At 72.2% G+C, this 44,031-nt stretch carries 50 protein-coding genes; 28 read left to right on the top strand and 22 right to left on the bottom strand.

Annotated elements, in window-relative coordinates:
- Positions 1-115: 115 nt before the first annotated feature.
- The 5 genes from HAV40_RS36570 to HAV40_RS36550 form a co-directional block, all read right to left on the bottom strand.
- The gene (locus HAV40_RS36570) at positions 116-1,096 is read right to left on the bottom strand and encodes a pentapeptide repeat-containing protein (RefSeq protein WP_166388890.1); all 981 of its coding nucleotides are present in this window, start codon (positions 1,094-1,096) and stop codon (positions 116-118) included.
- Positions 1,097-1,263: 167 nt separating this feature from the next.
- Positions 1,264-2,370: an ArsR/SmtB family transcription factor gene (locus HAV40_RS36565; RefSeq protein WP_166388889.1), complete on the bottom strand. Its 1,107-nt coding sequence runs from the start codon at positions 2,368-2,370 to the stop codon at positions 1,264-1,266.
- Between the two features lie 181 nt (positions 2,371-2,551).
- Positions 2,552-3,073 carry an LURP-one-related family protein gene (locus tag HAV40_RS36560; protein ID WP_166388894.1) on the bottom strand — a complete coding sequence of 174 codons (522 nt, stop codon included), beginning with the start codon at positions 3,071-3,073 and terminating at the stop codon, positions 2,552-2,554.
- Between the two features lie 209 nt (positions 3,074-3,282).
- A complete protein-coding gene (locus tag HAV40_RS36555; protein ID WP_166388888.1) occupies positions 3,283-4,038 on the bottom strand; it encodes a hypothetical protein in 756 nt (251 codons plus the stop codon).
- Entirely contained in the window at positions 4,038-4,538 is a 501-nt protein-coding gene (locus HAV40_RS36550; RefSeq protein ID WP_166388887.1) for a sigma factor-like helix-turn-helix DNA-binding protein, read from the bottom strand. Before HAV40_RS36550 ends, HAV40_RS36555 begins: the two co-directional genes overlap by 1 nt.
- A gap of 149 nt (positions 4,539-4,687) precedes the next feature.
- Here HAV40_RS36550 and HAV40_RS36545 point away from each other — a divergent pair, with 149 nt between their 5' ends.
- Positions 4,688-6,163: a translation initiation factor 2 gene (locus HAV40_RS36545; protein ID WP_166388886.1), complete on the top strand. Its 1,476-nt coding sequence runs from the start codon at positions 4,688-4,690 to the stop codon at positions 6,161-6,163.
- Between the two features lie 68 nt (positions 6,164-6,231).
- Here HAV40_RS36545 and HAV40_RS36540 read toward each other — a convergent pair whose 3' ends face one another.
- Together HAV40_RS36540 and HAV40_RS36535 are read right to left on the bottom strand one after the other, a co-directional pair.
- Positions 6,232-7,731 (bottom strand): ricin-type beta-trefoil lectin domain protein, encoded by a 1,500-nt coding sequence (locus HAV40_RS36540; protein WP_239087043.1) that lies wholly within the window; start codon positions 7,729-7,731, stop codon positions 6,232-6,234.
- A 229-nt stretch (positions 7,732-7,960) separates the two neighbouring features.
- Positions 7,961-8,809 (bottom strand): hemerythrin domain-containing protein, encoded by an 849-nt coding sequence (locus HAV40_RS36535; protein WP_166388885.1) that lies wholly within the window; start codon positions 8,807-8,809, stop codon positions 7,961-7,963.
- A gap of 402 nt (positions 8,810-9,211) precedes the next feature.
- Here HAV40_RS36535 and HAV40_RS36530 point away from each other — a divergent pair, with 402 nt between their 5' ends.
- Entirely contained in the window at positions 9,212-10,132 is a 921-nt protein-coding gene (locus tag HAV40_RS36530) for a hypothetical protein (RefSeq protein WP_166388884.1), read from the top strand.
- Between the two features lie 7 nt (positions 10,133-10,139).
- Here the strand turns inward: HAV40_RS36530 and HAV40_RS36525 are convergent, their stop codons facing one another.
- From HAV40_RS36525 to HAV40_RS36515, 3 genes are all read right to left on the bottom strand, one after another.
- The gene (locus HAV40_RS36525) at positions 10,140-10,814 is read right to left on the bottom strand and encodes a thymidine kinase (protein ID WP_166388883.1); all 675 of its coding nucleotides are present in this window, start codon (positions 10,812-10,814) and stop codon (positions 10,140-10,142) included.
- Between the two features lie 72 nt (positions 10,815-10,886).
- The gene (locus HAV40_RS36520) at positions 10,887-12,245 is read right to left on the bottom strand and encodes an MFS transporter (RefSeq protein ID WP_166388882.1); all 1,359 of its coding nucleotides are present in this window, start codon (positions 12,243-12,245) and stop codon (positions 10,887-10,889) included.
- Positions 12,242-13,024, bottom strand: a complete 783-nt coding sequence (locus tag HAV40_RS36515; RefSeq protein ID WP_166388881.1) for a glycerophosphodiester phosphodiesterase family protein — start codon at positions 13,022-13,024, stop codon at positions 12,242-12,244. Before HAV40_RS36515 ends, HAV40_RS36520 begins: the two co-directional genes overlap by 4 nt.
- Positions 13,025-13,236: 212 nt before the next feature.
- Here HAV40_RS36515 and HAV40_RS36510 point away from each other — a divergent pair, with 212 nt between their 5' ends.
- The gene (locus HAV40_RS36510) at positions 13,237-13,455 is read left to right on the top strand and encodes a hypothetical protein (RefSeq protein ID WP_239087042.1); all 219 of its coding nucleotides are present in this window, start codon (positions 13,237-13,239) and stop codon (positions 13,453-13,455) included.
- Positions 13,456-13,498: 43 nt separating this feature from the next.
- On the opposite strand, the gene HAV40_RS36505 is transcribed toward HAV40_RS36510, so the two are convergent.
- The gene (locus tag HAV40_RS36505) at positions 13,499-14,221 is read right to left on the bottom strand and encodes a lysophospholipid acyltransferase family protein (RefSeq protein WP_166388892.1); all 723 of its coding nucleotides are present in this window, start codon (positions 14,219-14,221) and stop codon (positions 13,499-13,501) included.
- Positions 14,222-14,406: 185 nt separating this feature from the next.
- Between HAV40_RS36505 and HAV40_RS36500 the strand changes: the two genes are divergently transcribed.
- The 3 genes from HAV40_RS36500 (at position 14,407) to HAV40_RS36490 (ending at position 18,460) form a co-directional block, all read left to right on the top strand.
- The gene (locus HAV40_RS36500) at positions 14,407-15,825 is read left to right on the top strand and encodes a cytochrome ubiquinol oxidase subunit I (protein WP_166388880.1); all 1,419 of its coding nucleotides are present in this window, start codon (positions 14,407-14,409) and stop codon (positions 15,823-15,825) included.
- A gap of 12 nt (positions 15,826-15,837) precedes the next feature.
- Positions 15,838-16,902, top strand: coding sequence for a cytochrome d ubiquinol oxidase subunit II (gene cydB, locus HAV40_RS36495; protein WP_166388879.1), 1,065 nt, complete (start codon positions 15,838-15,840; stop codon positions 16,900-16,902).
- 232 nt (positions 16,903-17,134) lie between these two features.
- Complete coding sequence (locus HAV40_RS36490; protein ID WP_166388878.1) at positions 17,135-18,460, top strand: extracellular catalytic domain type 1 short-chain-length polyhydroxyalkanoate depolymerase; 1,326 nt, start codon at positions 17,135-17,137, stop codon at positions 18,458-18,460.
- A 128-nt stretch (positions 18,461-18,588) separates the two neighbouring features.
- On the opposite strand, the gene HAV40_RS36485 is transcribed toward HAV40_RS36490, so the two are convergent.
- Positions 18,589-19,284, bottom strand: a complete 696-nt coding sequence (locus HAV40_RS36485; protein ID WP_166388877.1) for a hypothetical protein — start codon at positions 19,282-19,284, stop codon at positions 18,589-18,591.
- Positions 19,285-19,502: 218 nt separating this feature from the next.
- Here HAV40_RS36485 and HAV40_RS36480 point away from each other — a divergent pair, with 218 nt between their 5' ends.
- From HAV40_RS36480 to HAV40_RS39025, 3 genes are all read left to right on the top strand, one after another.
- On the top strand, positions 19,503-20,231 hold the full coding sequence (locus tag HAV40_RS36480) for an SDR family oxidoreductase (protein ID WP_166388876.1): 729 nt from the start codon (positions 19,503-19,505) through the stop codon (positions 20,229-20,231).
- Positions 20,232-20,458: 227 nt separating this feature from the next.
- Positions 20,459-20,863, top strand: a complete 405-nt coding sequence (locus tag HAV40_RS36475) for a hypothetical protein (protein WP_166388875.1) — start codon at positions 20,459-20,461, stop codon at positions 20,861-20,863.
- Positions 20,864-20,909: 46 nt separating this feature from the next.
- Positions 20,910-21,041 carry a hypothetical protein gene (locus HAV40_RS39025; protein ID WP_275413534.1) on the top strand — a complete coding sequence of 44 codons (132 nt, stop codon included), beginning with the start codon at positions 20,910-20,912 and terminating at the stop codon, positions 21,039-21,041.
- A gap of 14 nt (positions 21,042-21,055) precedes the next feature.
- Here the strand turns inward: HAV40_RS39025 and HAV40_RS36470 are convergent, their stop codons facing one another.
- Both HAV40_RS36470 and HAV40_RS36465 read right to left on the bottom strand, forming a co-directional pair.
- A complete protein-coding gene (locus HAV40_RS36470; protein WP_166388874.1) occupies positions 21,056-22,267 on the bottom strand; it encodes a sensor histidine kinase in 1,212 nt (403 codons plus the stop codon).
- Positions 22,267-22,923 carry a response regulator transcription factor gene (locus HAV40_RS36465; protein ID WP_166388873.1) on the bottom strand — a complete coding sequence of 219 codons (657 nt, stop codon included), beginning with the start codon at positions 22,921-22,923 and terminating at the stop codon, positions 22,267-22,269. Before HAV40_RS36465 ends, HAV40_RS36470 begins: the two co-directional genes overlap by 1 nt.
- 111 nt (positions 22,924-23,034) lie before the next feature.
- Between HAV40_RS36465 and alr the strand changes: the two genes are divergently transcribed.
- Both alr and HAV40_RS36455 read left to right on the top strand, forming a co-directional pair.
- Positions 23,035-24,216 carry an alanine racemase gene (gene alr, locus HAV40_RS36460; protein WP_166388872.1) on the top strand — a complete coding sequence of 394 codons (1,182 nt, stop codon included), beginning with the start codon at positions 23,035-23,037 and terminating at the stop codon, positions 24,214-24,216.
- Positions 24,213-25,211, top strand: coding sequence for a D-alanine--D-alanine ligase family protein (locus HAV40_RS36455; RefSeq protein WP_166388871.1), 999 nt, complete (start codon positions 24,213-24,215; stop codon positions 25,209-25,211). Before alr ends, HAV40_RS36455 begins: the two co-directional genes overlap by 4 nt.
- A gap of 129 nt (positions 25,212-25,340) precedes the next feature.
- On the opposite strand, the gene HAV40_RS36450 is transcribed toward HAV40_RS36455, so the two are convergent.
- A complete protein-coding gene (locus HAV40_RS36450; protein WP_166388891.1) occupies positions 25,341-25,760 on the bottom strand; it encodes an FBP domain-containing protein in 420 nt (139 codons plus the stop codon).
- A 126-nt stretch (positions 25,761-25,886) separates the two neighbouring features.
- On the opposite strand from HAV40_RS36450, the gene HAV40_RS36445 reads away from it, so the two are divergent.
- From HAV40_RS36445 to HAV40_RS36435, 3 genes are all read left to right on the top strand, one after another.
- The gene (locus HAV40_RS36445; RefSeq protein WP_166388870.1) at positions 25,887-26,537 is read left to right on the top strand and encodes an HAD family hydrolase; all 651 of its coding nucleotides are present in this window, start codon (positions 25,887-25,889) and stop codon (positions 26,535-26,537) included.
- 67 nt (positions 26,538-26,604) lie between these two features.
- Entirely contained in the window at positions 26,605-26,862 is a 258-nt protein-coding gene (locus HAV40_RS36440) for a hypothetical protein (RefSeq protein WP_166388869.1), read from the top strand.
- Between the two features lie 129 nt (positions 26,863-26,991).
- The gene (locus HAV40_RS36435; protein WP_166388868.1) at positions 26,992-28,308 is read left to right on the top strand and encodes a hemolysin family protein; all 1,317 of its coding nucleotides are present in this window, start codon (positions 26,992-26,994) and stop codon (positions 28,306-28,308) included.
- Between the two features lie 66 nt (positions 28,309-28,374).
- Here the strand turns inward: HAV40_RS36435 and HAV40_RS36430 are convergent, their stop codons facing one another.
- The 4 genes from HAV40_RS36430 to HAV40_RS36415 all read right to left on the bottom strand — a co-directional run bounded on the left by HAV40_RS36430 (position 28,375) and on the right by HAV40_RS36415 (position 31,349).
- Positions 28,375-28,836, bottom strand: a complete 462-nt coding sequence (locus HAV40_RS36430) for a hypothetical protein (protein WP_166388867.1) — start codon at positions 28,834-28,836, stop codon at positions 28,375-28,377.
- 129 nt (positions 28,837-28,965) lie between these two features.
- Positions 28,966-29,541, bottom strand: coding sequence for a DUF4240 domain-containing protein (locus HAV40_RS36425; protein ID WP_166388866.1), 576 nt, complete (start codon positions 29,539-29,541; stop codon positions 28,966-28,968).
- A gap of 2 nt (positions 29,542-29,543) precedes the next feature.
- Positions 29,544-30,017 (bottom strand): NUDIX domain-containing protein, encoded by a 474-nt coding sequence (locus HAV40_RS36420; protein ID WP_203672172.1) that lies wholly within the window; start codon positions 30,015-30,017, stop codon positions 29,544-29,546.
- An 84-nt stretch (positions 30,018-30,101) separates the two neighbouring features.
- Positions 30,102-31,349, bottom strand: coding sequence for an ATP-binding protein (locus tag HAV40_RS36415; RefSeq protein ID WP_166388864.1), 1,248 nt, complete (start codon positions 31,347-31,349; stop codon positions 30,102-30,104).
- A gap of 58 nt (positions 31,350-31,407) precedes the next feature.
- Between HAV40_RS36415 and HAV40_RS36410 the strand changes: the two genes are divergently transcribed.
- The 4 genes from HAV40_RS36410 (at position 31,408) to HAV40_RS36395 (ending at position 34,317) form a co-directional block, all read left to right on the top strand.
- Positions 31,408-31,836, top strand: coding sequence for a hypothetical protein (locus tag HAV40_RS36410; protein ID WP_166388863.1), 429 nt, complete (start codon positions 31,408-31,410; stop codon positions 31,834-31,836).
- On the top strand, positions 31,836-32,711 hold the full coding sequence (locus HAV40_RS36405) for a tetratricopeptide repeat protein (protein ID WP_166388862.1): 876 nt from the start codon (positions 31,836-31,838) through the stop codon (positions 32,709-32,711). The genes HAV40_RS36410 and HAV40_RS36405 overlap by 1 nt, the downstream gene beginning before the upstream one ends.
- Positions 32,712-32,752: 41 nt before the next feature.
- A complete protein-coding gene (locus HAV40_RS36400; RefSeq protein WP_166388861.1) occupies positions 32,753-33,442 on the top strand; it encodes a class I SAM-dependent methyltransferase in 690 nt (229 codons plus the stop codon).
- 71 nt (positions 33,443-33,513) lie between these two features.
- Positions 33,514-34,317 (top strand): PhzF family phenazine biosynthesis protein, encoded by an 804-nt coding sequence (locus HAV40_RS36395; protein WP_166388860.1) that lies wholly within the window; start codon positions 33,514-33,516, stop codon positions 34,315-34,317.
- A 204-nt stretch (positions 34,318-34,521) separates the two neighbouring features.
- Here HAV40_RS36395 and HAV40_RS36390 read toward each other — a convergent pair whose 3' ends face one another.
- On the bottom strand, positions 34,522-35,178 hold the full coding sequence (locus HAV40_RS36390; protein ID WP_166388859.1) for an MOSC domain-containing protein: 657 nt from the start codon (positions 35,176-35,178) through the stop codon (positions 34,522-34,524).
- A gap of 52 nt (positions 35,179-35,230) precedes the next feature.
- On the opposite strand from HAV40_RS36390, the gene HAV40_RS36385 reads away from it, so the two are divergent.
- Entirely contained in the window at positions 35,231-35,704 is a 474-nt protein-coding gene (locus tag HAV40_RS36385) for a GNAT family N-acetyltransferase (RefSeq protein ID WP_166388858.1), read from the top strand.
- Between the two features lie 237 nt (positions 35,705-35,941).
- Positions 35,942-36,151: a hypothetical protein gene (locus HAV40_RS36380; protein ID WP_166388857.1), complete on the top strand. Its 210-nt coding sequence runs from the start codon at positions 35,942-35,944 to the stop codon at positions 36,149-36,151.
- Between the two features lie 19 nt (positions 36,152-36,170).
- On the opposite strand, the gene HAV40_RS36375 is transcribed toward HAV40_RS36380, so the two are convergent.
- Positions 36,171-36,386 (bottom strand): winged helix-turn-helix domain-containing protein, encoded by a 216-nt coding sequence (locus tag HAV40_RS36375; RefSeq protein ID WP_166388856.1) that lies wholly within the window; start codon positions 36,384-36,386, stop codon positions 36,171-36,173.
- 228 nt (positions 36,387-36,614) lie between these two features.
- On the opposite strand from HAV40_RS36375, the gene HAV40_RS36370 reads away from it, so the two are divergent.
- The 3 genes from HAV40_RS36370 to HAV40_RS36360 all read left to right on the top strand — a co-directional run bounded on the left by HAV40_RS36370 (position 36,615) and on the right by HAV40_RS36360 (position 38,609).
- Complete coding sequence (locus tag HAV40_RS36370; RefSeq protein WP_166388855.1) at positions 36,615-36,812, top strand: hypothetical protein; 198 nt, start codon at positions 36,615-36,617, stop codon at positions 36,810-36,812.
- Positions 36,809-37,045, top strand: a complete 237-nt coding sequence (locus tag HAV40_RS36365; RefSeq protein ID WP_166388854.1) for a hypothetical protein — start codon at positions 36,809-36,811, stop codon at positions 37,043-37,045. The genes HAV40_RS36370 and HAV40_RS36365 overlap by 4 nt, the downstream gene beginning before the upstream one ends.
- 115 nt (positions 37,046-37,160) lie before the next feature.
- Positions 37,161-38,609, top strand: coding sequence for a serine/threonine-protein kinase (locus tag HAV40_RS36360; protein WP_166388853.1), 1,449 nt, complete (start codon positions 37,161-37,163; stop codon positions 38,607-38,609).
- A 134-nt stretch (positions 38,610-38,743) separates the two neighbouring features.
- On the opposite strand, the gene HAV40_RS36355 is transcribed toward HAV40_RS36360, so the two are convergent.
- On the bottom strand, positions 38,744-39,517 hold the full coding sequence (locus tag HAV40_RS36355) for a DUF4184 family protein (protein ID WP_166388852.1): 774 nt from the start codon (positions 39,515-39,517) through the stop codon (positions 38,744-38,746).
- 92 nt (positions 39,518-39,609) lie between these two features.
- Here HAV40_RS36355 and HAV40_RS36350 point away from each other — a divergent pair, with 92 nt between their 5' ends.
- The 5 genes from HAV40_RS36350 (at position 39,610) to HAV40_RS36330 (ending at position 43,939) form a co-directional block, all read left to right on the top strand.
- Positions 39,610-39,852 (top strand): hypothetical protein, encoded by a 243-nt coding sequence (locus HAV40_RS36350; RefSeq protein ID WP_166388851.1) that lies wholly within the window; start codon positions 39,610-39,612, stop codon positions 39,850-39,852.
- A gap of 42 nt (positions 39,853-39,894) precedes the next feature.
- Positions 39,895-40,857 (top strand): aldo/keto reductase, encoded by a 963-nt coding sequence (locus HAV40_RS36345; RefSeq protein ID WP_166388850.1) that lies wholly within the window; start codon positions 39,895-39,897, stop codon positions 40,855-40,857.
- Positions 40,854-41,153: a GNAT family N-acetyltransferase gene (locus HAV40_RS36340; RefSeq protein ID WP_166388849.1), complete on the top strand. Its 300-nt coding sequence runs from the start codon at positions 40,854-40,856 to the stop codon at positions 41,151-41,153. Before HAV40_RS36345 ends, HAV40_RS36340 begins: the two co-directional genes overlap by 4 nt.
- A gap of 164 nt (positions 41,154-41,317) precedes the next feature.
- Positions 41,318-42,907 carry an ABC-F family ATP-binding cassette domain-containing protein gene (locus HAV40_RS36335; protein WP_166388848.1) on the top strand — a complete coding sequence of 530 codons (1,590 nt, stop codon included), beginning with the start codon at positions 41,318-41,320 and terminating at the stop codon, positions 42,905-42,907.
- 54 nt (positions 42,908-42,961) lie between these two features.
- Positions 42,962-43,939 (top strand): sporulation protein, encoded by a 978-nt coding sequence (locus HAV40_RS36330; RefSeq protein WP_166388847.1) that lies wholly within the window; start codon positions 42,962-42,964, stop codon positions 43,937-43,939.
- Positions 43,940-44,031 lie beyond the last annotated feature (92 nt).

Raw genomic sequence — 44,031 nt, 5'->3', positions numbered from 1 at the left:
AGGTCACCATCGAACCGGCAGCCGCCTGACCGCGATACAACGACAAACCCTGTCCCGGCTCCGCTGCGCTACGCCGAGACGCTGCCGCCTGCCCACTCACCCTCAAGTTTTCGGACTAGGTGAGGAGGATGCGGAGGAGGAGGGCGGCTTCGGGGTCGATGAGGGTACGCATGTCGATGAGGGCCTGGTCGGCTCCGCCGGCTACGCCCATGAACTTGCGCAGGTGCTGGAGGCGGCCGCGGGCCTCCTGGGCGGCGTGGTCGTCGCGGTCGGCCAGGCGCTGCAGGCCCGCTTCGACGCGGGAGACGCCGCGGACCACGACCAGCGCCGGGTGGTCGGGCAGGTTGACGCGGTCGAAGTTCACGCCGCGGAAGTCGACGTCGTCGAACGCGGTCACGCCGCGCATGTCGACGTCCTGCATCGGGTTGGGGCCCAGCTCGCGCTCGGGCTCCAGGACGCGGCCGTCGAACACGACCTCGCGCAGCACCCCGGCGAACCGGCAGCGGACCAGGCTGGCCTGCCAGAAGTTGGTGCACTCGAGCTGGGCGTGGGCGAAGTCGACGTCGGTGAACGCGGCGACGCCGCAGCCCAGCCGGGACAGGTCGGCGTGGCGGAAGTCGACGTCGCGCAGCCGGTTGCCGCGTCCGGCGTACCAGCCGCCGACCGACGAGCGGGCCAGGTCTGCGGCGAGGAACGAGGTGTCGGTGACGTCGGTGGCCCACATCCGCAGGCCGACGCAGTGCGCGCCGTCGAACAGGCTGTTGTCGATGACGCAGCCGAACAGCCGCAGCCGCGGCAGGTGCGCGCCGCGCAGGTCGAGGTCTACCAGGCGGGCGTGCTGGAACTCCAGCGTCGCCGCGACGTCGGAGAACTCGAAGCCGAAGGTCATCGCGCCGGGCTGCCGGGGCGCGCTGTCCGGCTCGGCGGACCTCGTTTCGGACGCGCCCAGGCCACGCAGGTCCCAGCGGCCGTCGATGCGGTCCAGGGCCAGGCCGTCGAGGCGCTCCCCGGTCCGCAGCCGCCGGATGACCTCGGACTGCAACTCCGGCCCGCCGGACACGAGCCACCGCTCCACGAGCGCCTCATCGTTGAGCATGCGGACCCCTCGTATCGACAACGCCGCATGGCGAGCTGCTCGGGGTGCAGCTCAACGGGTCGTTGGCGATCAAAAGTAGGTCGCCGGGCCCGGCAACTCAACAGGTCGTCGCCTGGTATGTCAGATATGTCCGACAGCGTTACCGAACCTTGACCTACGTGGGACTCTCACTGCAGCAGGGTCAGGTCGTGACCGACGGTGACCCCCGCCAGCAGCGAGCTGCCGAGCGGCGTGACCGCGTGCAGCATCGACGGACCAGCCCGCCGCGAGGTGATCAGGTTCGCGGCGCGCAGCGCCGTGGCGTGCTGGCTCGCGCTCGGCGCGGACACGTTCGTCCGCCGGGCGAGCACGGTGGTGCTGACCGGTCCCCCGGCGACCGCCTCCAGCACCGCGGCCCTGGTCCGGCCCAGCAGCGCCGCCAGCGCCGCCTGTGGCGGGGCTGACCGGTCGCCCCACAGCAGCGCCGCCTGTCGCAGATCACGCACCGCCGGATACACCAGCACGCGGGTCCGGTGGTCCTGCGACGTGTAGAGGTGTGGCATCGGCCAGCAGAAGGCCGACGGGGCCAGCAGCAGGCTGCCACCGTCCAGGGTGACCTCGCCGTCGTAGTGGGAGGGGATCGTCAGCACCGGGGCTTCCCAGCGCACCAGCGGGTGCAGCCGGGACAGCGCCGCTCCCACCCCCTCGGCGAGCAGGACATGGCCGAACGCGGCCTGCTCGGCGTCGACGAGCCCGCCGATCCGGCCGTCGGCGTCGTCGGGCATCGCCGCGCGCCGCAGTTCCCGCAGCGCCCGCACCAGGTCGCGCCGGGCCTCGTGGTCGCCCGCGACCAGGTCGCGCAGCCATGGCGGCGGTCGGCGTCCGCCCAGCCGGACCAGTCCCACCTCCGCGTTCAGCTGCCGCGGCGACAGGGACAGCAGATTCTCGGCGGCCTCGTCGGCGCTCGCCTCCGCGCCCGCCAGCGTGATCAGGTCGACCTGCAGGTCGTGGTGCGGGAACAGCAGGGACGCCGTGTGCATCGCGCGCGGGGTCAGCCGGGCCTTCGCCGCGGAGCGCCACCGCCCGTAGAGGTGGCCCTCCTCGCGAGCCGCCATGACGGGCGCGGCCAGCTGAGCCAGCGCCAGCGGCCCCAGCCGGACGACCCGGACCCGGGCGAGGTCCTGCACGGTGAAGTGGATCCGCAGCATGGGCACGTCCTCCGGGCCGTCGGGCGGGCCGGGATCGCCGCCGTCGGTGTCCCGGCGCGCGGGATTGGCCTCCCCTGTGGCGGCCAAGCCCGCGAGAGCCGAGCGCCGCGGCGGGACCCGGCGGCGCCCGGCCATACGCCGGTTCCCCGCAGGCGATGATGCGCGCCCGCGACCGCGCGGTCGAGGCTATTCGGCCACAGATTAAACACCCTGGATACGGACGTGGGGACATCGGCCGCAGCCGACGCCCCCACGGGCGGTCCGAGGATCAGCGGGCCTGGAGCGCGTCCAGCGCCACGGCCATCGCCACGACCAGGCGGCGGTCGATCGCCGGGTCGTGGATCTCGACGGTGTACTTGTCGCGCACCAGCGCGAACTTCTTCACCACGGAGAACACGGGCTGGCCGTCGCGCACGAAGTCGAAGTGGTAGGGCCAGAAGGTGAGGTCGGCGAAGCGGCGCAGCAGCGCGATCGGCAGGCTCCGCTCCTGACCGGTGATGCGGGCGCCACCGGCGGGCTCCACGTGCCAGGTCGAGCGCAGCAGCGACTTGGCGAAGTCCTTCTTGAACAGGCCGATCGGGGCGCCGTTCTCGTCGGTGACGTCGTAGGTCGCGCCCAGGTCGATCACGCTGCGCGCCTTGAAGGCGGCGAAGACGCCGGTCTTGCTGTCGTCGCGGTACAGCGTGACCTGCTCTTTGAAGGCCATGCGCTTCTGCTCGACGAACGCCAGCTGCTGACCGGGGGTGCCGTCGGGCTGCACCGACGTGACCTCGTACCGGTTGATCATCATGGTGAAGCGCTGCTTGATGAACAGCGTCTGCTGAGCCTGCAGGGTGGCCAGATCCACGAGGGGGTTTCCTTCGTCCGAGGGGGTGAACGCGGAACATGAACTGTCCGCGAGGCGACAGTGTGCCACGAATGCGCCGAGCAGGAGGAACGGCCGAACGTACGGACCGGTGGGACGCGACCGCCACCGCACCCCACCTGCCCGTACGCCTGTCAGCCGTGCTCGACCGGCAGCTCCGCCCGCCCACCCGGGCCGATCGCGACGATCTTCGTGATCTCGGAGAACTCGTGCGCTTGCCGGCCCGTCGCCGCCAGCAGGTACCACTCGCCGTCGACCTGCGCCTCGCGGGTCACCCCGCCCGGGAAGTGCACCTCGACCCGGGTGACCCCGGCCGGGACGCGCCCGAACGTGAACGCCGCCGGTGGGTCGAGCCCCCATGCCGACGAGGCGTTGCTCAGCCGTCCCGGCGGGTACGCCGGGCGCATCGCGGTGGTCAGGTTGGACCCGCCCACCTCGACCACGTGCTGCTCGCCGCCGAGCCAGCACGCCGCGCTGCCGCGGTCGTCGGCGTAGATCAGCAGCCGCAGCCGTCCCGGCAGCGGTTCCACCTCGAAGCGCAGCGGGGGCAGCGCCGTCAGCCCCGCCGTGGCCAGCTCCCCGGCGGCGTAGTCGGCACAGCGGCCCGGTGCGGTCGTCGCGCTGCTGCTCGGCCGGGGCGGCTTGCCCGGTGGCGAGGCCGATGGCAACGGCACCGCGGGCTCGTCGTACGACGGCGGGGCTGCCACCAGCAGGAAGCCCAGGCCGAGCAGCACCACCCCGACCAGCACGCCCGCGGCCAGCGCCAGCACCGTGAGCGGCCGGGGGCGGGGGCGTGCCCCGATGATCCGGGCCAGCGGCACGGCCAGGTGCGTGTCCCGGTGCGCACCGCGGACCAGCTCCGCGAGACGTTCGTCATCCAGTTCCGTCATCACCGCTCCTCCCCGACCAGCGAGCCGTCGCCGACCGCGACGGCGAGTTGGGCACGCAGCGCCGCCAGCGCCCGGTGGAGGTGGACGTGCACGGTCGCCGCACCGATGTGCAGCATCCGCCCCGTCTCTTCGGCCGACAGGTCGGCCAGCAGCCGCAGCGCCACGACCTGGCGCTGCCGCCTGGGCAGCTTCATGACCAGGGCGCGCAGGCGCGCGTCGAGCCCGCCCGGAGCGCGGTCGGCGACACCGCCGACGTCGGGCGGATCACCCGGCAGCTCCCGGCGCAGCCGCCGCCACCAGGACCGCTGCTCGTTCAGCGCGGTACGCAGCACCCACGCCGTCGGGTTCGGATGCGCCCGGACCGCGTCCCAGCGGGCGTACGCCCTGGTGAACGCTTCCGCGACGGCGTCCTCGGCACCGGGCTGCCCGCGGGTGGCGACCAGGAGCGCCCGGTAGACGGCGTCCTTGCGCGCCGCGTAGAACTCGCCGAAATCGTCCATCGACACCACCTGTGGCCGGGAAGGGAACTCTCGCATGAACTACGCGCGGCACCCCGTCGGGCCTTTACCCGCCGTTCCATGCCATGGGACAGCGCGCACCGGACCCGGATGGGAGACTGGCCCGCTCAGCGCGGCGGGAGGGGAAACGGGTGCGCGAACAGATCCTGATCGGGGTGGCGGCCAACCGCGGCGCACCCGTCGACGTCCTGCTGCGCCTCCTGTCCGACGAGGCGCAGGCCTGCTGGGACGCCCTCTGCGGGGAGCGCGACCTGCCCCCGGCGGTTCTCGACGCCGTCCTGGCCCACCCGGACCGGCTCGTACGCAGGCGCATCGCCCGCAACCCGTATCTCGATCCGGCGCAGCGCGCCCGCCTGCTCGACGACCCGGATCCGAAGATCGCCCTCGCGGTCGTCGTGCAGCCGGTGCGCTGGTCCACCGGAACGGAGCCGCGTCCCCTGCCCGACGACGTCGTCCGGCGACTGCTGGCCGACCCCGGCCCGATGCTGACGGTCGAGGAGCTGCTGAACGAGCTGGCGTCCACCCAGCCCGGCGCGACGGCGGTCGAGATCGCCGCCACCCACCCGCAGCCCGAGGCCCGTGCTGCGGCCTGCGGCTTCCGCGGTGTGCTGTCCGACGAACGCTGGCTCGCCCTGCAACGCGATCCCGATCCACGGGTGCGTGCCGCGACGGCCGCGGCGATCACCCGTGACGCGCGACTGATCGAGCCCGCCGACATGCCGCCCTACCGGGGCCACTACCACTGGCAGGTGCTGCAGGTCGGACGGCTGTCCCGGACGCTGGTGGATCAGCTGACGGCCGAAGGCGACCCCGTCGACCTGAAATTCATGGCCTACAACCGGCACCTGCCGCCGGACGTCGTCGAGCTGCTGGTGTCGCATCCGGACGCGGGTGTCCGCGGCACCGCCGCCAAGCGCGGCGACCTGTCCGCCGAGCAGTTGACCCGCCTGTCCGCCGATGTGGACGAGGGTGTGCGGATCACCGTGTCGATGCATCCAGCCCTCAGCGAATCCCAGCGCGCCGCGATCGTCGTGAGCCGCTGGCCGCGCGATTCCTTCGACCGCCTCCGGCAGCCGCCGCTGCCGGAACTCGCCATCGGCATCGCCCGCGCCTACTCGGTGAATCCGCTGCTCCGTCGCGAGGCGGCACGCGACCCCCGGCTGCCGCACGCCGTCGCCGCCCGCCTGGCCGAAGACCCTGACCAGGGCGTACGCCTCAGGCTGGCGCTCTGCCACCCGTCCCCGCCACCGCCGCTGCTGCTGCGTTCCTATCGGGAAGCCGGCGAGCGGGACCGGCCGCACCTGGCGACCCGGCCCGGTTTCCCCGTCGCGGGTCTGGTCCGGTTCGCCCGCGATCCGGACCCGATGCTGCGGCTGCTGGCACTGCTCGACCCCGAGGTGCCCGCCGACGTGGTCGACGGCCTGCTGGCCGACCCGGTCGACCAGGTGTGGCAGGCCGCCGCGGCCCATCCCCGCCTGCCCGCCGACCGGCTGCGCGAGCTGCTCACCGGCGACCGGGCTCCGTACGCCGCCACGAATCCGGCGCTGGACGGCGAGACCCTGCACGGCCTGCTGGACGCGGCGGCGATCCCGGCCTCGCCGCGCTGACATCGCGCTGTACCGAGACCGGCCCGCGCGCGGCGATGTCACCACACGCGGGCCGGTCGCCGGTCAGGTCAGCCGCGCCGCCACTTCTGGTTGGCGCCGCCGGTGCAGTCCCAGGTGGACAGCGGGGTGCCGGTGCCGCCCCAGCCGGTGACGTCGACGCACTTGTTGGCCTGCGGGTTCACCAGGTCGCCCGCGCCGGTGAGCACGAACTGCTGGGCCGGGTTGCCGCTGCAGCCGACGATCTGGATCGCCGCGCCGGGGGCGGTGGAGCCCCAGGCCACATCCATGCACATCCCGTTGACGGTGCGGATGGTGCCGTCACCGGGGAACGTCCAGTTCTGCGCGTTGGTGCCGTTGCAGTCCCACAGTTGCAGGCGCTGGCCGTCGACGAAGTTGGAGTTCGGCACGTCGATGCACTTGTCCTGCCAGCCGATGATCCGGCTCGTGGAACCGCCGCCGCCGGAGGTGGTCAGCGTCAGCCCGTACGCGCCGAGGATCTCGTTGACAGGCTGGAAGAACGTCGTCCCGCCGGTGGAGCAGTTGCCGGAGCCGCCGGAGGTGACGCCCTGGGCCTGGTTGCCGCTCATCCACGCGCCACCGGAGTCGCCGCCCTCGGCGCACGCGGTGGTCTGGGTCAGGCCGTAGACGGTCCGGCCGTCGGAGTAGTTGACGGTGACGTTCTTGGCCTGCACGGTGCCGCAGCGCCAGCCGGTGGTCCGGCCCGAACGGCAGATCGACGCGCCGATCGCCGACTCCTGCGACCCGGCGACGGTCACGTTGCCGCCGCCGTAGTTGTTCACCCACGGGCGCGGGGTCCAGTTGGCGTTGGTGCGCACCCAGGCGTAGTCGTTGCCGGGGAACGACGAGCCGGCGAAGTTGCCCTGGCTGACGTTGTTGTAGCCGAGGGTGGGGCTGCCGGTGCCGCCGCAGTGCCCGGCGGTGACGAAGCCGCCGTTGACCGAGAACCCGATCGAGCACAGCGTGTTGCCGTTGATGACGTACTGGTCGCCGCCGCGGATGTCGTACAGCGGGCGCGGGGCCTGGCCGGTGACGACGCGTACCTGCGCCGCCGTCAGGCCGCTAGCGGCGACGAAGCGCCGGGCCGCGTCGGCGTTCGCGGCGCTGACCGTCACGGTGTTGGCGGCCACGTCGACGTACCAGCCGTGCACGTCGCGTCCTGCGGTGGCGGCCTTGCCGTCGAGCCTGGCCTTGACGGCGTCGAGCTGCTGCTCGCTGCGGCCGACGCGGACGGGCAGCGCACCGGCGGCGCGGGCCTGGGCGGCGGCCTCGTCGTCGAGCACGCCGACCTTTAGGCGGCCGTCCTCGGGCGAGTACCAGGCGCCGGCGAACCGGCTGCCGAGGCGGTCGCGCACGTCGCGTTCGACGACGGGCGCGGCGGCCTCGTGCGCCTGGCGGACGCGGGCCTGGTCGGCGGTCAGGCCCAGGTCGCGTTGCAGCGCCTGCTGCATGCCGAGGGCGGGGTCGGGGGTGGGAGCTGCGGAGGCGGGGGCAGGGGCGATCAGCGCCACGGCGAGCACCGCCGCGCTGGTCAGCGCAGTGAGTCTCACGTCGAGTCCTTCAGGGAGGGGGACGGAACAGGTGCGTGAGAGCGCTCTCAAGAAACAGACTTTACTGTGGCCCCGCCAAAGTCAATAGACACTGATGAATTACTCTCCGTGCCCGATCCGTGCCCCACGCCCGAAGATCGCCCGACTTGCCGGGCAAGTGGGCGAAGCGCCGTTCACGATTCGCACCGGCGGCAGGCAAACGGACGATCAAGCGGCACGGCGGATCGGGTCAGGGTTCAGGGAACGACTCGCGGGCCAGGGCGAAGATCTCGTCGGGGGCGGCGGCGTCGTCGGCGGAGGTGACGGCCTCGGTGGCGGCCAGCGCGATCGCGGCCAGGCGGCGCAGCTCCTCGGCGGGCACCTGCTCGCGCAGCGCGTCGAACTCCTCGTCCTCCTCCAGCTCGCCGTGCTCGATCACGGCGTCGCGCAGGTTGGCCAGCTTCTCGGCGAAATCGTCGTGCTCCAGGCCCAGCTCGTACAGCTCCACCAGGTCCTGCTCAGCCTGGTCCTCCTCCTCGGTGCGCGCGTCGACCACGGCGTCGCCGCCGGACAGCCTGGCCCGCGCCAGCGGATGCACCAGCAACTGCTCGATGCTCTCGTGCACCGCGAGCAGCCGCACCAGCTCGGCGAACAGGTCCCGGCGGCGCGCGCCCCGCGCGGCCTCCAGCTCGTCGAACAGGTCTCCCAGCTGCTGGTGCTGGACCAGCAGCACGTCGATCACGTCGCCGGGGTCGAACGGCAGCGGCGCCGGGGCGGCCGGGGCGGGCACCCGCTTGGCCGGGCGCGGCGGCTTGGGCACTTTCGAGCTGGGCGCGTGGTCATCGGGCGGGACCACGCTCTTCTTACCCGTGGCGACCTTGGCGACGGGCCGCGCCCGCCGGTCGGAGTGCATGGACTTGACCAGCTCGCGGACCAGCTCGTCCTTGTGCATCTGCGAGGTTCCGGGCACGCCCGCCTCGCGCAGCAGCGCCCGCAGCTCCTGCACCTTCATCCGGTACACGTCGCGCTCGGTGCGGCCCGGCCGCTCGGCCTGGGCGTCGCCGGGCGCCTGGTCGTCCGCCGGCTCAGCCTGGGACATCCCACGTCACCTCGCAAAGTCCGTTTCGTCACCATAGTGACCGACCTTGTGCACACCGCGGGCCGAAACAGCGGCATAACGGCACCCGGTGGCCGCACCGTACCGACGGCAGCAGCCTCGTCCAGCCGCTATCAGCCACCCACCGCCACGCAGCCACCCAGCGCCACGCCCCGATCGTCACATCACGCCGAACAGCCGCCCACTGGGCGAAGCCTTAAACCATAGACACTGGCCTATCTAGGTGAGTTTTTGTAGATCGAACCCACCTAGATAGGCCAGCGTCTATAGCAAACCCGTCGGGCGGCAACCAAGCGCGTCCGTCGCCCTGCTGCTTGCTCGAATCCGACACCCGCCGGGGCCGCTCGACACCGACCCGATCAGACAGGATGATTCAGCAGCATCGTGGACGGAGGCCGCATCATCGACACATCCCAGCAGACCGGGCCGGTCGGCCTGGACCGGTTCCGGCTGACCGTCGCCGCCGTGGTGCTCGCCGCGGCCGGCGGAGCCGGGGCCGTCATGGCGGTGCCTGGCCGCGGCCTCGCCCCGGGTTACACCGGCACCCTGTACACCGCCCATCACCAGGTCCTGGTGGCGCTGCTCGCGCTCTGCGGCGTGCTGCTGATCGCCATGCGGCGGCCCGCGCTCACCGGAGCGGTCGCCGTAGCGGGCGCGATCACCGCCGCCCAGCTCTGCGCCACCGGCGTGTGGGCCTTCCGGCACTGGCGGCCGATGATCGGTATGAACGGCATTCCCGAGGCCAACCTCAACGAGGTCCGCCCACTGGCGCAGGCGCTGGCCATCGTCTCGGCGCTCGCCGTGCTCGCCTGCCTCGCCCTGGCCCACCGCAGCGGCGTCCGGCAGCCGGGACCGGCCGGGAGGCCGCGATTGCGGCTGCTGATCGGCGCGGCGCTGGCCGTGGCGGTGCTGCCCGTGCTCGGCATCGTCGAGACCGACTTCCTGATCCGCAAGATCGCTACCCAGATCCTGCTGTACTCGCTGCCGTGGGGCCTGGCCGTGGCGGCCTGCGTACGGCTGCACCGGCCCGCGGCGCTCGCCGCCGCGCTCGCCGTCGGCCTGAGCGCGCTCGCCCGCACCGCGCACGCCATGGCCACCACGGGTCGGTACGGCGGCCTCTCCTTCGCCCTGCCCGAGATCGCCGCCTTCGCGGCTGTCACGGCCCTCGCCGTGGGCGTGGCCGTCCTCACCGTACGCGGCACCCCGGCCGCGAGCGCTGCCGCCCTACCCGGCAGTCTGCCCGGCCGCGCCTTCACGATCGACCTGGACGCGAGCACCGAGGCGTCCCCGCAGACCGACCGGTGAGCCGCCGCTACCGGCCCAGGTCGCCCGAGCGGTAGTGGCGGCGGCAGAGGACCTGGTAGCGGACCTCGGACTGGTCGGCGGCGGCGGTGTCGCCGATGACGACCTGCTCGCCCTCGCGGGCCACCACGCCGTCGACGATGCGGGCGTTGAGCAGGCCCTCCCTGCCGCACCAGCACAGCACCTCGACCTGCAGCCGGTTGACCTCGTCGGCCAGCTCGAACAGCCGCTGCGCGGCCGGGAACAGGAACGAGCGGAAGTCCGAGGCCAGCCCGAACGCGTACACGTCGACGTCGTAGCCGTCGACCAGGTCGGCCAGCTGCTCGATCTGCTCGACCGTGTAGAAGCAGGCCTCGTCGCAGATCAGGTAGTCGATGCGGGCCCCGTCGCCCCACTCCTTGCGGACCAGCGCGATGAGGTCCAGGTCGTCGGTGACCTCGACGGCCGAGTGGGCCAGCCCGATACGGGTGGTCACCTGCGGGCCCATGGACCGGTCGTTGCGGGTCAGCACGAGGCCGCGGCGGCCCTGGCGGCCGTGGTTGTGATCCATCTGCAGGGCCAGGGTCGACTTGCCGCAGTCCATCGGGCCCCAGAAGAACTTCAGCGCGGCGCCGTGGCGCAGCCGGCCGTCCCCCGCGGACTGGCAGTGCGCCGGGGCGATGGTGGGTTCGTCAGCAGCGGTCACGGAGGGGCAGCCTAGTGGCTACCCCTCCGTTATCGGGAATCCATGACGGCGATTCGCCCGCCGCCGGGCGTGTCAGAGCTTCTCGGGCGGCGTGTTGCCGACGGCGGCGATGGCCCGCGCCATCGGCACCATCATCAGCATGATGAACCCGGCGACGAAGAACACGATCAGCGAGATGATCGCGACCCGGTAGGAGCCGGTCAGGTCGTACGCGAGGCCGAACAGCAGCGGGCCGAGCCAGCTGGTGCCCTTGTCGGAGATCTCGTAGAGGCCGAAGTACTCGCCCTCCTTGCCGCGCGGGATGAGCTGGCTGAACAGCGAGCGGCTCAGCGCCTGGCTGCCGCCGAGCACGAGGCCGATCGCGCCGCCGAGGATCACGAACGGCACCGCCTGGCCGTACGGCAGGAAGAACGCGGCGATCAGGATGCCGGTCCAGCCGACGAGGCTGCCCAGCACCGTCTTCCACGCGCCGAACGTCTTGGCGAGCCGGCCCAGCAGCATGGCGCCCGCGAACGCCAGGAACTGCACCATGAGGATCGTCGGCATGAGCACGGTGTTGTCGAAGCCGAGCTGCTTGGACCCGTACGTGCCCGCCATCGCGATGACGGTCTGGATGCCGTCGTTGTAGATGAGGAACGCGCCGAGGAAGAACAGCGTGAGCGGGAACGCCCGCATCTCCTTGAGGGTGTGCTTGAGCTGCTTGAACCCGTCGATCAGCACCGAGCCGCGGGCGGTGCCCGCCGGGGAGGGCCGGTCGCGCAGCCACAGCAGCGGCAGCGTGGTGAACGCCGCCCACCACACGCCTGCCGACACCAGCGACCAGCGGGCGATCTCGCCCTGGTTCTCCTCGCCGCCGATCAGCACGACGATCACGTTGAGCAGCAGCAGCAGGCCGCCGCCGAGGTAGCCGAAGGCCCAGCCGCGGCTGGACACCCCGTCGCGCTCGTTCTCATCGGAGATCTGCGGCAGGAACGAGTTGTAGACCACGATGCTCGCGCCGAAGGACAGGTTGGCGATGAAGAACAGCGCCGCGCCGAGCTGGTAGCGGTCCCCGGTCAGGAACACCAGGCCGCAGGTCGCCGCCGCGCCGATGTAGGCGAACACCGCGAGCCAGACCTTCTTGCGCGCGGCCCGGTCGGCGATCGCGCCGACCACCGGCAGCAGCAGCACCTGCAGGAGCACCGACAACGACGTGGTGTACGCGAACAGCGAGCCCGCCTTGAACGACATGCCCAGCAGGTGCACGTCGCCCGCGGGGTCGGCCCCGTTCTCGGCGATGGCGGTCAGGTACGGGCCGAGGAACGCGGTGACGACCGTGGTCGAGAACGCGGAGTTGGCCCAGTCGTAGAAGTACCAGCCGACCCGCTCTCGTTTGGTGCTCTGCCCATACCCTTCGGCAGGCGCGGGGGGTGCGCTGACATCAGCGGTCATGCCTGGTCCTTCCAGAGGCCCCGGTGCGTGAAGACTTCCCGTAACACGGCGATGCGATCGGTCATGATGCCATCCACACCGAGATCAAGTAACCCCTCCATCACGGCAGGATCGTCGACCGTCCACACGTGCACCTGAAGCCCCAGCGCGTGGGCGTGGTCCACGAACCGCCGGTCGACCAGCCGCACCGCGCCGAACCGGATCGGGACCTGCGCCGCGACCGCCGTCGGGGGCAGCGCGATACGCCGCCGCACCCGCGAGGCCAGCCACAGCCGCGCCGTCTCCTGCTGCGCCAGCGATGTGGCGTACATCGGACCGGCCAGCTCCCGCGCCCGCCGCAGCCGCGCGTCGGAGAACGAGGCCAGCAGCACCTGATCCGGGGTGGCCCGCTCGTGTACCGCGGTCACCGTCGGCGCGACGGCCGCGTCGGCCTTGATGTCGATGTTGAACCGGATCTCCGGCCAGGCGTCGAGCACCTCGTCGAGCCGTGGCACGGCGGCGGCCCCGCCGACCCGTACCGTCTTCAGGTCCGCCCAGGTCATGGACGCCACCGCCTGCGGTTCACCGGCGACGCGGGCCAGGTTCGCGTCGTGCAGCACGACGGCGATCCCGTCGCGGGTCGCGTGCACGTCGGTCTCGACATAGCGGTAGCCCGCCTTCACCGCACGATCGAACGCGTCGGCGGTGTTCTCGTCGCCTTCGGCGGCGCCACCCCGATGGGCGAAGGCGAGCGGCGGCGCGGCGAGATACGGATGGGGGTGACCCTGCGGCGTCTCCATCTGGGAAAGCTTGCCACTGCCGGGTGCGGATGGATGGCCCGCGTACTGACCGCTCGCCAACAACGGGCGACATCGGTGAGAATGTCCGCACCACCGCGTCGAAACAAATCGATCTTTCCGGGGCCGCTGGTGGGGAGTCCACGGCGAATCGCCGTCCAGGCGATCGCCGGGACGAGCCACTAGCGGAGTTGATGTTCTGAAGGGGTGCTCAGGTGGCCGACGACGACCCTGTGGACTGGCTGCGGCAGCTGTCCCCGGTCCAGCGTGCGCTGCTGGACAGGCTGGCTGACGGCGCGACGATAGCCGCGGCGGCCGCCGCGGAGTACCTGTCGCTGCGCACGGCCAACCGCCGCATCGCCGACCTACGCCAGGAGCTTGGCCTGGCCACCACCCGCGAACTGGTGGCGGCCTATCGCACCCGGCGGGGCTAGCCCGCGGGCACGGGCGGCAGCCGCGCGAGCCGGTCCGGGCCGGTCAGCGCGCGCTGCGGGGCCGGGCGCGGCGCGTCTCGGTGGGGCGGGACGGGTCGGTGAAGCGCGGGGCGTCGGGTTCGTCGGCGCGCAGCGGGGCCAGTTCGGCCGCGATCGCGTCGACGATGCGGTCGGCGATGCGCTGCGCCGCGCCGGGGCGTCCCTCCTCGATGCCGGTGAGGTCGACGAGCGGGCCGACGTGCACCCGTACCAGCGGCCGGTGGCGCAGCGAGCGCCAGATGACCGGCCACATGCCGGTGGGGGCGGCGTACGGCAGGACCTCGTGGCTGCCCCAGATCGCGATCGGGACGACCGGGGCGCCGGTGGCCAGGACCAGGCGGCCGACGCCGGTGCGGCCGCGCTCGGGCCACATCCCCGGGTCGAGGCCGATCCGGCCCTCCGGGTAGATCATCAGCATCGCGCCCTCGTTGAGCGCGGTGACGCTGTCGGTGACGGCGTTGGCGGCGGTCGGCTCGCCACGGTCCACCTGGATGTGGCCCTGCCAGCGCATCAGCGGCCCGATCACCGGGGTTCGGAACAGGCCCGCGTTGGCCATGATCCGCGGGTACACGCCCAGCCGGCGGAACGCCGCCGCGACCGCGATCGGGTCGAACGGGCTGATGTGGTTCGCGGCGAGGATCAGCTGCCCGCGCCGGGCCTGCTCGGGGATGTCCCCGGTGACCTCCAGGCGGGTCAGCAGACGCACCACGCCCTCGGCGAGCAGCATCGCGAAACGCAGCAGCGGGGGCGGGGACCAGCTCGTCGAGGGGCTCACGGTCCACGATCCTGCCATGCGCGGTCACGGGCCCGGGCACTTGTTCGACGCAGGGTCCGCGAAGTCGCCCACCGGCCCGTCGACCTGTGCGTATGGTCGGCGAAAGGGATCGATGCGGCAGGTGGGGAGCCCACGGCATGGACGCGACGGAACTGGCCCGGTGGCAGTTCGGCATCACCACCGTGTACCACTTCCTGTTCGTCCCGATCACGATCGGCCTGTCGTTCCTCGTCGCGGGGCTGCAGACGGCCTGGTCGCGGACCGGGAACGAGAAGTGGCTCAAGCTGACGAAGTTCTACGGCAAGCTGCTGCTGATCAACTTCGCGATGGGCGTGGTGACGGGCCTGGTGCAGGAGTTCCAGTTCGGCATGAACTGGAGCGTGTACTCGCGTTTCGTCGGCGACATCTTCGGCGCGCCGCTGGCCCTGGAGGCGCTGCTGGCGTTCTTCCTGGAGTCGACGTTCCTCGGTCTGTGGATCTTCGGCTGGGACAAGCTGCCCAAGAGGATCCACCTGGCCTGCATCTGGATCGTGGCGGTCGGCACGGTGCTCAGCGCCGCGTTCATCCTGGCCGCGAACTCGTGGATGCAGAACCCGGTCGGCTTCCGGATCAACCCGGAGCGCGGGCGGGCCGAGCTGACCGACTTCGGCGCGGTGCTGACCAACAAGGTCGCGCTGATCACCCTGCCGCACACGGTCACCGGCGCGTTCCTGACCGCGGGCGCGCTGATGGCGGCGGTGGCCATGTGGCACCTGGTGCGGCGACCCGGGCGCGACACCGAGGCGTTCCGCAGCGCCGTGAAGCTCGGCTCGTGGACGTCGTTGGTGGCGATGGCGCTGCTGTTCATCACCGGCGACATCCAAGGCAAGATCATGACCGAGGTGCAGCCGATGAAGATGGCCGCCGCCGAGGCCCTGTACACCACCGAGCAGCCCGCGCCCTTCTCGCTGTTCACCATCGGCACGCTCGACGGCAGCCGGCCGGTCTGGTCGCTGGACGTGCCGCGGCTGCTGTCGTTCCTGGCCACCGGCACCTTCGACGGCCGGGTCCAGGGCATCAACGACCTGCAGGCCGAGTACGCCGCCCGGTTCGGCCCCGGCGAGTACAAGCCCAACATCCCGGTGACGTACTGGTCGTTCCGGCTCATGATCGGCCTGGGCGTGCTGGCCGCGCTGCTGGCCCTGTGGTCGCTGTGGTCGATCCGCAAGGGCCGCTCCCCCGCGCCGGGCAGGCGGAGCACCCGGTTCCTGATGTGGGGCATGATCGCGCTGCCGCTGCTGCCGCTGGCCGCGAACTCGTTCGGCTGGATCTTCACCGAGATGGGCCGCCAGCCCTGGATCGTGTTCAGCCAGATGAAGACCGCCATCGCGGCGTCGCCGTCGGCCTCCTCCGGTGATGTGATCACCTCCCTGGTCGTCTACACGCTGCTCTACGGCGCGCTCGCCGTCGTGGAGGTCGGCCTGCTGGTCCACTATGCCCGCGCCGGGCTGCCCGACGTCGCCCCGCCGCCCGAGACCGCGTCCGACGAGGACCGGCCGCTGGCGTTCGCGTACTGAGAGGGTGCCGCCATGGAGTTGTCGACGCTGTGGTTCCTGCTCATCGCGCTGCTGTTCATCGGCTACTTCGTGCTGGAGGGCTTCGACTTCGGCGTCGGCATGCTGCTGCCGGTGCTCGGCCGCGACGAGCGCGAACGCCGCGTGCTGATCAACACGATCGGGCCGGTCTGGGACGGCAACGAGGTCTGGCTCATCACGGCGGGCGGGGCGATGTTCGCCGCGTTCCCCGAGTGGTACGCGACGCTGTTCTCCGGGTTCTACCTGCCGCTGCTGCTGATCCTGCTGGCGCTGATCCTGCGCGGCGTCGCCTTCGAGTATCGCGGCAAGCGCCCGGCCACCTCGTGGCGACGCCGCTGGGACTGGTGCATCGTGTTCGGCTCGGCCGTGCCCGCGTTCCTGTGGGGCGTCGCGTTCGCCAACATCGTGCGCGGCGTGCCGCTCAACGCCGCCCACGACTACACCGGCAGCCTGTTCACCCTGCTCAACGTGTACGCCATCCTCGGCGGCCTGACCACGGTCGCGCTGTTCCTGACCCACGGGGCGATCTTCCTGGCGCTGAAGACCACCGGCGAGATCCGGCAGCGGGCCAACCGGCTGGCCGAGCGCGTGGGCGTGGCCGCCGCGATCGCCGCCGTGCTGTTCCTCGGCGTCACCCTGCTGCGCCGGGCCACCCCGAGCGCTGTGACGCTGGCCGTACTCGCCGCGCTGTGCCTGGTCGGCGGGCTGATCTCGAACCGTGCGCCGTCGCGCACCGACCCCGAGGGCCGCCGCGAGGGCTGGGCGTTCGCGGGCACCGCCGCGGCCATCGCGCTCGCGGTCGCGTCGCTGTTCGCCGACCTGTACCCGTTCGTGCTCCCGTCCACGGTCGACCCGCTCACCAACAGCCTGACCGTGACCAACGCGTCGTCAACGCCGTACACCCTGAAGATCATGACTTGGGTGGCCCTGGTCTTCACCCCGATCGTGCTGCTCTACCAGGGCTGGACCTACTGGGTGTTCCGCAAGCGCATCGGTGTTCAGCACATCCCCGACGAAGCCGCGCAGATGCCCGCACCCGGCGGCCGGGCTGTCGGGTAGCAGCGCGACCGCTCGGCGCTGCGGCGCTACCGCTCGCCGACGCGGCATGACACACATTCACCGACACCACTAGACTCACCGAGCGGGAGCAACGACCGTCCACCCGGGGTGGGCGGCCCATCCGACTGCCGAGGGCGCACCGGGCCGAGCCCGCGTGGCGGCAGCGCACACGCGCATCTCCCGCTCGCCGATGCGGCCGGGACGTGCGTCTCCTCGGCAAGGAGCACGCCCCATGACCCCACGCAGAGCCCTGCACGCCCTGTGGCTCGCCGTCGTCCCCCTGATCGCGGCGGTGGTCCTCACCGTCGCCACCCCGGCCGCCGCGGCCAGCCTCACCGAGGTCACCGGCTTCGGCGCCAACCCCGGCAACCTGCGCATGTACCTCTACGTCCCGAACACCGTCGCGCCCCAGCCCGCGCTGCTGGTCGCGGTGCACTGGTGCCACGGCGACGGCACCGCCATGTACAACGGTTCCGACTTCGCCCGGCTCGCCGACCAGTACGGCTTCATCGTGATCTACCCGTCGGTGACCCGCAGTGACGGCTGCTTCGACGTCGCCTCGTCCGCCACGCTCACGCACAACGGCGGCGGCGACTCGCTCAGCATCGTCTCGATGACGAAGTACGTGCAGCAGACCTACCACGCCGACACGGCACGCACCTACGTCACGGGGGTGTCGTCAGGCGGCATGATGACCAACGTCCTGCTCGGGGCCTACCCGGACGTGTACCGGGCGGGCGCGGCGTTCGCCGGGGTGCCGTTCGGGTGCTTCGCCGGGACGGAGAGCTGGAGCAGCGCCTGCGCGCAGGGGCAGGTCGTCAAGACCCCGCAGCAGTGGGGTGACCTGGTCCGCAACGCCTATCCCGGCTACACCGGAGCCCGGCCCCGGATGCAGCTGTGGCACGGCGTCAACGACGAGGTCCTGTCGTACGTCAACTTCGGCGAGGCGATCGAGCAGTGGACCAACGTGCACGGCCTGAGCCAGACGCCGACCTCGACCGACACACCGCAGTCGGGCTGGACCCGCACCCGCTACGCCAACGGCTCCGGACAGGTGCTCGTCGAGGCGGTCAGCATGGCCAACACCTCGCACAACCTGCCCGTGCAGTACGGCGCGGCGGCCACCTTCTTCGGCCTGACCACGACCCCGAGCCCGTCAGCCTCCCCCAGCTCGTCGCCGTCGGCTAGGCCGAGCGCGTCACCGTCGGTGTCACCCTCGCCGTCCCGGCCGCCGTCGCCGTCACCCAGCGGCTCTGCACTGCCCGGCGGCTGCACGGCGGTGTTCACCGTGAGCAACGCGTGGACCGGCGGGTACGTGGCCGCGGTGCGGGTGACCGCAGGCGGTGGCGGGATCGGCGGCTGGCGGGTGGCACTGGCACTGCCGTCCGGCGCGACGCTGGTCAACGGCTGGAACGGGCAGTTCACCGGGGCGACCGGCACGGTCCAGGTAGGCAACCTGGGTTACAACGGCACCCTGGCCGCAGGCGCCTCCACGGACTTCGGCTTCCAGGCCAACGGCGGCCCGTCCGGCACCACCGTGACCTGCACCGCACTGTGACACCACACCGCACTGCGGGCCGTGGCGGCGACTCGGTTCGCCGGTCCGACCGGCGCTGACCACGGTCCGAACGGTGACGAAGAAAAAAGCGGGGCGGCCGTGACGGCCGCCCCGCTTCGCGTCGGACTTCAGGCGCCTGCCGCGCCCAGCTCGGCGAGCTTGGCCTCCAGCTCGGCCAGCTCCGCGCGCAGCTTCAGCGCGTGCGACTCGGCCTCGGCCCGCTCGGCGGACAGGATGTGCTCCACCGCCTCCTGCACCCCCGGCACGTCCAGCATCGACACCATCTTCAGCGCCTCCTGGGCCTTGATGATGTACGGCTTGGCGAGCGCCTTGGTGCCCTGGACCGCGCCGACCGTCCACTCGCCCTCGGTGTAGGCCAGCGTCACGGTCAGCCCGGCCGGCGGCTTGACCTTCGGGCCCTTGCCGGCGGCGGGCCTGCGCGGGGCGGGCGCGACGACGGGCGTCTCCTGCTCGGACACCTCGGGATTTACGGACACGGGTCGCTCCTGACGGACAGGCTTCTCACGGATGATCATGAACTCGGGCTCGGGCGGGGCGACGGGCTCCGGAACCGGCTCGGGCGCGGGCTTGCGGCCCGTGGCGCCCTTGGGCGCGATGATGAGGTCGCCGGGCGCGAACGGCAGCACGTCGCTGCCGAACTTCACCATGATCCACTCATCGTGGGCGGCCGGGTCGTCGAGCTGCACGACCTGTCCCAGCTGGCCCGCGATCTGGCCGGCCGCCTCGGTGAACATGACCCTGGGCCGCTTGCCGGTCGCAAGCGTCTCCTGGATCTGCGTCAACTCCTGAGTCGACAGTGCCATAACCGCGCTCCCACCCTCCACCAGCGGCAGCACGGCCACCGCATCCACCCTCGCCGAACACATGTTTGATACGCATGTTCTATCAGAGCCCACCGACAAAGGCGGCACCGACATCATGCGGAAAGTGGGGACATCTTCGCAGCACCGCCGCGCTCCGCGCAGAGGGGTGTGTCGGCGGTGACAGTGCCAGACCCGCGCCGCGTTGCTCTAATGGACCGATGGGGATCATCATCGTGACCGGCGGAAGCCGCGGCATCGGCGCTGCCACCTGCGTGAAGCTGGCCGCGGCGGGGCATGACGTGACCGTCGGCTACCGCGGCGACGCCGACGCGGCGGCACAGGTCGTGGCGAAGATCGAGGCCGCCGGACGGCGGGCCATCGCGGTACGCGTCGACGTGTCCGACGGCACGCAGGTGCGCGAGCTGTTCGACCGTACGCAGGCCGCGCTCGGCACGCCCACCGGGCTGGTCAACAACGCCGCGGTGAGCAGCACGATGGGCCCGTTCACCGAGCTGTCCGAAGCCGACCTGCGCCGGGTGTTCGACGTCAACGTCATCGGCGCGGTCCTCTGCGCCCAGGAGGCCGCCCGCCGAATGGCCCCCGGCGGCGCGATCGTCAACGTCTCCTCGGTCGCGGCGAACCTGGGCAGCCCCGGCGAGTACGTGCACTACGCCGCATCGAAAGCCGCCGTCGAGACGCTGACCGTCGGCCTGTCCAAGGAGCTCGGCCCGGCCGGGATCCGGGTCAACACGGTCTCCCCCGGCATCATCCACACCGGATTCCACGCCGGCAGCGGCGAACCCGGCCGCGCCGACCGCCTCGGCCCCGCCGCCCCGCTGGGCCGCTCCGGCCAGCCCGAAGAGGTCGCCAACGCCATCGCCTGGCTCCTCAGCGACGAAGCCTCCTACACCACCGGCGCCACCCTCAAAGTCTCCGGCGGCCGCTGACCCCGACTCCGCCCACCCCGCCACCCCGCCACCCCGCCGCTCCGCCGCTCCGCCGCTCGTCTTGATCGCCGTTTGAGGTCAAGATCTGCGCTCCCACCGCACTTTCTGACCTCAAGCAGCGATCATCACCCGCGCAACCGCGACTCCTAGGCGCCCGGAATCCCGTTGACGGGCGCGGCACCTATGTTGGATAGTGACGCTATCCGCTATCCGATGAGAGGACTGCCATGTCCAGCGCCACCCTTCTCACTGCCGGGATCCTGCTGATCACCGTGTCGACGATCGTCTTCGGCGGGCTGTCGCTGCTGATGAGCATCGTCAAGCGCATCCCCGGCTACCTCGACAACCCGGTACGCCGGGCGCTGTGGACGGCCGGGCACGCCCACGCGGGCGTACTGGTGATCTTCGCGCTGGTCGCCCTGCCCTACCTCGACCGGACCGGCTACGGCCCGGGCACGCAGACGCTGGTCCGAGCGCTGCTGGTGGCCCCGCCGATCGTGATGGCGCTGGGCTTCTTCCTGTCCGTCGCCCGACCGTCCGACACCAAGCCGAACAAGCTCATCTGGCTCGTCCCGCTCGGCGGCGCGTCCCTGGCCGCGGGCACGCTCATCCTCGGCCTCGGCCTCGTCTGAGTTCCGCCCTGGCCGCGCGAACATGAGGGGCCGGTAGCGTCCCCTCATGTTCTACGACGGCACGCTGCGCATGTTCTACGACGGCACGCTGCGCCCGGAGTTCCTGACCGAGGCCGGACACCTGGACCGGGTCGGACTCCACGCGGCCATGCTCGCCGGTCGTCCTGTCCTGCGCTGAGGCCGGGCCACCAGTCAGTGGAGCGGGGCGTCGTGCGGTTCGGGCTGGGCCGGGGCGACGAGCACGGGTTCGGCGAGCGGGTGCGCGGAGCGGGGCAGGATGACCCGGACCACCAGGCCGCCGCCGGGTCGGGGCACGGCGACGGCGTCGCCCCGGTGGGCCTGCGCGACCGCGCGCACGATGGACAGCCCGAGGCCGCTGCCGCGTGACGAGCCGACCCGGTCGGTGAGCCGCCGGAACGGCTCGAACAGGGTCGGCACCTCGTACGACGAGATGACCGCGCCGGTGTTGCTGACCACGATCTCGGCGTGGCGGGGCCGGGCGACGGTCTGCACGCGTACCCAGCCGCCGTCGACGTTGTAACGGGTCGCGTTGTCGATCAGGTTGCGGATCATCTGTTCGAGCAGGATCGGGTCGCCGATGACCGGCGACGGGGCCAGTTCCCGGCCGATCTGCACGCCCAGCCGCCGGGCCAGGCTCTCGGTCGTGTCGGCGGCGATGGTGGCCAGCTCCGCGACGTCGACCTGGCGGCGCTCGGTGACCGCGTCCTCGGCGCGGGCGAGGGTGAGCAGGGCGTCGATGAGCCGTTCGTGGCGCTCGTTGACCGCGAGCAGGTTCTGCCCGAGCTGGTGCACCTGCGGCGGGCTGTCGGGGCGGCTCATGGCGACCTCGACCAGGGTGCGGTTGAGCGCGATCGGGGTCTTCAGCTCGTGGGCCGCGTTGGCGATGAACCGGCCCTGACCGGCGAAGGCCTCGTCGAGCCGGTCGAGCATGCTGTCGAACGAGTCGGCCAGGCTCTTGACCTCGCCGGGCGGGGCCTCCAAGTCGATGCGCTTGTGCAGGGTGCGCCCGGCGATCCGGTGCGCGGTCGCGGTGATCATGCTCAGCGGGCGCAGCAGCCGCCCGGCGACGAACCAGCCCGCGGCGGTGGCCAGCACCCACATCGCCAGCAACGTCAGCCCGCCCTTGAACAGCAGGTTCGCCTGCATCGAGTCCATGATCGTCTGCTTGGACGCCGCCAGCGAGGTCATCGCCTGCTCGGGGCTCTGGTCCAGATCGGGCCGGAAGCCCGAGTACTTGTCGGCGAAGAAGATGCCCATGCTGTACTCCATGGCGTTGTCGACCATGATCAGCATGCCGGCCAGCACCGAGCCGCCCGCCAGGGCGAACACGAGGCTGAACACGACGGTCAGGCGTACCCGCAGATTGCCGCGCCACTCGCCCATCAGCGGATCCGGTAGCCGACGGCGGTGACCGTCTCGATCGGCTGCGGATCGCCCAGCTTGCGGCGCAGGCCGCTGATGGTGACCCGGACGATGGTGGTGAACGGGTCCATGTTCTCGTCCCAGACCTTCTCCAGCAGCGTCTCGGCCGACACCACCGCGCCCTCGGCCCGCAGCAGTTCCTCCAGGACCGCGAACTCCCGGCGCGACAGGCTCACGTAACGGCCGTCCCGGTAGGTCTCGCGGTGGTGCGGATCGAGCCGGATCCCGGCCCGCTCCAGCACCGGCGGCGTGGCCGGGCGGGCCCGCCGCCCCAGCGCCCGCACCCGCGCCACCAGCTCGGCGAACGCGAACGGCTTGGCCAGGTAGTCGTCGGCCCCGAGGCTGAGCCCCGCCACCCGCTCGGCGACCGTCACCGACACGGTGAGCATCAGCACCCGCACATCCAGGCCCTGCGCCACCACCTGCCGGCACACCTCGTCGCCGTGCACCCGGGGCAGGTCACGATCCAAGATCATCACGTCGTACGCATTGACGGCCAGCTTCTCCAGCGCGGCCGCCCCGTCGTAGGCGACGTCGACGGCGATGGCCTCCTGCCGCAGCCCCTCGGCGACGGCCTCGGCCATCAACTCCTCGTCCTCCACGACCAGGACCCGCACCCCGCCACCTCCTCGTACCGACCGACCGCCAAGTATGCACGGGCGTTGTTAGCGCAGCGTTAGTGAAATCCCTCTCGGTACGCTCACACCCACTGCTGTTGGCTACCGACCGTGACTGGAGAGCAGGCGGAGGCGGTAGTCGACCTCGCGGCGATCGCGGGCAACGTCGAGCGGATCGCCGGGGCCACGAGCGCCGCGGTGATGGCCGTGGTGAAGGCGGACGGGTTCGGCCACGGCGCGGTGCCGGTGGCCCGCGCCGCGCTGTCCGGCGGCGCGACCTGGCTCGGCGTCACCAGCGCCACCGAAGCCCTCGAGCTGCGTACCGCCGGGCTCACCGCCCCGGTGCTGAGCTGGCTGCACTCCCCCGCCACCGACTTCGCCGCCCTGCTCGCCGCCGACGTGGACGTGTCCGTGGCGGCCCCGGAACTGCTCGACGCGGTCGCCGCCGCGGCCCGCGCCACCGGCCGCACCGCCCGGGTCCACCTGAAGATCGACACCGGCATGTCGCGGCACGGCGCGACCGCCGACGGCTGGCCGGAGCTGGTCGCCTGGTCCCGCAAGTACGAGCGCGAGGGCGTGCTCCGCGTCCGTGGCGTCTGGTCGCACCTGGCCACCGCCGACTCCTCCCCGTACGGCGTGACCGCGCAGACGGCCGCGTTCACCGAGGCGGTGGCGTACGCCCGCGACGCCGGGCTGGACCCCGAACTGCTGCACCTGGCCAACTCGGCGGCCGTGTTCACCGCCCCGCGGACCCACTTCGACCTGGTCCGCGCGGGCATCGCCGTCTACGGCGTCGAGCCCGTGCCCGGTCGCGCCATCGGGCTGCGCCCCGCGCTGACCCTGCGTACACAGGTGATCATGGTCAAGCGGGTGCCCGCCGGAACCGGGGTCTCCTACCAGCACACCCACGTCACGTCCCGGCCCACGACTCTCGCGCTGATCCCGCTCGGCTTCGCCGACGGCATCCCGCGTGGCGTCGACGGCCGCGCACAGGTCCTGCTCGGGGGGCGGCGACTGCCGATCATCGGCCGCGTCGCCATGGACCAGTGCGTAGTCGACGCGGGCGACCTGGACGTCCACCTCGGCGACCCGGTCACCGTGCTCGGCCCCGGCGACGACGGCGAACCCACCGCCGCCGACTGGGCCGCCTGGGCCGCCACCAACCCCCACGAGATCCTCACCGGCATCGGCACCCGCGTGCCGCGCCGCCACGAGGGGAAGGGCACCGTCGCCTCGGACGCCGGTGCGCGAGGTGCCCTTCCTCTCCTGCACCACGGAAGGAAACGTCGATGAAGCTGGCCGTCGTGTACGGGGGGCGGAGCGGGGAGCACGAGGTGTCGTGCAAGAGCGCGCGCAGCATCCTGGCTCACCTGGACCGCGAGCGGTACGAGATCACCGAGGTGGTCATCGGGCGCGACGGCGCGTGGCACGTCGACGGCATCCCGGTCGGCATCGGCGACGCGTTACGCGCCCTGGGCCGCGCCGACGTGGTCTTCCCCGCGCTGCACGGCCCGTACGGCGAGGACGGCACGGTGCAGTCGCTGCTGGAGATGGTCGGCGTGCCGTACGTCGGCAGCGGCGTGCTGGCCAGCGCCACCGGCATGGACAAGGAGTTCACCAAGAAGATCCTGGCCGCCGACGGGCTGCGGGTCGCCGACGGCGTCGTGCTGCGCCCCGGCCAGGACGACGTGTCCCCTGCCGACCGCGAGCGCCTGGGCCTGCCCGTGTTCGTCAAACCGGCCCGTGCCGGGTCCAGCATCGGCGTGACCCGCGTCGACGACTGGGCACAGCTGCCCGCAGCGCTGGCCGCCGCCCGCGAATGCGACGGCAAGGTCCTGGTCGAGGCCGGGGTCGCCGGGCGCGAGGTCGATGTGGCCGTGCTGGAGCACCCGGACGGCTCGCTGCAGGCCGGTCCGCCGCTGGAGATCCGGGTCGCCGACGGGCACGGCTTCTTCGACTACGACGCCAAGTACACCGCCGGTGAGGTGATCTTCGACATCCCGGCGCGGCTCGACCCGTGGGTGACCGCACTGCTGCAGTGCCGGGCGCTGCAGGCGTTCGCCGCCCTGGAATGCCGGGGCCTGCTCCGGGTCGACTTCTTCCTGCCCGCCGACGGCGGCGAACCGGTCCTGAACGAGGTCAACACGTTCCCGGGCTTCACCGCCGCGTCGCAGTACCCGCGCATCTGGCAGGCCGCCGGAATGACCTACCCGGACCTGCTGAACACGCTCGTGAACACGGCCGCCGCGGCGGCGGCCCGCTCGCTGACCCTGGCCGGTCGGCGCTGAGACGCCGCGGGGGCCGGGCCACTCGGGGTAGGGCCCGGCCCCCGCGGACACCTCGCGCCGGTCCGGGGACGCCGGCCGCCCGAACCTGGCGGCTTAGGCGGATCGTCGTCCCCGGACCGGCGCACCAGCTCAGGAGTGCAGCACCTCGGCGATGAACGCGTCGACCCTGGCCTCGACCTCGTCGCCCGGCGCGCACGCCAGGTCGGCGCACATGTAGGTGCCGATCGTGTCACCGCGCCGTCCCGCATCGCCCTTGCGGCGCGCGGTGAACAGGGTGACCTCGTCGGAGGGGCGCACCGACTGGCACAGCAGACACATCGCGGCGCGCCGGCGCGACATCACCGAGTCTGCGGCCCGCAGCAGCAGCCCGACCGGCTCGCCATCGCGCCAACGCACCAGGTAGCCCCGGCGGTCGAGCCTCGCGTCGCGCCAGCCGAGGAAGGTGCGCTGCGACCAGTCCAGCTCGGCGAAGTCCTTCGGCAGCGTCATCGCCGACGCGTCGCCGCGCGAGCAGTTCGCCATAGACCGCCTGATCTGCGGTTCTGTCATCGCGTCCACCCGGCGCAGGCTACGCGCGGCCGTACGGCCGCAACCACCCGTTTTCCGCCGGTGACCGGCAGCACCCGGGCCGTACCCGTGCGGCGTAACCGCCTCCGCGCCCGATATCCTGGGCCGATGATCAAGGCCGTGGTGTTCGACGTGGGCGAGACGCTGATCGACGAGACCCGCATCTGGAGCCGCTGGGCCGACCGCCTGGGCGTGCCCCGCTTCGCCATGCTCGGGCTGCTCGGCGGCATGGCCGCGATGGACCGCCCGCACGGCGACGCGTTCGCGCTGCTGCGCCCCGGCCTGGACGTCGATGCCGAGATGGCCGCCTGGGCCACCGACGACCCCGACGGGCTGCGCGAGAACTTCGACATCGACGACCTCTACCCCGACGTGCGCCCGGCCTTCGCCGAGCTGCGCCGCCGCGGCCTGGCCGTGATCATCGCGGGCAACCAGCCGCCGCAGGCCAAGGCCGCCCTGGAACGCATGGACCTGCCCGTCGACGCGATCTACACCTCGGCCGAGTGGGGCATCGAGAAACCCCACCCGAGCTTCTTCACCAAGGTCGCCGAAGTCGCCGAGCTGACGCCCGCGGCGATCTGCTACGTCGGCGACCGGGTCGACAACGACGTGCTGCCCGCCACCCGCGCGGGCATGAAGCCCGTGCTGGTCCGGCGCGGCCCGTGGGGTTACCTCGGCTCGGAGAAACCCGACGCGGCCCGCCACGCCACCATCGTCGACAGCCTCGGCGCCCTGCCCGACCTGCTGCGACCCGCCTGATTCGCGATCCGCCTGCGGGCCGCCGCCCGCGCTCATAGCGTGGATGGTGATCCGTCGAGGAGGAGCGATGCCCAAGAACAACCATTCGCGCCGGCACCCGCACCAGGACAAGCCGCGCGTCGAGCAGGACCAGCCCGGAACGCCGCACGCCGAGCACGACCACGCGCCCGGCGAGCACGCCGCCTGGGCGTCCGAGCACGCGCAGGAGCAGTCCCGCCAGCGCGCGATGGCCGCGCGGGAGAAGACCACGCGGACGAAGATGTCGGTGGGCCAGTCCGGCACGATGCGCCTCAAGAAAGGCAACCAGCCCCGCGGCGGCCGCTGAGCGAACCCAGCCCCAGGGCCGTGACCTGCTGCTACCGTTGACCGAATGGAAGGCTGTGATACCGGGCCGGGCCGACGCCCGGCCTGCGCGTACCGGCTGACACTCCAGGCGGGCCTCAGGTGATCTGTGGTGGGCGACCACTGGATTCAGCTCGTACTGGTAGCCGTACTGATCATCCTTAACGCGCTGTTCGCCGGCAGCGAGATGGCGCTGGTCTCGTTGCGTGAGGGCCAGCTGCGCCGGATGGAGCAGCAGGGCGGTGGCGCCGCGGCCGCCGCGGCACTGGCCCGCGACCCGAACCGTTTCCTGGCCACCATCCAGATCGGCATCACCCTGGCCGGGTTCCTGGCCTCGGCGACCGCCGCGATCGCGCTGGCCGAAGTGCTCCAGCCCGCACTGGGCTTCCTCGGCCGCGCCGCCCGCCCCGCCGCCGTCATCGTGGTGACCCTGCTGCTGACGTTCCTCACCCTGGTCTTCGGTGAACTCGCGCCCAAACGCGTCGCCATGCAGCACGCCGAGCGGTGGGCACGCCTGGCGGGCCGCCCGCTGACCGTGCTCGCGAGCATCTCCCGACCGTTCGTCTGGGTGCTGAGCAAAGCCACCGACCTGGGCGTACGCCTCATGGGCGGCGACCCGAACCAGCACCGCGGCGACGAGATCACCCCGGCGGAGGTGCGCGACATGGTCAGCGTGCACCGCGGTTTCACCGCCGAGCAGCGGCTCATCATCGCCGGAGCCGTGGAGATCACGGAACGGGTGCTGCGCGAGGTGCTGATCCCGCGCCGCAACGTGTTCACCCTCGACGCCGACATGCCCGTCGAGGTCGCCCGCAAGGAACTCGCCGGTTCGGGCTTCTCCCGCGCCCCCGTCGTACGCCGCCGCGACCTCGACGACACGCTCGGCGTCGTCCACCTGCGCGACCTGCTGCTCGACGACGCCGCCCACCTGTCCGCCGTGGCCCGCCCGGCGCTGCTGCTGCCCGACTCGCTGCACGCCGCCGACGCGCTGCGCCGCTTCAAGCTCGAACACCAGCAGTTCGCGCTGGTCGTCGACGAGCACGGCGCCGTCGACGGCATCGTGACCCTCGAAGACCTGCTGGAGGAGGTCGTCGGCGAGATCTACGACGAGACCGACCGCGACGTGATGGCGGTCCAGCAGGGCGACGACGGCGACATGCTGCTGCCCGGCACGTTCCCGATCCACGACCTGTCCGACATCGGGGTGAACCTCGACGAGCGGCCCGGCGGCGACTACATCACCATCGCGGGGCTGGTCATCGCCGTGCTGGGGCACGTGCCGACCCGGCCGGGCGAGATCGTGCACCTCGACGGCTGGACCGCCCAGGTGACCTCCGTCGACCGGCACGCGATCACCGAGATCCGGCTGCGCCCCTGCGGCGGCCCGGCGGGCGACGCCCTGTGCCCACCCAAGCCCCGCGCGGGGTGAATCAGGACGCTCGTTACAGCTGGGCGATGTCGCACCGGCAGCGTTCGGAGACCGGCCGGCGGCCCGTCAGCGCTGCCTGCGTAACGCATGGCCCCGGCCGGCCGCCGTCCCCCTGATCCGCTTCGTGCGGCCGTGTTCGGCCAGCAGGCGCAGCACCTCGGGCACCGTCGACACCTCGGACAGGGTTCGCTGCAGCCAGTCGGTCCAGGTCGCGATCAGCTCAGGGCCGAGTTCGGGCACGTCACCGTTTACGTCCAGGACCGCGTGCTCGGCCGCGCGGCGGGTGGCGTACGCCCGCCCGTGCTCGTCGGGGGCCAGCGCCGCCCACCGGTCCCGGCCCGCGCGGTCGATCCCGAGCATCGCCAACGCGACCGCCATCACCAGCACCGGGTCAGGGTCCACCGCCACCGTGGCCATCAGCTGCTCGCGGCACTCCGGACTGCCCATCGCCTGCTGGTAGAGCGGCCAGCGTTCGTGCTCGTCATGCATCCCCACCGGCACCGGCATCCCGACACACTCGGCAAGCATCACCACCTCCCCCACCAACAACCCGCACCCCCTCATGCAGAAGGAAGGGCACCTTCCCAACGGATGTCCGTGTGGAAGGTGCCCTTCCTTCGTTCAGCTCGTATGGCAGATCATCGCAGGGGCGCGCGCTCAGCTGCCGAACATTTCCGTCAGCCGGGGAAACCTCGACCGGCCCTCCTCCGCGCCGAAGCTGACAAATCGGCCGCAGGGCTCCTCGCACGGGCGCTGCTCGAACTCCGCCGGTTCCACGATCGCGGCGGCGACCGCAGGGGGAAGCCTGCCGAGGACGATCTCGAAAGCCTGCTCGGCGACGCCGCACACCTCGCCCATGGCCGGGAAGGCTGCGTTGCTCCAGTCACCGCCGGCCAGCACCGCGATCTCGGGAAGCTCGGCGAGCGCATCGGGGTCGGCGAGCACGTCCTCGAACACGTCCCGGCCCAGGTGGACCAGCCACAGCCGGAAGTCGTGGAAGGTATCCGTCGAGCAGCCGCCGCACCGGGCGAAGACGAGGTCGGCCGCGGCCAGCAACTCCCACCGCGCCGCCCGGTCGGCCAGCCGCATCATGGTCGCGTGGAACCGGGCGATCTGCGGGATCGGGCGGCGGCCGAGCTCGCGGGCGAGCGCGTCGCAGAACCCGGCCCGACCGGTACGGGTACGCACCTGTTCGACCAGGTCCCAGAAGTCGTCGATGTCGTCGCGTGGCACGATCAGCCCAGGTACGGGGTCGGGCGGCGGTCGAGGTGGTGGCGCAGGCGCAGGCGGGTCGACTCGTGGATCGGCAGCGCGGCGAACGCGGCGGGGTCGACATAGCGCAGGTCGGTGGACTCGTCGCTGATCGTCAGCAGGCCACCGGTGACCCGGGCGCGGTACACGAGGCTGAACTGCTGGCGCACCTCGCCGTCGCCGTACGCGATGACGTGCCCCGGGTCGGTGTAGACGCCGACCAGGCCGGTGATCTCGATGTCGAGGCCGGTCTCCTCGCGGACCTCGCGGACCACGCACTGTTCGAGGGTCTCGCCGATCTCCATCGTGCCGCCGGGCAGTGACCAGTTGCCCGAGTCGGCGCGCCGCTGCAGCAGCACCCGGCCGTGCTCGTCGGCGATGACGGCGACCCCGCCGGGCACCACTCGGGTGGCGAGCGGCGCGTCGGGGTCGTGATAGTGGTCCCGGCGTCTGTTCACTGCCGCCATGTGCGACGCGCCTCCCGTCTCCCCGTCCTGACGATGATCTCGCCGACAGTAACGGTGGAACGCCATCTCGTGGCGTCAGAGCAGTTTCTGCTTCTTCAGGTAGGTGACGAGTTCGTCGTACGCGCCGCCCTCGTTGGCGAACATCGCCACGTTGCGGGCGGTGGTGAACCACGGACCCGTCGACGGGCGCACCTCGCGCAGCGCCTGCTCGAAGTCGCGCTGCTCGATCATCCGCAGGTCGCCGCTGGTGATCGAGGCGTGCATGGCGTACTCGGTGGCGGTCTCGCACAGGTGCGCCAGGTCCGCGCCGGAGAACTGCTCGGTGCTCGCCGCGAGCTTCTTCAGGTCGATGCCCGCGATGGGCCGCTGCCGCAGGTGGTATTCGAGGATCGAGCGCCGGGCGGCGGCGTCCGGCGGGGCGACCAGCACGGTGCGGTCCAGCCGGCCGGGGCGGCGCAGGGCCGGGTCGACGTCCCACGGGGCGTTGGTCGCGGCGAGCACGAACACGCCCTCGTTGCCGCCCTCCATGCCGTCGAGTTCGGCCAGCAGCTGGTTGCCCAGCGTACGCATCGCCGAGGACTTCATCTGGCTGCGCTTGTGCCCGAGCGCGTCGACCTCGTCCAGGAAGATCACGCACGGGGCGTTGCGGCGGGCCGTCTCGAAGATCTCGTGCAGGTTGCGCTCGGACTCCCCGATCCACATGTTCAGCACGTCGACCAGTGAGATCGTGGTGAACTTGGCACCCATCTCCCCGGCGACCGCCCGGGCCAGGAACGTCTTGCCGCAACCGGGCGGGCCGTAGAGCAGCAGGCCGCCGCGCAGGCTCTTGCCGTACAACTCGCGCAGTTTCGCGTTCTTCATCGGCGCGAGGAACGCCAGCTCCAGGCGCTTCTTGACGTCGGTCATGCCGCCGACGTCGGCCAGGCGCACCTGGCTGGTCTCCAGGTCGAAGACCCGGTCGCCGTCCCCGCGCACCGCGTCGGGCTCGTCGTCGGCGGCGAAGCGCATCGGCACCGCGTCGGCGAACTGCTCCTCGTACGCCTTCCAGTCCAGCTCGCCGGGCGAGGAGGCGGGCCGCTCGGGTTCGGTGGGCGGCGGGGCCGGCGGGGCGGTGGGCTGGACGGGTCCGCCGAGGGCGCGGGCCATCAGCGCCTGGGCCTGCTCGTGCTGCGGGTGCTGCGCCAGCACCGCCGCGAGCTGCCCGATCGCCTCGCCCGGCCGGTCCGCGGCGACCAGCAGCTCGGCGACATGCAGCCGCAGCGGCACGTCGTCGGGGCGGGCGGCGACGGCCGCGAGCAGACTTTCGATCAGCGGGGAGCTCATGGCGTGCCATTATGCTGTGCCCGCCCGAACCGGCAACGCCCCTGCCCGAGGACTGCTCATGAACGACGACCTTTTCCAGCCGACCATCGGCGCGCGGCCGGTGCTCGGCACGCCGCCGTGGCGGCCCTCCTCGATCGTCTACCCGGCCTTCTTCGGCGGCGCGCTGGCCGTCACGATTCTCGGGGTGCTCAACGCACGCCGCCTGTCACTGGGCCGCAACCAGCAGCTGGCCGTCGCCGCAGCGGGACTGGCGGCCACGGCGGTCCGGCTCGCCGTGACCGTCTACTTCGGTACGGGCGTGGGACGACCCGTGGGCGTGATCCTCGCCCTCGCGGTCTGGGGCCTCGTCACCATGACCCAGAAGCAGGCATTCCGGGCGTACGAGTACGGCGACGGTGAACCCGCGAGCCTGCTCTGGCCCGGCCTGGCCGCCGCGATCGGCTGTGGCCTGCTCGAGAACATCCTGATCGCTGTGGTGGTGGACTGATGACCGAACACGTGCACGCCCCCGCGCTGCTGCGCGCGCACGCGCTGCTGTCCGCCGACCGGCCCGCCGAGGCGCTGCGCGAGCTCGCGGTGCTGACCGAGGCCGACGCGATGTCGGCGATCGTGTTCGAGCTGCGCGCGGCGGCGCTGCTGCAGCTGGAACGCTGGGCCGAGGCGGGCGACGCGGCCCGCGCCGGGCTCGCCGCGGGCGGACCCGACCCGGACCTGCTCTGCCAGTTGGGCCTGGCCGAATACCGGCAGGGGCGGCACGAGACCGCCGAGCGGGCCCTGCTCGACGGGCTGGCCCTGGCCCCGGAGGACGTCAGCCTGCTGTGCGTGTACGCCCGGCTGTGCCTGGAGCACCGCCAGCCCGACAAGGCCCGCCGCCTGGTCGAGCTGGCCGCCGCACAGGAGCCGGATTCGCCGATGGTGTTCTCGACACGGGTGCAGCTCGCCCACGCGAGCGGCGACGACGCGCTCGCCCAGCGGATCAGCCGCGAGTTCGTCGCCGCGCACCCCGACAACGCCCAGGCGCACGCCCTGCTCGGCGGCACCAGCGCGGCGCGCGGCCAGGTCCGCTCGGCGTACTCGGGGCTGCGCCAGGCGGTCGCGAACGACCCGGCGGACCGCGACTACGCGCAGGCCGCCCACGAGGCACGGATCGCGCTGCACCCGCTGCTGCTGCCGCTGCGCCCGTTCGCCCGGTTCGGCGCCGTCAAGACGTGGATCGCCGCGATCCTGGTCATCTACGGCCTGCGTGCGCTGGGCCTGCCGACGCTGGCGGCGGTCGCCGGGCTGGCCTGGTTCGCGCTGTGCGTGTACTCGTGGGTCGTGCCGCCGCTGCTGCGCCGCTGGCTGAGACGCCGCTGGCGCTGACCGTCCCCGCGCGGCGCACGGCCGTGGCATGATCTGCGGCCATGCGGCTGCTCGACGATGACGCCCTGCACCGGTCCTCGGTGGTGGCCAACAACGCCATGAACCGCGAACGCGGCCTCGACGGCGTCAACAGCTACGCCCGCGACCTGGGTTTCCACCCGCTGGACCGGCTCGCGCCGATCGTCGCCGAGCGCGGCGGCGCGGCCTGGCTGGACCTGTGCTGCGGCCAGGCCCGCGCGCTGGTCCAGGCCGCGCAGACCGACGGCCTGGAACTGGTCGGCGTCGACCTGGTCGGCCACTTCGACCCGCGGGCGTACGAGGTGGACGGTCTCACCCTGCACACCGCGCCGATCGACGGCTGGCAGCCGGACCGGACGTTCGACCTGATCACGTGCGTGCACGGGCTGCACTACGTCGGCGACAAGCTGGGTGTGCTGGCCAGTGCGCTCAGCTGGTTGTCGCCGGGTGGCACGTTCGCCGCCCACCTGGACCTGGCGAGCATCCGGATGGCCGACCTGACCCCGGCGGCGAGACTGGTGCGGCGGCTGCTGCGCGAGGCCGGGGTCGCCTACGACGCCCGCCGCCGGATCGTGTCCCGCACCGGCCCGGTCGTGCTCGACCTGCCCCTGGCGTACGCCGGGGCCGACGACCAGGCCGGGCCGAACTACACCGGCCAGCCCGCCGTCGACTCCTACTACCACCCGCTGAGCACCGGCACTGTCGTCCAGTAGTGCGCCTGACCGGTCCACCGGGTCGGGATTGGCCGTGCCACCGACAGTGCCGGCCGGGTTAGGGTGCCGGTATGCGGATCAGGATCATCGACGCGTTCACCGACCGGCCCTTCGGCGGCAATCCGGCCGGGGTCGTCGTGCTGGCCACCGACTCGTTCCCCGACGAGGCGTGGATGCAGCGCGTCGCCGCCGAGATGAACCAGGCCGAGACCGCGTTCGCGCATCCGCGCGGCGGGCAGGACTGGGCGCTGCGCTGGTTCACGCCGCTGTGCGAGGTGAACCTGTGCGGCCACGCGACCCTGGCCATGGCCCACGCCCTGGCCGAGGATCAGCTGATCGGCGACCGGGTCGCGTTCGGCAGCCGCAGCGGCGTGCTGACCGCCGCCGTCGCCGCCGACGGGGCCATCACCCTTGACTTCCCGGTGTCGCCGCTGACCCCCGCCGAGCCGATCGGCGTGGCCGACGCGCTCGGCGCGCCGGTGCTCGCCGCGTGGGAGACCGGACCGGCGCTGGGCGACCTGCTCGTCGAGGTCGCCGACGAGCAGACCGTCCGCGACCTGCGACCGGACCTGAACCTGGTCGCGGCGTTGTCCACCCGTGGCGTGATCGTGACGGCGTCCGCCGCCGACCCGTCAGCCGGGTACGACTTCGTGTCGCGGTTCTTCGGCCCGGCCGTCGGAGTGAACGAGGACCCGGTCACCGGCAGCGCATACACGGCGCTCGCCCCGCTGTGGGCCGGGCGGCTGGGCCGCGACGAGCTGGTCGGACTGCAGGCCTCCGCCCGGTCCGGCCTGGTCCGCACGGCCCTGCGCGGCGACCGTGTCGAACTGGCCGGCCGCGCCGTCACCGTCCTCGACGGCACCCTCCACGCCTGATCAGGCGACAGCCCTGATCATCGGAACGCCGTCCATCTGCTTCGGTCACTGATCGCGCGATCCGCTCGTACTCCTCGCGTGGCACGCCTTCAACACCCACGGCCGCGAGTGCACGGCGCGTCGCCTCCAGCCGTTGCCTCATGCGCACCGCCTCAGCGATGTATCCCGACGCGTTCCCGTGCGCCCGCACCACCTCAGCCAAATCTACCGACCGGAACGCAGGCGAGCCTTGTCGCGGACCTTCTCCGGCAACGCGTCGGCCGCGAGCAGGGCGGGCAGCAGATCGGGTTCGAGGGTGAGGGCGCGGAAGGTCAGCGACACCGTCACGTCGTGGTCGGGGCGGTGCAGCACGGTGACCGGGTCGCCCTGACTGACCCGGCCGGGCACGATCACCCGCAGGTACGCCCCCGGTAGGGCGCGCTTGGTGAACGTCCTGATCCAGCCCTGCTCGCGCATCTGGTCGGCGAACGTGCGGCACGGAATGCGCGGCAGTGACACCTCCAGCACCGCCTCGTCGCCGACCTGCCAGCGCTCGCCGATACGGGCCCCGTTGACGTCGATGCCGGACGTGGTCAGGTTCTCCCCGAACATGCCCCCGGGGATGTCGCGCCCCAGCTCGGCCATCCAGCCGTCAAGATCTTCCTGGGCGTACGCGTACACCGCCTGGTCGTCGCCGCCGTGGTGGCGGTGGTCGCAGATCTCGTCACCGACGACGCCGCTGCCCAGCCCGCCGTCCTTCGGCCCCGGGGCGCGCAGCTCGACCGGCCCGGCGACCGGGTGCTTGTCGATCGCGGAGACGCCGACGTCGGCGGCGTCGCAGCGCTTGGCCCTGCCCAGGTTCACGGAGAGTACGGTGCCCATCGGGCCAGCCTAGTGGCCGTGCCCCGGACCGCCACCGAGTATCGTCCGCTCCATGATCCGCCCTGCCACGCCGGACGACGTCCCGGTGCTCATCGACCTGATCCGCGAGCTGGCCGAGTACGAGAGGGCCCCGCAGGAGGCCAAGGCGACGCCCGCGCAGCTGCACGAGGCGCTGTTCGGCCCGCACCCGGCCGCGTTCGCGCACATGGCCGTCGACGACGAGACCGGCGAGCCGGTCGGCATGGCGATGTGGTTCCTGAACTTCTCGACCTGGCACGGCGTGCACGGCGTCTACCTGGAGGACCTGTACGTGCGCCCGTCGGCCCGCGGCCAGGGCCACGGCAAGGCCCTGCTCCGCGAACTCGCCCGGATCTGCCGCGACCGCGGCTACACCCGTTTGCAATGGTGGGTGCTGAACTGGAACGCTCCCGCGATCGACTTCTACCGCTCGCTGGGCGCGCAACCGATGTCGGACTGGACCGTCTACCGCCTGGACGGCGAAGCCCTGGCCGCCCTCGCCGCCTAGCGGGCCGACGGTGGAGATGATCGGGCAGCTCCTTTCCCGGTCGGATGCCGGCTACCGGCGGTGGCTGGCGTCGATCACCGATGACGTGGTGGCCGACGGTGTGCTCGTGTTCTGCCGGGATTCCCTGCTGGAGCGCAACGCCACCTACGGAATCGGCGACTGGCTCACGGGCTGTCTCATGATCGGCCAGGAGGCGATCGGGGATTCTTCCTCAGGTGCGACGGTGGCGGCGGTCCGGTGCTGCGGGCCGACCTGGGCGGCCTCGGCGAGGACGACCTCCATGTCGTCGCACCCTCCTTCGACGTGTGGTCGCATTCCCGCTTCGCCCTGCCACCCGACCCGGAGCTGCCGCTGACCGCCGACGTCTACGTGGACGGCCTTCCGGTCGACGCCGTCGCGCTGCTGGTGCGAATAAGGATCAACCATCGCCTCGACGGTGACGCCTAGCCGCTGCACAGCTCACGCGCTAGTCGGCGACGTAGACACCGCGCCCCGGCGCGCCGATGACGACACCCCGATCGCGAAGCAGCGCGACTGCCTTCGCGATCGTCGAGAATCCCACCGAGTAAAGCTCGCCAAGCTGGTTGTAACTAGGCAGCTTGGCGCCTGCGGCGTACTCGCCGCCCTTGATCCGTGCGGCGAGATCGTCCGCAATCTGCGCATAGGTCATCGGCACTGGCATGACGCTCTCCCCTGGTTGGCATCCCGATACAACCACGGTCACTAATTCACCCGCCACACCCGGTTGCCCTTATGTGACCTATACGCATAGGCTGACGGGCGCGGGTCTCCTCTGGTTGGCGCTAAGGGAGAGCTGCCCCAGCCCCGGCGGGCACACCCGCCGGGGTCCTATCCCCCGTCGTACGCGACAGGAGACTCCGCGCACCGGGGACTTCCGCCGGGAGGCGCGATGAGCAGCCCGAACGTCAACCGGGCCGAGTCCCGACCCACGTGGGCCGACGAGAACACACAGGAATGGACCATCGCCGAGCGACTGCGCTACGAGCTCATACGGTGCAATGACGCGCGTACCTGGGCCACTCCGTCCGCGGAGGATCTTCGCTCCATCGCCGACTTCCTCGGCCTCGAGTCCGAGGACGGCGCGTGAGCGGCCCGACGTTCTGGCTCGCAGCCAACGGCGACGGCGTGCAGATGAGTGACACGGTCGCCCTGGCCGAGGGCAACGGCGTCATCATCGCAACGACTGTCACCGGCTGCCCGGTCATCGAGGTCACGGCCGGGCAGCACACCGGCGAGCACCTGGGCGTACGGCCGTCCGCCATCCTGTCGCGGATAACACGAGCACGCCCACGCAGCAGTCCTCACCCACCACCAGCCTGACGTCGGCCGACGCCCCCGCCGATGGCGCACGCCGCGCGGCGGCGCGTGGGGGCTCGGGGTCGGGGTTGGACGAGGGCGTTTGACTGCGGGCAGGCGATGGCGGAGGGTTCGACGCATGCTTGATCCGGGGTTGGTGCTCGGGGGTCGGTACACGTTGCGGACCCTGGTCGCCCGTGGGGGTATGGGCGAGGTGTGGAGCGCCGAGGACACGGTGCTGGCGCGCCGGGTGGCGGTGAAGGTGCTGCTGCCGAACCTGGCCGCCGATCCGGGTTTCGCGGCCCGGTTCCGGGCTGAGGCGCAGGCGATGGCGGCGCTCAGCGATCCGGGCATCGTCGAGATCTACGACTACGGCCAGGCCGACGGTATCGCGTACCTGGTGATGCAGTTCGTGGAGGGCGAGTCGCTGCTGTCGCTGGTGCGCCGGGCGGGGCCGCTGGAGCCGGGCCGGGCGATGCGGCTGCTGGCCCAGGCCGCCGACGCGATCCACGCCGCGCACCTGCAGGGCATCGTGCACCGTGACGTGAAGCCGGCGAATCTGCTGCTGCGCCCGGACGGGCGGCTGGCGCTGACGGACTTCGGCATCGCCCGGATCGTCGCCGCCGATCGTCTGACCGCCGCCGGGGAGATCTTCGGGACCGCGTCGTATCTGGCCCCGGAGCAGGTGACCGGTGCCGACATCGGTCCGGCCACCGATGTGTACGCCCTGGGCGTGGTCGCCTACGAGATGCTGACCCAGCGCCGCCCGTTCACCGGGGACACCCCGTTCGCGGTGGCGATCCAGCAGGTGAACGAGCCGCCGCCGGAGCTGCCGGACAGTGTGCCGACACCGGTCCGGGAGCTGGTCATGCGGGCGTTGGCCAAGGATCCGGCGCAGCGGTGGCCCAGCGCGGCCGCCCTGGGTGCGGCGGCCTCAGCGGCGGTCACCGGACCAGGGTCGTCGGCTGCGGCGGGTACGGGATCGCCGCCAGCGGCGGGCACGCGGGCGGTGGCCAGGCCCGGGGACGGGCAGCCACCGGCAGCGGACGTCGCCGCGCCTCGGCGTCGGCGGCTGGTGGCTGCCGGTGCCGTGGGGCTCGCGCTGGTCGCGGTGACCGGGTTCGTGCTGTCGCGCGGCGGTGCCGGGGACGCGCCACCGCAGGGCGCGGCGGCTTCGTCGTCGGCTGCCGTGTCCGGCAGTGCGGTCGCGGGAGGGACGCCACCGGCGACGCCGTCGCCGAGCGCCACGCCGACCCGCCGGGCTTCACCGGCCGTGACCGGTGCGGCGGACCCATCGCCTGGCCCGGTGAACTCGCCCGCGCCCGACCCTGCTGAGACCACCGGCCCGCCAACGTCGCCGAGCCCCGTGTCGCCGAGCCGGACCGTGCCGGGCATGTTCAGCTGGCGGGAGAACGAGGTCAAGGAGGCGCTGGAGCGGCTGGGGCTGGTGGCGCGGATCGAATACCGGTCGACGCTCGACCAGTGCCATGTGCTGGAGCAGTCCCCGGTGGGCGGCACCGTCGTGGCGGCCGGGTCGACCGTGGACGTGGTCATCGGCAAGCCGACCGGCATCTGCAAGATCACCTGACCGGCTCGCGGCTCTCGCGTCACACCCGTCGGCTCACGGCTGGGGGTGCCCACCGGGGCTGAGCCCGCACACGGCCAGGTGCCCACCGGGACCGGATCGGCTTGCGGCGCGGTAGCCGTCGGAACCGTGTGGGTTTACGGCGGGGTGCCCGCCGGGGACCGTTCTCGAGCGGCGGAGATCCGCACCGCCACGGCCCCGGTCAGCAGTGCCACGGCAGCGACGTGTAGCAGCCGTACCCCCGTGGCGGCGGGGAACTCCGCGCCGGGCAGCGACGGCACGGCCAGCAGACCGGCCAGGCCGGAAGTGACCGTCGCCGCCCAGAACAGCCTGGGCCGCACCTGCGGTGATCGAGGGCTGTCCGCAGCGACGACCCTTTCGCTGGTGGAGTGCCGTCCGGCGCGGAACGCGATGCCGACCGTGACCGCCGTACCGACGATCGTGCTGGCCAGGTCCGAGACCGTCCACCAGGGGATCGCGCTGACGTCGGCCCAGCGCACGCCGAACACGGTGCCGATCCAGCCGTCGGTGTGGGTGAGGTGGTCCCAGGCGACGTGGCTGGCCGCGCCGAGCAGGCACGACGCGGCGGTGATGGGCCAGCGGCGGCGGTGGTGGGCCAGTTCGGCGTACGCCCGCCAGGTGAACCACCGGCTGCCGGGCAGGTGGGCGGCGACCGTGCCGACCGTGCGCCGCACCACCCACGTGTAGGCGAGCGCCACCGGCAGCGACCACCACAGCAGCGCGTGCCACGTGTGGGTGTCGGCGAACGGCCGCCCGTCAGCGTCCAGGGCCAGGTAGGCGACGTCCGGCACGACCGCGCCCGCTGTCAGTGCCACGCCGTCGAACCAGCGCGGCCGCCACAGTTTCAGCGGCAGCACCGCCGCCGGGTGCGCGGGGAACGTCAACGGCATCGCGGGAGCATAGCGGCGGCGGGACCCGGCTTGATCCAGATGTCACTCCACCGGGCGGTTCGCCGCGCGACCATCGGGGGTATGCAGGAGCCATGACCAAAGATGTGGTGGCGCCGCCCGGCGGGGTGATGACCGACGAGGTCGGGACGATCACCGGTGAGCTGACTCTGGAGCCGAAGGTCGGCGACGACGGCACGGTGCGGCTGCGGGCGCAGTACAAGGGCGCCGAGGAGTGGTACACGGTGACCGGCGCGCAGATCAAGGTGCCCGACCCGGGCAACGGCGCGGCCGTCGACCGTGCCGCCCAGGACCTGCTGTCCCGTTTCACCCCGTGACGCCCGGCAGGCGGCCCGGCCCGGCGAGATAGTGTGGCGATCATGCGTTATCGGGCACTGGGAAAGTCAGGGCTGGTCGTCTCGGCGGTCGGGCTGGGCTGCAACAACTTCGGATGGCGGCTCGACCTGGACGGCACGCGTGCCGTGGTCGACGCCGCGATCGACGCGGGGATCACGTTCTTCGACACCGCGGACATCTACGGCCGGGCGACCGCGATCGGGGCGTCGGAGACGATGCTCGGCGAGGTCCTCAAGGGACGCCGTGACCAGGTCGTCCTGGCCACCAAGTTCGGCCACCAGGGCGCGGACATGGGCTACGGCCCGGCCGCCGGGGCCAAGGGCGGGCGGGCGTACATCCGCCGGGCGGTCGAGGAGTCGCTGCGGCGGCTCGACACCGACCACATCGACCTGTACCAGCTGCACAGCCCCGACCCGGTGACGCCGCTGGCCGAGACCCTGGCCGCGCTGCACGAACTGGTCGTCGAGGGCAAGGTGCGCTACATCGGCAGCTCGCAGTTCGCGGGCTGGCAGATCGCCGACGCGGCGCGGCTGGCCGAGAGCATGGGCGTGACGCCGTTCGTCAGCGCGCAGAACCACTGGTCGATGCTGGAGCGCGGCAGCGAGATCGAGGTCGTGCCCGCCGCCCGCCACTTCGGGCTCGGCGTGCTGCCGTTCTTCCCCCTGGCCAACGGCCTGCTGACCGGCAAGGTCCGCAAGGGCCAGGACGCGCCATCGGACAGCCGGCTGGCCAAGGACCAGGCCGGGTTCATCACCGCCGAACGGCTCGACGCCGTCGAAGGGCTCGCGGGCTGGGCCGAGGCCAACGGCCACGAACTGGGCAAGGTCGCGATCGGCTGGCTCGCGGCGCAGCCGGGCTGCGGCTCGGTCATCGCCGGGGCGACCAGCCCCGCGCAGGTCGCCGCGAACGCGGCCGCCGCCGACTGGGAGCCGACCACGGCGGAGCTTGCCGAGCTGGACAAGCTCGCCCCGCTGCCGACGCTGTGACGGCCGCCGTGTCCGGGGTCGAGGTCGTCGAGGTGCCCGAGAGCAGCCGGTACGAGGCCCGCGAGGGCGGCCGCCTGCTCGGGGTGCTGACGTACCACCGTAAGCCGGGGTCGATCGTGTTCGACCACACCGGCGTCGAACCGGAGGCGCGCGGGCGTGGCATCGGCGCGATGCTGTGCGCGGCGGCGCTGGCCGGGGCGGCCGCCGACGGCGTACACGTGGTGCCGCAGTGCTCGTTCGTGCGCAACTGGGTGCAGGAGCATCCGGAATACCTGCCGCTGCTCGAACGCGCGTAAATCACTGGCAGTCCGGTGGGGCCGGTCGTTAGGCTGGCCCCACTATGAAGCTGTGACACCATCGCCCGGCCTGTGACCTGAGGCTGCGACCCGCCGACCGCGATACGCGGGGCCGTCGCGCACGCCCGGCAGGCTTCGCCGTCCGAAACCTCTCGGTGGTGTCCATGTCCACGCAAACCCTCATCGCTGTCGACCTCGTCAAACTGTTCGGCGACCGGCGCGTGCTCGACGGCGTCAGCCTCACCGTCTCCCCCGGCCGCCGCATCGGCCTCGTCGGCGAGAACGGCGCGGGCAAGTCCACGCTGCTGCGCCTGCTCGCCGGGGCCGACCTGCCCGACTCCGGGACCGTCACCCGCCCCGGCGACATCGGGCTGCTGCACCAGGAGCTGCCGTACTCCCCCGGCGACACCATCGGCGACGTGCTCGCCGAGGCGCTGCGCGAGAGCCGCGAACTGCTCGCCCTGCTCGACGAACTGGCCGGCGACCTGAGCGGGCCGGACCGGCTGACCGCGTACGGCGACGCCCTCGCCCGCGCCGAGCAGATCGACGCGTGGGACGCGCAACGCCGCGCCGCACTCGTCATGCACGGCCTCGGCCTGGCCGACCTCGCCCACACCCGCACCCTGGGCACCCTGTCCGGCGGTCAGCGCTCCCGCGTCGCCCTGGCCGCCCTGCTCGTACGCCGGCCCGCGGCGATGCTGCTCGACGAGCCCACCAACCACCTCGACGACGAGGCCGTCGCGTTCGTCGAACAGCAGCTCCGGCAGTTGCCCGGCGTCGTCGTGGTCGCCAGCCACGACCGGGTGTTCCTCGACGAGGTCTGCACCGACATCGTCGACCTCGACCCCAGCGACGACGCCCACGGCGGCCTGGTCCGCTACGGCGGCGCGTACACCGCGTACGTGCAGGCCAAACGGGCACAGCGGGCCCGCTGGGAACGCGCGTACGCCGACCAGCAGGACGAACTCGCCGCGCTGCGGCTGTCCGCGGCCACCACCGCCCGGCAGGTCGCGCCCGGCCGCGCGCCCCGCGACGCCGACAAGATGGGCTACAAGTTCCACGGCGCACGGGTCCAGTCGCAGGTGTCCCGGCGGGTCCGCAACGCCGAGCAGCGCCTGGCCGTGCTCGAACGCGACCCGGTCCGCCGCCCGCCCGCGCTCCTGCACTTCCAGGCACCCGCGCTGACCAGCGCCGAGACCGGCGGAGACCGGGCACTGACACTGCGCGGCGTACACGTGCCCGGACGGCTGCGCCTCGACCGGCTCGACCTCGCTCCCGACGGGCGGCTGCTCATCACCGGACCGAACGGCGCGGGCAAGTCCACGCTGCTCGCCGTCCTCGCCGGGCAGCTGCGCCCCACCGAGGGCAGCGTCACCCGCCGCCGCGGACTGCGGGTCGGGCTGCTCGCCCAGGACGACCGGTTCGACGACCCACACGCCACACCCCGCGCGCTGTACGAACGCACCCACGCCGCCGTACCGCTGATCGAACTGGGCCTGGTCGCCCCCCGCGACCTGGACCGGCCCGTCGGCGCGCTCAGCGTCGGGCAGCGCCGCCGCGTCGCCCTGGCCCTGCTCATCGCCGACCCGCCACACCTGCTGCTGCTCGACGAACCCACCAACCACCTGTCCCCCGCGCTGGCCGACGAACTCGAAGACGCCCTGGGCCGCGCCCCCGGCGCGATCGTCGTGGCCAGCCACGACCGGTGGCTGCGCCGGCACTGGGCCGGGGCGACGCTGGACCTCGTCTGCTAGGAAGGTGACAGCGCGGGTCGAGTGGACCCCCGCAGCCCAGAGGAGATCAGTTCCGTGGTTTTCAAGAAGATGCTCGCCGCCTTCGGCGTCGGCGGCCCGTCGGTCGACACCGTGCTCGCGACCCCCGTCGTCCAGCCGGGCGGCACGCTGTCCGGCACCGTGCACATCCGCGGCGGCGAACGCGACACGCTGATCGAGTACGTCTCCGTCGGCCTGGTCACCCGCGTCGAGGTCGAAGGCCACGACAGCGAGTACGACACCACCGTGGAGTTCCACCGGGTGCACCTGACCGGCTCGTTCACGCTGGCCGCCGGGGCGCAGCAGGCGCTGCCGTTCACGGTCGAGCTGCCCTGGGAGACCCCGGTCACCCGGTTCTACGGCACGCCGCTGCACGGCATGACCATGGGCGTACGCACCGAGCTGTCGGTGGCCAAGGCCGTCGACAAGACCGACATCGACCCGGTCGGCGTCGAGCCGCTGCCGCTGCAGGCCGCCGTGATGGAGGCGTTCACCCGCCTCGGCTTCCACTTCACCCGCGCTGACCTGGAGCGTGGCCGGATCAGCGGCGTCCACCAGACGCTGCCGTTCTACCAGGAGATCGAGTTCCACCCCTCCCAGGCGTACGCGGGCCGCATGCGCCAGCTGGAGCTGACCTTCGTGACCAGCCCGCAGGGCATGGACGTGATCCTGGAGTTCGACAAGCGCGGCTTCATGGGCTCGCACGACACGTTCAGCCGCCACCACGTCAGCCACGCCGACGCGGGCCGCACCGACTGGCCCGCCGTCGTCGACGGCTGGATCCGTGCCGCCCTGGACCGCCACGGTTCCAGCCACGGCGGCTACGGCCACGGCGGCGGCCACGGCTTCCACGGCGGGCACGGCGGCCACCAGAGCCACGGCGGCCACCGCGGCCACGGCATGGGCGGCGTCGCCGCCGGAGCCGCCGCGGGCTTCGTCGGCGGCATGGTCGCCGGCGAGGTAGCCGAAGAAGTCTTCGACATGGACATGGACTTCGGCTCCGGCGACGAATAACCCTCCCGCCCCACCGCCCGGCCCGCCGGGCCCGGCCCGGCTCCGTGCGCAACTCTTAAAAAGTCGCGGCCTCAGGACTGTCCTGAGGCCGC

It is taken from the genome of Catellatospora methionotrophica, assembly GCF_011297335.1.
GTDB lineage: Bacteria > Actinomycetota > Actinomycetes > Mycobacteriales > Micromonosporaceae > Catellatospora > Catellatospora methionotrophica.
Note: the sequence above shows the minus strand (reverse complement) of the source record. Positions and strands in the feature narration are given on the sequence as shown.

Coding starts and splice junctions, on each gene's coding strand:
- HAV40_RS36560 (WP_166388894.1), bottom strand. CDS start 3,073: ATGATGATCAACCGGTACGAGGTCACGTCGGTGCAGCCCGACGGCACC.
- HAV40_RS36485 (WP_166388877.1), bottom strand. CDS start 19,284: ATGGCACTGTCGACTCAGGAGTTGACGCAGATCCAGGAGACGCTTGCG.
- HAV40_RS36490 (WP_166388878.1), top strand. CDS start 17,135: ATGACCCCACGCAGAGCCCTGCACGCCCTGTGGCTCGCCGTCGTCCCC.
- HAV40_RS36390 (WP_166388859.1), bottom strand. CDS start 35,178: ATGGGCACCGTACTCTCCGTGAACCTGGGCAGGGCCAAGCGCTGCGAC.
- HAV40_RS36400 (WP_166388861.1), top strand. CDS start 32,753: ATGCGGCTGCTCGACGATGACGCCCTGCACCGGTCCTCGGTGGTGGCC.
- HAV40_RS36535 (WP_166388885.1), bottom strand. CDS start 8,809: ATGTCCCAGGCTGAGCCGGCGGACGACCAGGCGCCCGGCGACGCCCAG.
- HAV40_RS36360 (WP_166388853.1), top strand. CDS start 37,161: ATGCTTGATCCGGGGTTGGTGCTCGGGGGTCGGTACACGTTGCGGACC.
- HAV40_RS36550 (WP_166388887.1), bottom strand. CDS start 4,538: ATGGACGATTTCGGCGAGTTCTACGCGGCGCGCAAGGACGCCGTCTAC.
- HAV40_RS36455 (WP_166388871.1), top strand. CDS start 24,213: ATGAAGCTGGCCGTCGTGTACGGGGGGCGGAGCGGGGAGCACGAGGTG.
- HAV40_RS36475 (WP_166388875.1), top strand. CDS start 20,459: ATGTCCAGCGCCACCCTTCTCACTGCCGGGATCCTGCTGATCACCGTG.
- HAV40_RS36515 (WP_166388881.1), bottom strand. CDS start 13,024: ATGGAGACGCCGCAGGGTCACCCCCATCCGTATCTCGCCGCGCCGCCG.
- HAV40_RS36385 (WP_166388858.1), top strand. CDS start 35,231: ATGATCCGCCCTGCCACGCCGGACGACGTCCCGGTGCTCATCGACCTG.
- HAV40_RS36430 (WP_166388867.1), bottom strand. CDS start 28,836: ATGCTTGCCGAGTGTGTCGGGATGCCGGTGCCGGTGGGGATGCATGAC.
- HAV40_RS36405 (WP_166388862.1), top strand. CDS start 31,836: ATGACCGAACACGTGCACGCCCCCGCGCTGCTGCGCGCGCACGCGCTG.
- HAV40_RS36570 (WP_166388890.1), bottom strand. CDS start 1,096: ATGCTCAACGATGAGGCGCTCGTGGAGCGGTGGCTCGTGTCCGGCGGG.
- HAV40_RS36410 (WP_166388863.1), top strand. CDS start 31,408: ATGAACGACGACCTTTTCCAGCCGACCATCGGCGCGCGGCCGGTGCTC.
- HAV40_RS36370 (WP_166388855.1), top strand. CDS start 36,615: ATGAGCAGCCCGAACGTCAACCGGGCCGAGTCCCGACCCACGTGGGCC.
- HAV40_RS36350 (WP_166388851.1), top strand. CDS start 39,610: ATGACCAAAGATGTGGTGGCGCCGCCCGGCGGGGTGATGACCGACGAG.
- HAV40_RS36440 (WP_166388869.1), top strand. CDS start 26,605: ATGCCCAAGAACAACCATTCGCGCCGGCACCCGCACCAGGACAAGCCG.
- HAV40_RS36395 (WP_166388860.1), top strand. CDS start 33,514: ATGCGGATCAGGATCATCGACGCGTTCACCGACCGGCCCTTCGGCGGC.
- HAV40_RS36415 (WP_166388864.1), bottom strand. CDS start 31,349: ATGAGCTCCCCGCTGATCGAAAGTCTGCTCGCGGCCGTCGCCGCCCGC.
- HAV40_RS36480 (WP_166388876.1), top strand. CDS start 19,503: ATGGGGATCATCATCGTGACCGGCGGAAGCCGCGGCATCGGCGCTGCC.
- HAV40_RS36335 (WP_166388848.1), top strand. CDS start 41,318: ATGTCCACGCAAACCCTCATCGCTGTCGACCTCGTCAAACTGTTCGGC.
- HAV40_RS36450 (WP_166388891.1), bottom strand. CDS start 25,760: ATGACAGAACCGCAGATCAGGCGGTCTATGGCGAACTGCTCGCGCGGC.
- cydB (WP_166388879.1), top strand. CDS start 15,838: ATGGAGTTGTCGACGCTGTGGTTCCTGCTCATCGCGCTGCTGTTCATC.
- HAV40_RS36555 (WP_166388888.1), bottom strand. CDS start 4,038: ATGACGGAACTGGATGACGAACGTCTCGCGGAGCTGGTCCGCGGTGCG.
- HAV40_RS36445 (WP_166388870.1), top strand. CDS start 25,887: ATGATCAAGGCCGTGGTGTTCGACGTGGGCGAGACGCTGATCGACGAG.
- HAV40_RS36520 (WP_166388882.1), bottom strand. CDS start 12,245: ATGACCGCTGATGTCAGCGCACCCCCCGCGCCTGCCGAAGGGTATGGG.
- HAV40_RS36355 (WP_166388852.1), bottom strand. CDS start 39,517: ATGCCGTTGACGTTCCCCGCGCACCCGGCGGCGGTGCTGCCGCTGAAA.
- HAV40_RS36500 (WP_166388880.1), top strand. CDS start 14,407: ATGGACGCGACGGAACTGGCCCGGTGGCAGTTCGGCATCACCACCGTG.
- HAV40_RS36505 (WP_166388892.1), bottom strand. CDS start 14,221: ATGCTGCTCGCCGAGGGCGTGGTGCGTCTGCTGACCCGCCTGGAGGTC.
- HAV40_RS39025 (WP_275413534.1), top strand. CDS start 20,910: ATGTTCTACGACGGCACGCTGCGCATGTTCTACGACGGCACGCTGCGC.
- HAV40_RS36375 (WP_166388856.1), bottom strand. CDS start 36,386: ATGCCAGTGCCGATGACCTATGCGCAGATTGCGGACGATCTCGCCGCA.
- HAV40_RS36345 (WP_166388850.1), top strand. CDS start 39,895: ATGCGTTATCGGGCACTGGGAAAGTCAGGGCTGGTCGTCTCGGCGGTC.
- HAV40_RS36470 (WP_166388874.1), bottom strand. CDS start 22,267: ATGGGCGAGTGGCGCGGCAATCTGCGGGTACGCCTGACCGTCGTGTTC.